Genomic DNA, 55072 nt, shown 5'->3' on the forward strand with positions numbered 1-55072 from the left:
TCGGCCGGCTGGCCGGCCTGCGGCGTCATCAGCGGGTCGGCCGGCGCGGCGGCGCGCGGGTCGACGGAAGCCGTGGCGGTCTCGGCGCCGGCCGTGATGGCGGGCTTGCCGCTGGCTTCGCGGGCCACTTCGTCGAGCTCGGCGCGGAATTGCTGCACCGGCTCCTGCAGCGCGTTGTGGGTGTCGTTCAGCGATTGCTGCACGTCCTGCGCCGCGGTTTCCATTTCGCTCTTGAACTTGCGCAGCTCGTCCAGCTCGATTTCGCGCTGGATATCGGATTTCACGTCATTGACGTAACGCTGCGCGCGGCCCAGCAGGTGACCGACCGTGCGGGCGACCTTGGGCAGGCGTTCGGGGCCGATGACGATCAGCGCGACGACGCCGATCACCATCAGTTCAGTGAGGCTGACATCAAACATTCGACGGCCGCTCGGGAATTGAGGCAATGAGGGCCGGCCGGATCAGGCCGGGCCCGGGGGCGCGCAGGCGCTCAGGAGTTGGACTTTTCCTTGGCCTGCACGTCGATGGTGTCGCCGGCCACGCGTTGCTGGGCGATGGGTTCGGCCGGCTTGTCGCCGTTGGCGTCCTTCATGCCTTCCTTGAAGCCCTTGACGGCGCCGCCCAGGTCCGAGCCGATGTTGCGCAGTTTCTTGGTGCCGAAGATCAGCGCCACGATGACCAGAACGACCAACCAATGCCAAATGCTAAAGCTACCCATGATGGTTCTCCGTATTACGCAGTGGGGGCCACGCGCCCTTTCCAGGGTCGCTGACCGCCGATGATGTGGAAATGCAGATGCGGGACTTCCTGGCCGCCTTCGACGCCAGAATTGATCATGATGCGAAACCCGCCATCAGGGCCCGGGGTGCAACCGTTTTCAGCGGCAAGCCGCGGCGCCAATGCCATCATTCTACCCAACCAACCTGCGTCCTCGGCCGTAATATCCTGCATGGATATGACATGACGTCGAGGGATCAGCAATAAATGCACCGGCGCGGCCGGGTTGATATCGTGGAATGCAACAAAGTCCTCGTCCTCGTAGACCTTCTTGGACGGGATATCGCCGGCGGCGATCTTGCAGAAAATACAGTTGGCGCTCATTTTTCCGGTTCCGTGTCAGTCCTGGGGACGGCTGGCCTTCTCGGCCAGGCCCGACAGCCCTTCGCGGCGGGCCAGTTCGGCCAGCACGTCGTCGGGCCGCAGATTGAAGTGCGTCAGCGCGACCAGGCAATGAAACCACAGGTCGGCGGTTTCGCTGACGATGCGCTCGGGCACGCCGTCCTTGGCCGCCATGACCAGCTCGGTGGCTTCCTCGCCAATCTTCTTCAGGAAGGCGTCGGGGCCCTTGGACAGCAGCTTGGCCGCGTAGGAAGCCTTGGGATCGCCCCCGTTCTCGGGGCGGCGGGTTTCCAGGGTGGCGGCAATACGGGCCAGCACGTCGTGGGCGCTCAGGGGCGAATCGGTCATTTGTAGATTAGTTCGGGGTCTTTCAGCACCGGGTCCACCGTGACCCAGCTGGCCTGGTCGGTCTGGCCTTCCAGGCGGCGGTAGAAGCAGCTGGCGCGGCCCGTGTGGCAGGCGATGCCGCCTTCCTGGTGCACCTTGAGCAGCACCACGTCGCCGTCGCAGTCCAGGCGCAGCTCGTGCACCTGCTGCACGTGGCCGGATTCCTCGCCCTTGCGCCACAGGCGCTGGCGCGAGCGCGACCAGTACACGGCGCGGCCGGTGGCGGCGGTTTCGGCCAGCGATTCGCGGTTCATCCAGGCCACCATCATGATCTGGCCGTTGTCGGCGTCCTGCGCGATGGCCGGGATCAGGCCGTTCTCGTCGAAGACGACGTCGGCCATCCAGCTCGGTTCGTTGCTCATCGTCATATCCTCACTTCAATGCCCTGCTCGGCCATGAAGCGCTTGCATTCACCGACCGTGTGCTGGCCGAAGTGGAAGATGCTGGCGGCCAGCACCGCGCTGGCGCGGCCGGTGGTGACGCCGTCGGCCAGGTGCTGCAGGGTGCCGACGCCGCCGGAGGCGATGACCGGCACCGGCACGGCATCCGACACCGTGCGGGTCAGCTCCAGGTCGAAGCCCGACTTGGTGCCATCGCGGTCCATGCTGGTCAGCAGGATCTCGCCGGCGCCGTAGGCGGCCATGCGGCGGGCCCAGGCCACGGCGTCCAGGCCGGTGGCCTTGCGGCCGCCGTGGGTGAAGACTTCCCAGCGCGGCGCTTCGCCCGCGGCCGAGACCCGGCGCGCGTCGATCGCCACCACCACGCACTGCGAGCCGTGGTAGTCGGAGGCCGCGCGCACCAGTTCCGGATTGGCCACGGCGGCGCTGTTGATGCTGATCTTGTCGGCGCCGGCGTTGAGCAGGCGCTGGATGTCGGACACCTGGCGCACGCCGCCGCCCACCGTCAGCGGAATGAAGACCTGCGAGGCGACCTGCTCGATGATGGGCAGGATCAGGTCGCGGCCATCGCTGGTGGCGGTGATGTCCAGGAAGGTGAGTTCGTCGGCGCCCTGCTCGTTGTAGCGGCGGGCGATCTCGACGGGGTCGCCGGCGTCGGCGAGGTTGACGAAGTTCACGCCCTTGACGACTCGGCCAGCGGTGACGTCAAGGCAGGGAATGATGCGGCGGGTCAGCGCGCTCTGGGCGGGCGCGCCCGCCCCGGAGGTACTGCTGGAGGTGGTCATTTGGCCAATTCGTCGGCGCGGGCCTGTGCCGCTTGGAAGTTGAGCGTGCCTTCGTAGATGCTGCGGCCCAGGATGGCGCCTTCGACGCCCTCTTCCTCGACGGCGCACAGCGCCTCGATGTCCTGGATGCCGGCGATGCCGCCCGAGGCGAACACGGGAATGCGCACGTGTTGCGCCAGGCGCACGGTAGCCTCGACGTTCACGCCCGACAGCATGCCGTCGCGGCCGATGTCGGTGTAGATGATGGCTTCGCAGCCGTAGTCCTCGAACTTCTTGGCCAGGTCGAGCACGTCGTGGCGGGTCAGCTTGCTCCAGCCGTCGGTGGCGATCTTGCCGTCACGGGCATCCAGGCCGACGATGATCTGGCCGGGGAAGGCGCCGCAGGCGTCCTGCAGGAAGCCGGGGTTCTTGACCGCGGCGGTGCCGATGATGACGTAGGAGATGCCGGCGTCGAGATAGCGTTCGATGGTGTCGAGATCGCGGATGCCGCCGCCGATCTGGACCGGGATATCGTCGCCGACGGCGTCCAGGATGGCCTTGATGGGTGCTTCGTTCTTCGGTTTGCCGGCGACGGCGCCGTTCAGGTCGACCAGATGCAGGCGGCGGGCGCCCTGGTCGAGCCATTGCGAGGCCATGGAGGCGGGGTCTTCGGAGAACACCGTTGCATCGTCCAGGTCGCCCTGGCGCAGACGCACGCAGCGTCCGTCTTTGAGATCGATGGCGGGGATCAGCAGCATGGTGGGCAGCGGGAAAATATGGGGTTGAATGGGCTGGAGCGCGTGGGCCAGGGCGGTGTGCCCGTGGCTTACGGCTGCCAGTCTACAAAATTGCGATACAGGCGCAAACCGTGCTCGGCGCTCTTCTCGGGGTGGAACTGCACCGCGAAAATGTTAGCTGCCGCCACCGCGCAGGTAAAGGCAACGCCATAATCGGTTTCACCAACGGTCAGGCTCGTATCGGCCGGGTCGGCGTAATAACTATGGACGAAATAGAAATGCGTGTCGTCCGGAATGCCGCCCCAGATAGGGTGAGAGCGCGTCTGGCGCACTTTGTTCCATCCCATGTGCGGGACTTTCAACCGCTCCGGGCGGACATCGACCGGGCCGGCCGTGCCGGTGTCGGCCTCGCAGGCCGCGTCGTCGGCCGCGACCGGGTCGGCGAAGCGCGGGCCGGCAAAGCGCCGCACCACGCCGGGGAACAGCCCCAGGCACGGGGTCGCGCCCTCTTCGCTGGACTCGAACAGCATCTGTTCGCCGACGCAGACGCCCAGCAGCGGCTTGGCGCGGGCGGCCTTGACGACCGCTTCGCGCAGGCCGGATTCATTCAGGGTGCGCATGCAGTCCGCCATGGCGCCCTGGCCGGGAAACACCACGCGGTCGGCCGCGTCGATTTCATGGGGCTGGTTGCAGATGCGGATGTCCGCGTCGGGGGCGGCGTACTTGAGCGCGCGCGCGACGGAATGGAAGTTGCCCATTCCGTAGTCGACGATGGCGATAGTGGTCACTTCGGTTTACCTGGTGCGTGGCGGAAGGTCACGGAGGTTACAGCACGCCCTTGGTCGAGGGCACGACGTCGCCCATGCGCGGGTCGACTTCGATGGCCATGCGCAGCGCGCGGCCACAGGCCTTGAAGACCGTTTCGCATTGGTGGTGGGCGTTGGTGCCGCGCAGGTTGTCGATGTGCAGGGTGATCAGCGCGTGGTTGACCAGGCCCTGGAAGAATTCGCGCGTCAGGTCGACGTCGAAGGCGCCGATGTGCGAACGGGTGAAGGGGATGTGGTATTCCAGGCCGGGACGGCCGGAGAAATCGACCACCACGCGCGACAGCGCCTCGTCCAGCGGCACGTAGGCGTGGCCGTAGCGGCGCAGGCCGGCCTTGGTGCCGACCGCCTTGGCGATGGCCATGCCCAGCGTGATGCCCACGTCTTCCACCGTGTGATGCGCATCGATGTGCAGGTCGCCCTCGGCCTTGATGTCGAGGTCGATCAGGCCGTGGCGCGCGATCTGGTCCAGCATGTGGTCCAGGAAGGGCACGCCCGTGTCGATCGTCTGCTTGCCGGTGCCATCCAGGTTGATGGCCACGCGGATGCGGGTTTCGTTGGTGTTGCGGGTGATCTCTGCGGTACGCATGTCAGGGACTCGATTAGGCACTCAGTATTTCTTGCAGTGCCGATAGCAAAGCGGCGTTCTCGGACGGCGCGCCCACCGAGATGCGGAGGCAGCCGGCCAGGAGCGGATGGGCGTTGGAGAAGTTACGAACCAATATTTTGCGCTGTTTCAGGGCAAGATGCACGGCGTTGCCATCCAGCTTGCCGGAAAAGCGCGCGAGTATGAAGTTGGCCGCGGAAGGGAATACCCTGACGCCGGGCAGCGCCGCCAGCGCCGCGGCCAGCGGTTCGCGGTCGGCGCGCAGGCGGGCGGCCTGTTGGTCCAGCACCGGCTTGTGGCGCAGCACTGTCAGCAGCGCTGCCTGGGTCAGCACGTCCAGGTTGTAGGGCGGGCGCACCTTGTCGAACTCGGCGATCCAGTCGGGGTGGCCGGCCAGATAGCCAAAACGCAGGCCCGCCAGGCCGATCTTGGACACGGTGCGCATCACCACCACGTTGGGCGCGTCCAGCAGGCGCGGCATCCAGCTGCGGTCGGTGAAGGGCTGGTAGGCCTCGTCCACCACCACCAGGCCGGGGGCGGCGGCGATGATGGCGGCCATGTCCGCGTCCGACCAGACGCCGCCGGTGGGATTGTTGGGCACGGCCAGGAACACCACCTTGGGCTGGTGTTCGCGGATCGCGGCTAGCATGGCAGGAAGATCAAGGGACAGATCGTCGGTCAGCGGCACGCCGACGAAGCGGGCGTGGTCGAAGCGGGCCGCCATGTCGAAATAGACGAACGACGGCCACGGCGCCAGCACCACCTCGCCGGGATTGCAGCAGGCCTGCACCACGATGTGGATCAGTTCGTCCGAGCCGTTGCCGAACAGCACGCCGGCGTCGGCAGGCACGCCGAAGGCCGTCTTCACGGCCTGGCGCAGTTCGGACAGGTCGGCGGCCGGGTAGCGGTTCAGCGGCGTGTCGCGCAGCACGCGGGCGAGGTCGTCGCGCACCGACTCGGGCAGTTCGTAGGGCGATTCCATCGCGTCCAGCTTGATGCAGCCTTCGGCGTGCGCCACCGGATACGCGCTCAGTTCACGGATATCGGGCCGGATGGTGCCGGCGATGCGGCCGGCGACCTCGCTCATGGCTGGTCGATCCGGTATTGGGCGCTGGCGGCGTGGGCCTGCAGGCCTTCGCCCAGCGCCAGTTCGGCGGCGATGCGGCCAAGCGTCTGGGCGCCCTGGTGCGAGACCTGGATCAGGCTGGAACGCTTCTGGAAGTCGTACACGCCCAGCGGCGACGAGAAGCGCGCCGTGCGGGAAGTGGGCAGCACGTGGTTCGGGCCGGCGCAGTAGTCGCCCAGGGCTTCCGAGCTGAAGCGGCCCATGAAGATGGCGCCCGCGTGGCGGATCCTGGCGGTCCAGATTTCCGGTTGCTCGGTGGAGATCTCCAGGTGCTCCGGGGCGATGTCGTTGGCGATGCGGCAGGCTTCGTCCAGGTCGCGCACCTGGATCAGCGCGCCACGGTTGGCCAGGCTGGTGCGCAGGATGTCGGCGCGCGGCATGGTCGGCAGCAGGCGGGCGATGGCGGCCTCGACCTCGGCGATGAAGGCGGCGTCCGGGCACAGCAGGATGGATTGGGCCAGTTCGTCGTGTTCGGCCTGCGAGAACAGGTCCATGGCGATCCAGTCGGCCGGTGTCTTGCCGTCGCAGATCACCAGGATTTCGCTGGGGCCGGCGATCATGTCGATGCCGACCACGCCGAACACGCGACGCTTGGCGGCGGCCACGTAGGCGTTGCCCGGGCCGACGATCTTGTCCACGGCCGGCACGGTGGCGGTGCCGTAGGCCAGCGCGCCCACGGCCTGCGCGCCGCCGATGGCGAACACGCGGTCGACGCCGCTGATGGCGGCGGCGGCCAGCACGATGGGGTTGCGCGCGCCGTCCGGCGTGGGCGTGACCATGACCAGTTCCTGCACGCCCGCGACCTTGGCCGGGATGGCGTTCATCAGCACCGACGACGGATACGCGGCCTTGCCGCCCGGCACGTACAGGCCGACGCGGTCCAGCGGCGTGACCTGCTGGCCCAGCACCGTGCCGTCGGCCTCGGTGTAGGTCCAGGTCTCGGCGCGCTGGCGCTCGTGGTAGCGGCGCACGCGCTCGGCGGCCGCCTGCAGCGCGTCGCGCTGGGCGGCGGGCAGCGCGGCCAGGGCCGCATGCCAGTCGGCCTTGGGGATTTCGAGCGTGTCCGCGGACGCGTGCGGCATGCGGTCGAAGCGCTGGGTGTATTCCACCAGCGCGGCGTCGCCGCGGGCGCGCACGTCGGCCAGGATGCCGGCGGCGGCGCGGTCGATGGACTCGTCCTCGGTGGCCTCGAAGGCCAGCAGCTTGGACAGGGCGGACGCGAATCCGGGATCGCGGGAGTCGAGACGATTGATCAGGGCCATGGCGTTCAGGCGGGTGGCGGCCGCCGCGTGGGGCGGCGGCCTGGGTCAGGCGTTGCGGGAAGCGGCGCGCTCGAAGGCGTCCAGCAGCGGTTGCAGGCGTTCGCCGCGGGTCTTGAGCGCGGCCTGGTTGACGATCAGGCGCGAGGAGATCGGCATGATGTCCTCGACCGCGACCAGGTCGTTGGCGCGCAGCGTGCCGCCGGTGGACACCAGGTCCACGATGCAGTCGGCCAGGCCCACCAGCGGCGCCAGTTCCATCGAACCATACAGCTTGATGATGTCGACGTACACACCCTTGGACGCAAAGTGTTCACGGGCTGACTGCACGTACTTGGTGGCCACGCGCAGGCGCGCGCCCTGGTGCACCGCGGCTTCGTAGTCGAAGCCGTTGCGCACCGCCACGGCCAGGCGGCATTTGGCGATGTTCAGGTCGATCGGCTGGTACAGGCCGCCGGGCTGCTGCGCGGCGTGCTCGATCAGCACGTCCTTGCCGGCGATGCCGAGGTCGGCCGCGCCGTACTGCACGTAGGTCGGCACGTCCGAGGCGCGCACGATGATCAGGCGCAGGCCGGGGTCGCTGGTCGGCAGGATCAGCTTGCGCGAGCTTTCGGGGTTCTCGGGCACCTCGATGCCGGCTTCCGCCAGCAAAGGCATGGTTTCTTCGAAGATCCGCCCCTTGGACAGAGCCAGGGTCAGGGGCGCGAGAGGGGCATCGCTCATGCCGATTCCTTGCCGCTAGTGCGTTCAACAACGCGTTGGATATTGGCGCCCAGGGCGCGCAGCTTGACTTCCATCCGGTCGTAGCCGCGGTCCAGGTGGTAAATGCGGTCGACCAGCGTGTCGCCATCGGCGGCCAGGCCGGCGATGACCAGGCTGGCCGAGGCCCGCAGGTCGGTGGCCATGACCGTCGCGCCCGACAGGCGGGCAATGCCGCGGACGATGGCGGTGTGGCCGTCGATGTCGATGTCCGCGCCCATGCGGCGCAGTTCCTGGACGTGCATGTAGCGGTTCTCGAAGATGTTCTCGACGATCACCGACGTGCCTTCGGCCACCGTGTTCAGCGTCATCAACTGGGCCTGCATGTCGGTGGCGAAACCGGGGTATTCATGGGTGCGGAAGCCCACCGCCTTGGGGCGCGCGGACATGGCGCCGCGAATCCAGTCGGGGCCGGTCTCGATAGCCAGGCCGGCCTCGGCCAGCTTGTCGAGCGTGGCGCCGAGGATGCCGGCGTCGGTGTTGCGCAGCACGATGTCGCCGCCGGCCGCGCCGACGGCGCACAGGAACGTGCCGGCCTCGATGCGGTCGGAGATCACGCGGTGCTCGGCGCCGTGCAGGCGCTCGACGCCGTCGATCACGATGCGGTCGGTGCCGTGGCCCTGGATGCGAGCGCCCATCTTGATGAGCAGCTCGGCCAGGTCCACCACCTCGGGTTCGCGCGCGGCGTTTTCCAGCACGGTCTGGCCTTCGGCCAGCACTGCCGCCATCAGCAGGTTCTCGGTGCCGGTGACGGTGACCATATCGGTGCGGATCGAGGCGCCCTTCAGGCGCTTGGCGCGCGCCACCACGAAGCCGTGCTCGATGCTGATTTCGGCGCCAAGCGCCGCCAGGCCCTTGATGTGCTGGTCCACCGGCCGCTGGCCGATGGTGCAGCCGCCGGGCAGGCTGACGCGGGCTTCGCCGAAGCGCGCCACCAGCGGGCCCAGCACCAGGATGGAGGCGCGCATGGTCTTGACCAGGTCGTACGGCGCTTCGAGGCTGTCGACGCGGTCGGCCTGCAGGGTCACGATGCCGTCGCTGCCGCGCTCGGCGCGCACGCCCATGCGGCCCAGCAGGCGCAGCATGGTGGCAGTGTCGTTCAGGTGCGGCACGTTGGCGATGGTCAGCGGATCGGCCGTCAGCAGGCCGGCGCACAGGATCGGCAGGGCCGAGTTCTTGGCGCCGGAAATGGTGACTTCGCCGTGCAGGCGCGCGCCGCCGGTAATGCGGAGTTTGTCCATGGTTACTTGCCCGCCTGGGCGTATTCGGCGGGGGTCAGGGTGCGCATCGACAAGGCGTGGATCTCGGCCTTCATGCGGTCGCCCAGCGCCGCGTAGACCAGTTGATGGCGCTGGATCAGGCGCTTGCCTTCGAAGGCGGCGCTGACGATGACCGCGTCGAAATGCGAGCCGTCGCCCTGTACGTCGAGGTGTTCACAGGGCAGGCCGTCCGCGATGTATTGGCGGACTTGCGCGGGAGTGGGAAGCATGGACGTCAGTTCCTGAGTTTGTAGCCGCTGGCCAGGAGCCGCAGCGCATAGATCGAAAGCGCGAGGAACACCCCCGTCACCACCGCCAGGCTGCGCCAGGGGGAGACGTCCGACACCGAGAAGAATCCGTAGCGGAAACCGTCGATGGTGTAGAAGATGGGGTTCCAGTGCGACACGCCCTGCCAGAAGGGCGGGAGCGTATGGATGGAATAGAACACGCCGGACAGGAAGGTGGCCGGCATGATGAGGAAATTCTGGAACGCCGCCAGCTGGTCGAATTTCTCCGACCACAGACCGGCGATCAGGCCCAGCGTGCCCATGATGCCGCAGGCCAGCACCGCGAACACCAGCAGCCACAGCGGATTGGACGGCACCAGCGAGACGAAGAACAGCGCCACCACCCATACGCACAGGCCCACGGCCAGGCCGCGCACCACGGCCGCCAGCACGTAGGCGGCGAAGATGTCGCGGTGCGACAGCGGCGGCAGCAGCATGAACACCAGGTTGCCGGTGATGCGGCTCTGGATCAGCGACGACGACGGGTTGGCGAAGGCGTTCTGCAGCATGCTCATCATCATGAGCCCGGGGATCAGGAACGCGGTGTACGGCACGCTGCCGTAGACCATGACGCGCCCTTCCAGCACGTGGGCGAACACCAGCAGGTACAGCAGCGCGGTGATGACCGGCGCGGCGATGGTCTGGAAGCTGACCTTCCAGAAGCGCAGCAATTCCTTGCGCAGCAGGGTCGGAAAGCCCGAACCCGCGTCCAGGCGGGGCTGCACCAGCGGCTGGCTGGCATTGGCGGCGGGCTGCGTCATTGCGAAATCTCTTCGGGTTGCAAGGCGTCGTCCTGGTGCATGATGCGCACGAAGGCGTCTTCGAGGTCAACGCCGCCGACGCGCGCCAACAGTGCCTGGGTGGTGTCCAGCGCCACGATGCGGCCCCCCTTGAGCATGGCGATGCGGCCGCACAGGGCCTCCGCTTCTTCCAGGTAGTGGGTGGTCAGCATGATGGTGTGGCCGGCCTTGTTCAGGCGCGAGATGAACTCCCACAGGGTGCGGCGCAGGTCCACGTCCACGCCCGCGGTGGGCTCGTCCAGCACGATCACGGGCGGGCGGTGCACCAGCGCCTGCGCCACCAGCACCCGGCGCTTCATGCCGCCGGACAGCGCGCGCATGTTCGAGTTGGCCTTGTCGGCCAGGCCCAGGTTGAACAGGATCTCGTCGATCCAGTCGTCGTTCTTGCGCAGGCCGAAATAGCCGGACTGGATGCGCAGCGTTTCGCGCACGGTGAAGAACGGGTCGTAGACCAGTTCCTGCGGCACCACGCCCAGCGCCCGCCGCGCCGACTTGTAGTCGGCCACGACGTCGTAGCCACAGACGGTGGCGCGGCCGCTGGTGGCGTGCGCCAGCCCGGCCAGGATGGAAATCAGGGTGGTCTTGCCGGCGCCATTGGGACCGAGCAGGCCGAAGAACTCGCCGTGCTCGATATTCAGGCTGACATCGTTGAGCGCCTGGAAACCGGCGCCGGACGCGCGCCCGGTGAGCTTGCTCCAGCCGCTGCGGCGCGGCGAGTAGATTTTGGAGACGTTCTCAAGACTGACGGCAGACATGACGGCGGCGAGGGGTGCCCGGAAAAGAGCGAATTGATCATTATATAAGCGCCCCGCTACGCAAGGCGCCGATAGCCCCGGGGCGCGTGGGGGCGCTGCGGCCCGATTTGTCCCCAAAACAATCGGCCCGGCGGGCCGCAAGGGCGCGCCGGGCCGAGGCGGATCGGACGGAATCCTACTGATTGCGCTGGTTCAGCGCCTTGATCAGGCCGTCGATGCCGTTCTGGTTGATCTGCTGGGCGAACTGGTTGCGGTAGTTCTCGATCAGCCAGATGCCTTCGACGTTCATGTCGTAGATCTTCCAGCCCTGGGGCGTTTTTTCCAGGCGGTAGTCGACACCCGTGGGTTGGCCGTTGGCCTGGCTGATGAGCGTGCGCACGACCACGTCGTCGGCCTTGGGGTCGCCGCGGAACGGCAGCGCCGTGACCTTGGTGCCGGACGTGACGCGGGTCAGCGCGCCGCTGTAGGTGCGCACCAGGGTGCCGCGGAAGGCGTCGGCCAGGGCGGTCTTCTGTTGCTCCGTGGCCTGGCGCCAGTAGCGGCCGGCGGCCAGGCGCGTGGTCTTCTGGAAGTTGACGTACGGCAGGATGTGCTCGTTGACGACCTGGTTGATGCGCGCGGTGTTGCCGGCCTTGACGGCGCCGTCGGCCTTCAGGACGTCCAGCGCTTCGTTGGCCGCGCCCAGCACGAACTGGTCAGGCGCGCCGTGCGCGTCCGGTTGCGCCTGGGCGGCGGCTGATGCCGCCAGGCCCAGCAGGCCGGAGAAGGCGACGCGCCGGAGCAGGGAAAAAAAGGAAAACCGCATGAAAACTCCTTGCTGTACTGATAACGCAATCCAACAGCTTACTTGGTTGCGGGAACCGGCGCTGGCGCCGCGGCGCCCTTGTCCTTGCTGGCGGCGCCTTCGTCCTCGTCGTCTTCGTAGTTCGGCAGGCTGGATTCGTCGTCCACGCGCTGGCCGGCCACCATGGCGGCGCGCCGCTGCAGGTAGGCGTCGCGCACGAAGCTGTACGGGTCGAGCGCCACGCGGTCGACCGTGTCGGTGGCGTTGAGCAGGCTGGCGCGCGTATCGACCACTTCCAGGCCCCACAGCGAATTGCGCAGCGCCACGTTGTCGATGGCGCTCACGCCCATGTAGCCGTGCATGCGGCCCTGCCAGTCGCCGACCAGGCCGACGCCGTCGCGCACGCTGGCCGAACCGAAGAACGGCAGCACCAGGTACGGACCCTGGCCGAAGCCCCACACGCCCAGCGTGGTGCCGAAGTCGTTGGGGATCTTGCGCGCGCCGTTGGCCGAGGCGACGTCGAAGCAGCCGCCCACGCCCATGGTGGTGTTGAACAGGAAGCGGCCGAGCGTGTTGACGAAGTCGTGGCCGCGGCCCTGCAGGAAGCTGTTGGTGCCCGACCAGAGGTCGCCGACGTTGCTGAAGATGTTGTGCACGCAGCTGCGCACCGGCTCCGGCGTGACGTAGGTGTAGGCCTGCGCCACCGGCTTGAAGACGGCGCGGTCGACGGTGTCGTTGAACTTGTAGACGCCGCGGTTGAAGCCTTCCCAGGGATCGCGCGGATCCGGCTGCTGCGGCGCGGCGCAACCGGCCATCAGTGCGCCGGCGGCGGCGACGGTGGCGATTCGGGAAAGAGCTTTCTTGTTCATGATCAGGGCATCCCTATCAACAGATATCTATTCTTATTGCAGCGTGCGCCGCGCGCGGATGTGGCCGCGCGTGACGGATCCTCTTTAATTCGGGGCTTTCGCTTCCGGCGAGCCACCCGCGTTCGAGCCTTCCTTCTCGGCCGTGCCGTACAGGAACTTGCTGATCAGCTGTTCCAGCACGACGGCGCTTTGGGTATAGCGGATTTTCCCGCCGTCGGCAAAGTTGTCCTCTTCGCTGCCCGGGGTCAGGCCCAGGTACTGTTCACCCAGCAGGCCGGACGTCAGGATGGCCGCGGACGAGTCCTTGGGGAACTGGTAGGCGGTTTCCAGGTTCATCGACACGACGGCCTGGAAAGTCTTATCGTCAAAGGAGATTCCGGCGACCCGGCCCACCACCACACCGGCGCTTTTCACGGGGGCGCGCACCTTGAGGCCGCCTACGTTATCGAAATTGGCCGTCAGCGTATAGGTGGGGGCAAAAGAAAAGGTGCTCAAGTTGCCGGCGCGCAACGCCAGGAACGCCAGCGCGGCCGCGCCCAGCAAGACGAACAGGCCTACCCAGAAATCGGTTTTTTCGCGAGACATGATCGATCCGTAATCAGTTTCCAAACATCAAGGCGGTCAGCAGGAAGTCCAGCCCCAGCACCGCCAGCGACCCCACCACGACCGTGCGGGTGGTGGCGCGGGCGACGCCTTCCGGGGTGGGCTTGGCCTGCCAGCCTTCGTAAAGCGCCACCAGCGTCACCGTGACGCCGAATACCAGGCTCTTGATGACGCCGTTGACGACGTCGTTCCAGACGTCCACGCCGCCCTGCATCTGCGACCAGAAGGCGCCGGCGTCGACGCCGATCATCAGCACCCCGACCACCCAGCCGCCCAGGATGCCCACCATGGAGAACACGGCGGCCAGGATCGGCATGGCGATGATGCCGCCCCACAGGCGCGGCACCAGCACCCGGCGCATCGGGTCGACCGCCATCACTTCCATGGCCGACAGTTGTTCGCCGGCCTTCATCAGGCCGATCTCGGCGGTCAGCGAGGTGCCGGCGCGGCCGGCGAACAGCAGCGCGGTCACCACCGGGCCCAGCTCACGCACCAGCGACAGCGCCACCAGCAGGCCGAGCGATTCCTCGGCGCCGTAGCGGTTCAGCGTGTAGTAGCCCTGCAGGCCCAGCACGAAGCCCACGAACATGCCGGACACGGCGATGATCAGCAGCGAGTAGTTGCCGATGAAATGAATTTGCTGCGACACCAGCCGCGGCCGCGACAGCGCGATGCCGCTGCGCGCCAGCATGGCGCCGAAGAAACGGGTGAAGAAGCCGACGCCGGCGATGCGGGTGCGCACCCAGCCGCCCAGCGCGCCGATGGCGTTGTTGGATCCGCTCATGCCTTGCGCCCTTGTTGTTGCGAAAGCCACTTCTGGAAAGCCGGCGTTTCGGGGTACTGGAACGCGACCGGGCCGTCGGGTTCGCCCTTCAGGAATTGCTGCACGTAGGGGTCCGGCGAGGCCGACAGGCTGTCGGGGCTGCCGGCCGCCTTGAGCTGGCCCTGGCCGACCAGGTACACCTGGTCGGCGATCGCGAACGATTCGTGCACGTCGTGGGTGATCAGCACCGAGGCGCAGCCCAGGCGGTCGGCCAGGCTGCGGATCAGGCGGGCGGTGATGCCCAGCGAGATCGGGTCGAGGCCGGCGAAGGGTTCGTCGTACAGGATCAGTTCGGGTTCCAGCACCACCGCGCGGGCCAGCGCCACCCGGCGGGCCATGCCGCCGGAGATTTCGGCCACCTTCAGGTGGGCGGCGGCGCGCAGGCCGACGGCGTCGAGCTTGTCCAGCACGCGGGCGGTGATCTCGGGTTCGGCCAGCCGGGTGTGCTCGCGCAGCGGGAAGGCGACGTTCTCGAACACGTTCAGGTCGGTGAACAGCGCGCCCTGCTGGAACAGCACGCCCATGCGCTTGCGCAGCGACTGCAGTTCGGCCCGAGTGGCCCGGGCGATGTCCTGGCCGAACGCCAGCACGGTGCCTTGTTGCGCGACGAGCTGGCCGGTGGCCGCCCGCAGCAGCGTGGTTTTGCCGGAGCCGGAGCCGCCCATGATGGCGACCACCTGGCCCGAGCGCACTTCCATGGAAATGCCGCGCAAGACGGTGAAATCACCGTAGCCTAGCGCCACATCCTGCAGGCGCAGGGCGAATTCCGGGGTGCTGCGGGTTTGATCGGGCATGGGCAACAAGCGGGTGTTTCGGTGGCGGATGCCCTGCCGCCGCGCTCATGCGCGGGCGGGGAGCCGGCCGGCGCGAGCGAGGCGGGCTGCGTCGGGAAGCGCCCTGTTACTCATATGCCGGGGACGGGGAAAGTCCGGTCGCACCCGGCGGCGAGGGGCCATTGTAGCCCGACGAATTGTCACCGCAGTGGGATATGACTGTCCGTGGAACAGTGTTTTCGCCCACGGGAACAATCCGGGGACGCTTTGGCGCGTCCTCGGATTGCGCCCGGCGTTCGGACGGCGTCAGCCGCGACCGCGGGCGGCGGCGGTCTCGCGCGCCAGCCGCGCCACCAGCGCGGCCGTGCTTTCGCGCCGGGCGAGGGGCGCGCCCTGGCCCGCCCACAGCGACAGCACGGCGATATTGCCGGCCTTGCCGCCGGCCGTGCGCATGGGACGCGTCAGCGCGTTCTGCAACGGGTACGGCAGGATGTCGTCCGATAGTTCGTCGGCGTCGCGCATGAAGGAATTGACGATGCCGCGCGCCGGCCGTCCGGAAAACGCCCGGGTGACGCGCGACTGTTCCGACCGGGAGGCCGGCAGCACCGCCTTGTAGGCGTCGCCGATCCCCGCTTCGTCGGTGGTCAGGAAGGCTGTCCCCATTTGTGCGGCGCTGGCGCCCAGGGCCAGCGCGGCGGCGATGCCGCGCCCGTCCATGATGCCGCCGGAGGCGATCACCGGGATCGACACCGCGTCGGCCACCTGCGGCACCAGCGCCATGGTGCCGATCAGCGAATGCTCGAAATCGTCCAGGAAGGTGCCGCGGTGCCCGCCCGCCTCGGCGCCCTGGGCCACGACGGCATCCACCCCGTCCTGTTCCAGGGCCACGGCCTCGCGCACGGTGGTGGCGGTGCCGACCGTCAGGATGCCCAGTTCGCGGCAGCGCGCCAGGGCGTCGGCCGGCATGCGGCCGAAGGTGAAGCTGAAGACCGCGGGCCGCAGGCGCAGCACCGCCTCGATCTGGCCGGGCAGCGGATCGGGCTGCGGCCCGGGCGCCACGGGCGCCGGCAGGCCCAGTTGGGCGTGGTAGCGCGCCAGCAGGTCCAGCATGCGGCTGGCATCGCCATCGAAGGGTTGCTCGGGCACGGAGGCGAACAGGTTGATGGCGAATGGCCGGTCGGTGCGTTCGCGGATGGCGCCGGCGGCCGCCTCGATCTGTTCCGGGCTCAGGTAGGCCGCCCCGAGCGACCCCAGGACGCCCGCCTTCGAGGCCTCCGACACCAGCTCCACCGTCGTCGCGCCGCCGGCCATGGGCGCCTGGATGACGGGGTGGTCGAGCTTGAGCAGGTCGAGAAGGCGGGATGTCATGGGAATACTCCTGGTTGGCTTACTGGAGCTGGATGTTTCCAGCCTTGATGACTTGCGCCCACTTGGCCGTTTCGCTCTTGATGAACGCGCCGAATTCCTCGGGCGTGCCGCCGCCGGCCTGGCTGCCGGTGTCGGCAATGGCCTTCTGCACGTCGGGTTCCTTCAGGATGCGGTTGAACTCGGCATTGAGCTTGGCGATGATGGGCGCGGGGGTGCCGGCGGGGGCGACGATGCCCTGCCAGTTGTACGACTCGAAGCCCGGCAGGCCGGATTCGGCCATGGTCGGCACGTCCGGCAGCACCGCGAGGCGCTGGGCGGAGGTCACCGCGATCGGGTGGATCTTCTGGCCCTGGATGGCCGGCAGCGCCGAGTAGCCCATCTCGAACATCATCGAGATATGGCCGCCCATCAGGTCGGTCGCGGCCAGGCTGCCGCCCTTGTAGGGCACGTGCACGATGTCGATCTTGGCCTGCTCGCGGAACATCTCGCCGGACAGGTGGTGCGCGCCGCCCACGCCCGACGAGCCGAACGACAGCTTGCCCGGCTGCTTCTTGGCCATGGCGATCAGGTCGGCCAGGGTCTTGACCGGCAGTTCGTTGTTCACGCTCAGCACCAGCGGGCTGTTCTCGATCAGGATGACCGGCGCCAGGTCCTTCTGCGGGTTGTACGGCATGTCCTTCATCAGCGACGGGTTGACCGCCATCGGCGCCAGGTTGCCCGTGCCGATGGTGTAGCCGTCGGGCGCCGCCTTGGCGATCAGGTTGGTGCCGACCACGCCGCCCGCGCCCGCCTTGTTCTCGACCACGATCGGCTGGCCCAGCGATTCGCCCAGCTTGCGCGCCAGCAGGCGCACGCGGGTATCGGCAAAGCCGCCCGGCGCGTAGGGCACGATCATGGTGATGGGCTTGGCGGGCCAGTCGGTGGCCTGGGCGTGGGCGGTACCGCCCAGGGCGGCAAAGGCGGCCAGGGCGGCGACCAGGGGACGTAGCGATTTCATGCTGGGTGACTCCTCATTCTTGATGTGACGGTTCCTGGGAACCGATCGCATTATGCCCAGCGTTCGTGCCCGCGGTGCTGATTTTTCCCAAGCGCCAGGCCGACAGCGCCAGCAGCGCCGCGCCTGCCGCCAGCACCTGCGGCAGCGTCGCGCCCCAGCGCGCGGCGCCGGAAGCCAGCAGCGGTCCCACGATCTGGCCGGCGGCGAAGGCCGAGGTCATGACGGCCGCGGCGCGTGGCGCGGCACTGCCGGCCAGCCGCTGCGCCACCAGCATGCCCGACTGCGTGATGACCATGAACGTGCCACCGACCAGCAGCGCGGCGACGATGACCGCGGCGATGTCGCGCCACAGCGCCACCGCCAGCATGCCCAGCGCCATCAGCGCCTGCGCGCCGCGCCACACCGTCTTGTCGTCGCGTGCCTGCGCCACGCGCGGGGCCAGCAGGCACGACAGCGCCGCCGCCAGGCCGAATAGCGGCCAGGCCCAGCCGAACACCGCCGGATCGGGGATGATCTCGCGCGCCATGGCGGGCAGGAACGTGGCCGGGATGATGTAGCCCGCGCCGAAAATGCCATAGTGCAGCGCCAGCCGGCCGATGCCGGGCGGCAGGCGGCCGGGCGCGGGCGCCGAGGCCAGGTGGCGGGCCGACCCGGGGCGATTCAGCCCCGGCCAGGCCAGTACCGCCAGCGCCAGGGTCAGCGCGCCCAGCGCGGTCCAGTTGGCATTGGCGTCCGCGCCCGCGGCCATCAATACCAGGCACGCCAGCCCGGTCAGCGCGATGCCGGCGCCGACGCCCGCGTAGGTAATGGCCGACACCGCCGGCGCGCGGGGATCGCCCGGTCCGACGGCGCGTGAAGCGGCCACGCAGATGAAGGCGCTGGCGCTGCCGTACCCCGCCGCCAGCCGCAGCAGGCTCCAGGCCAGGACGCCGTGGAACCACGGCATCGCCAGCGTCAGCAGCGCCACGGCGAGCAGGCTCACGGCCAGCATGGCGCGCGGATGGCGCGGCGGCCGCAGGGCCGCGGCCAACGCGCCCAGCAGGTAGCCGGCGTAATTGGCCGAGGCCAGCCAACTGCCCTGCGCCAGCGACAGCCCGGCCTCCTGCGCCATCAACGGCCACACGGGCGTGAAGGCGAAGCGGCCGATGCCCATCGCCGCGGCCAGCGCCAGCGCGGCCGGCAGCGCCAGGCCGAGGGCGCCGCGGGGACGGGCGGTATCGGGGTGGGTGGCTATTGACATGGCTCCCACTCTACGGCTGTACTAATATCTTGAATAGTGAATTATTAAGAATATGAGTTCTTGAAATGAGAAACTTGGATCTCGACGCGCTGCAGATCTTCAAGGCGGTGGCGGACCATGGCGGCGTGGCGCGCGCGGCGGCCCACCTGAACCGGGTGCAGTCCAATGTCTCGACGCGCCTGAAGCAGCTGGAAGCCACGCTGGAGGCGCCGTTGTTCCGGCGCCAGAACCGCCGCCTGGTGCTGTCCGAGCAGGGACGCGTGCTGTTGTCGTATGCGGACCGGTTGCTGCGCCTGTCGGCCGAGGCCCAGGCGGCCGTGCGCGATGGCGCGCCGCAAGGCCTGCTGCGCATCGGCACCATGGAAAGCACGGCCGCGGCGCGGTTGCCGCCGATCCTGGCGGCGTATCACGCGGCCTGGCCGCAGGTGCGCATCGAACTGGTGACGGGCACGTCCGGCGCGCTGGCCGCCAAGGTGCGCAACTATGAGATCGAGGCCGCTTTCGTGGCGCAGCCTTTCGAGGCCCAGGGGCTGGCGCAGCAGCCGGCGTTCGACGAAGAGCTGGCGCTGATCTCGCCGCTGGCCTGGCCGGAAATCCACGGCCCCAAGGACGTCGGCGATCGCAGCGTCATTGCGTTCGCGGCGGGCTGCTCGTACCGCCGCATCCTGGAGGCCTGGTTCGGCCAGGAAGGCGTGGCCCCGGACAAGGTGATGGAATTCGCGTCGTACCACGCCATCGTCGCGTGCGTGGCCGCGGGGTCGGGCGTGGCGATCGTGCCGCGTTCGGTGCTGGCGCTGCTGGGGGCGGAGCCGTCGTTGCGCGTGACGCCGCTGTCCGGCAAGCATGGCCGGGCGCAGACGCGGTTGGTCTGGCGCGCGGACGACGAAACGCCTGCATTGCAGGCGTTGCAGCAGCTACTGGCGCAGCGGCGCCAGTAGCCGGTGGCGCGGCAAGATCAGAAGCGGTAGCCGACGCCCAGCGTGGCGACCCAGGGATTGATGCGCGCGGTGCCGATGTGTTCGCCGTTCAGCTTCACCTTGGACTTGATGTCGATGTAGCGGATGTCGGCGTTCATGAACCAGCGTTCGCTGATCTTGATGTCCGCGCCCAGTTGCGCGGCCACGCCCCAGGAATCGCCCAGCTTCAGGTCGGAACCCTTGAGCGCGCCTTCGGCCTTGGTGTCGAAGAACTTGGTGTAGTTGATGCCGACGCCGATGTAGGGCTGGACCATGCTGTCGGGCAGGATGTGCCATTGCAGGCTGAGCGTGGGCGGCAATTGCTTGCTGGAGCCGATCTTGCCCAGGCCGCTGCCGCGCACGTCGTGCTCGAAGGGCCAGGCGCCCAGCAGTTCGATGCCGATGTTGCGCGTGGCCATGTACGCCAGCGTGAAGCTGGGACGCACGTTGTTGTTGACGTCGAGCTTGACGCTGCCATCGAGCACGGAGCCGTTGTTGGACGAGGGGCGAACCTGCGTCGCGCCGACGCGGAACAGGATGTCGCCGGCTTCGTGGGCCTGCGCGGGGGCGGCAAGCATCAGGGTGGCGCCGCAGGCCGAGGCCAGGGCAAGAGCGCGGGTGCGCCGATACATCGCGAACATTTCCTCTCTCCGTGTATTGCGTGAATGTAGGCATTCAGGTTTGCAGAGGCGGGAAAAGCCGGTCTTGACGTGTATCAAGCCGCGACACGGCGCGTGGTTGCAGCGCCACAGTTACGCGTCAATCGGACTCAACGCAAGGTATCGGTGCCACGCGGCACCGCATAGGCGTGGCGGAAATAGTCGCGCACCGCGCGCATCGGACCCGTGATGTCCGCGCCCTTGCGCCACGCCAACCCCACGTTCATCGGCGGGATCGGATCCTTCAACTGGATGGTCTCGATGCGGCGCCCTTCCAGCGACCACGGGCGATAGACCATGTCCGACAGCACCGCCACGCCGCCGCCATTGGCCACCATGCTGCGCACCGCCTCCACCGACGAGGTGCGCAGGCGCACGTCGGGGCGGAATGGCGTTTCGCTCCAGTAGCGCAGCGCGGTGTGCGCGGCCTCGTCGACCGTGAGCATGATGAACGGCTCGTGCGCCACGTCTTCCAGCGTGACGGTATCGCGCGCCAGCAGCGGATGACGCGCCGGCACCCACAGGCGCCGCGGCGAACCGAAGAAGTGTTCGACCGCCAGTTCCGGGTTCACCACGTTCGAGGTCAGCAGCACCGCCATGTCGTAGCGGTGCGCGATCAGGCCTTCCTCGATGGCGTTGCGGTTGAGCTCGTGCAGCTGGATGTCCAGGTTGGGATAGAGCTGCGACAGGCGCTGCAGGTGGTAGGGCAGGAAGTAGCCGATCACGGTGTACGACGCCGCCAGCAGCAGGCGGCCGCTCTCTCGCCCGTCGGCGCTGGGCATGCGCAGCGCCTCGTCGACCGACGACAGGATGTTGTAGGCATGGTTGAGAAAGCCGCGTCCGGTTTCGGTCAGCGCCACGCCGCTGGCGCTGCGCTGGAACAGCGGCGAGCCGACGATCTCTTCGAGTTCACGGATGGCGGTGGTGACCGCCGACTGCGAGATCGCCAACTGGATCGCCGCCTGCGAGATCTGTCCGAGTTCGGCGGCCGCGACGAAATATTTGAGCTGCCGGAGGGTGAGCGACATGGCGGCAATATCTGATTAATTGATAGTAAGCCACCAGAATATCTGTTTATCCGCGCCATCGGGGTGCGCGAAATCTCAGGGAAATCCCTGAAATTTCATGGGAATTCAGCAACCGCCCTGATTTGGTGCGCAATGCGGGGCATCAAAAATTCAGATAACCATTGATCCAAAAAAAGAACTTTTTATCCCTTGGACGCTTCGCTACTGTGCAGGCATTGCGCGGGCCACCGGCCCGCGAATGGAAGGAGATCCTGTTTCATGAGCAAGGCGACGATAGACCTGAACTCCGACATGGGCGAAGGCTTTGGTTCCTGGAAAATCGGCGATGACGTGGACGACGCCATCATGCCGCTGATCAGCTCGGCCAACATCGCCACCGGCTTTCATGCCGGCGACCCCAACATCATGAACCGCACCGTGGTCATGGCGCGCGAGCACGGCATCGGCATCGGCGCCCATCCCGGCTTTCGCGACCTGGTCGGCTTCGGCCGCCGCGACCTGAACGAGAACGCCGAAGGCCTGGTCAACGACATCGTCTACCAGGTCGGCGCGCTGCGCGAATTCGCCCGCCTCTATGGCCTGCGGCTGCAGCACGTCAAGCCGCATGGCGCGCTGTACATGCGCGCCGCGCGCGACGAAACCCTGTCGCGCCGGCTGGTGCAGACGTTGCGCGACCTGGAGCCGACGCTGATGCTGTACTGCATGGAGAACTCGCTGACCTGCAAGGTGGCGCGCGAGCTGGGCCTGCCGGTGGTGCGCGAGTTCTACGCCGACCGCGACTACGACGCCAGCGGCTCGATCGTGTTCACGCGCTACACCCAGGCGCTGGATCCGGAGCAGGTGGCCGACAAGGTGCTGCGGGCGTGTACCGACGGCAAGGTGCGCACCGTCGACGGCCGCGACATCCCGATCGGCTTCGATTCCGTCTGCATCCACAGCGATACGCCCGGCGCGCTCGGCCTGGTGCAGGCCACCCGCGCCCGCCTGGAGGCGCACGGCATCCGCATCGCGCCGCCGCAGTTGTCCTGATCCGCCCATCATTCCCATACATTCCAAGGAGAAAACCCCATGTCGCAGCAAGAGATCCAGAGCCCCCTGCCCGGCACCTTCTACCGCCGTCCCAGTCCTGATGCGGCGCCGTTCGTCGAAGTGGGCGCCACCATCAAGCCCGGCGACGTGGTCGGCATCGTCGAGGTGATGAAGCAGTTCAACCAGATCGAGGCCGAGGTCGGCGGCATGGTCGCCGAGATCCTGGTGGCCGATGGCGACCCGGTCGAACCCGGCCAGGCTCTGCTGCGGATCGAGGGCTGAGGCATGGGCGTGCATTCCTTCTACCGGCCGCGCCGCATCCACACCCTGCTGGTCGCCAACCGCGGCGAGATCGCGCTGCGCGTGATCCGCGCCGCGCGCGAGCTGGGCATGCGCACGGTGGCGGTCTACAGCGACGCCGATCGCGACGCCCTGGCGGTGCGCCTGGCGGACTCGGCGGTGCATATCGGTCCGGCCCACGCCACCCGCAGCTATCTCAATGCCGACGCCCTGCTGGCGGCGGCGCGCGACAGCGGCGCCGACGCGATCCATCCCGGCTATGGCTTCCTGGCCGAGAACGCCGACTTCTCGCAGGCCGTGACCGACGCCAGCCTGGTGTTCGTCGGACCCGACGCCCACACCATCCGCAGCATGGGCGACAAGGCCGCGGCGCGCGCCTGCGCCAAGGCGGCGGGCGTGCCCACCGTGCCGGGCAGCGAGGGCGTGGTCGGGTCGCTGGACGAGGCCCTGAGCCACGCGGCGCAGATCGGCTATCCGTTGATGATCAAGGCGTCCGCCGGCGGCGGCGGCCGCGGCATCCGCGTGGCGGCCGACGAAGCGCAGTTGCGCGAGGCCATCCCGATGGCGCAGGCCGAGGCGCGCGCCGCATTCGGCGACGGCGGCGTCTACCTGGAACGCTACCTGCCGCGCGCCCGCCATATCGAGGTGCAGGTATTGGGCGACGGCGAACGCGCGGTGCATTTGTTCGAGCGCGAGTGCTCGCTGCAGCGCCGCCGCCAGAAGGTGTTCGAGGAAGCGCCGTCACCGGCGCTGAGCCCCGCGCTACGCCAGGCGCTGTGCGAATCCGCGCTGCGCCTGACCGAATCGGTGGGCTATCGCGGCGCCGGCACGCTGGAATACCTGTACGACGAGACCCGCGGCGAGTTCTACTTCATCGAGATGAACACGCGCATCCAGGTCGAACATCCGATCACCGAGGCGATCACCGGCATCGACCTGGTGCGCGAGATGCTGCGCATCGCCGACGGCGAACCGCTGCGCTTGAAGCAATCCGACATCGTCATGCGCGGCGCCGCGATCGAGTGCCGCCTGAACGCCGAAGATCCGGCGCGCAACTTCGCGCCCGGTCCCGGCGCCGTGTCGCACGTGCGCTGGCCGGCCGGGCCAGGCGTGCGCATCGACTCGATGGTGTATGCCGGCAGCGTGGTGCCGCCCTACTACGATTCGCTGCTGGCCAAGCTGATCGTGTGGGACGAGAGCCGCGACGCCGCGCTGGCGCGCATGGCGCGCGCGCTGGACGAAACCGAATTCGAAGGCGTGCCGTCGACGCTGGCCCTGCATCGCGCCCTGGTGGCCGATGCGGGCGTGCTGGCAGGCGACTATCACACCAACTATCTGGAAAGCTGGATGCAGCAGCGGGAGGGGACCCAATGACGGTGCGCTACACCCATGGCGGCGATGAATTCATCTTCGCCGAGATCAGCGAATCGATGTCGCTGGCCGCGTTCTTCAAGGGCATGGCGATCACGCGCGCGCTGCGCGAACGCGCCGTGCCCGGCGTCACCGAGATCTGCCCGGCCAACGCCTCGTACCAGATCCGCTACGACCCCGAGCAGGTCGCGCCCGAATCCATGCTGGCCATCCTGCGCGAGATCGAGGCCGGCATCGACCTGGACAACCTGCGGCTCGACACCCGCGTCATCGAGGTGCCGGTGCTCTACAACGATCCCTGGACCCACGAGACGCTGATGCGCTTTCGCGAGCGCCACCAGGACCCGGAATCGACCGACCTGGAATACGCCGCGCGCATCAACGGCTTTGCCGATACCGATGCATTCATCGCCGCGCATTCCAGCGCGCCGTGGTTCGTGTCGATGGTCGGCTTCGTGGCCGGGCTGCCGTTCATGTTCCAGATGGTCGAGCGCGAACGCCAGCTCGAAGTGCCCAAGTACCTGCGGCCGCGCACCGACACGCCCAAGCACACGGTGGGACATGGCGGTTGCTTCGCCTGCATCTATTCCGTGCGCGGCGCGGGCGGCTACCAGATGTTTGGCGTGACGCCCGCGCCGATCTTCGAGCCCGCGCAGCGCCAGGCGCACCTGCGCGACTCGATGGTGTTCTTCCGTCCCGGGGACATCGTCAAGTTCAAGCCGATCAGCCGCGCCGAGTACGACGCCGCGGTGGCCGAGGTCGAGGCCGGCACCTTCCAGCTCGACATCCGTCCCGTGTCGTTCTCGCTGTCCGAATTCATGGCGGCGCCCGAACAGTACAACGCCCGCCTTCTGGAGACGCTCCATGTCGCATGACGAACCGCTCATCGAAGTAATCAAGCCCGGGCTGGCGACGTCGGTCCAGGATCGTGGCCGCCAGGGCTACTACCACCTGGGCATTCCGCCCTCGGGCGCGCTGGACCAGTACGCGCTGGCCGCCGCCAATCTGCTGGTGGGCAATCCCGAGGACGCGGCGGTGCTGGAATGCACGCTGATGGGCCCCGAATTGCGCTTCACCCGCGCCGCGGTGATCGCCGTCACCGGCGCCGCCATGACGCCCAAGATCGATGGCCAGGCGCAGGCCTGCAACACCGCGCTGGCGGTGCCGGCCGGCGCCCGGCTGTCGTTCGATTTCGTGCAGGCCGGCGCGCGCGCCTGCCTGGCGATCGCCGGCGGCATCGACGTGCCCGAGGTGCTGGGCAGCCGCTCGACCTACACGCTGGGCGCCATTGGCGGCTTCGACGGCCGCCGCCTGCAGGCCGGCGACCGCCTGCGCGTGGGCGCGCCGCGCCCGGGGACGCGGGTCGGCCGTGCGCTGCCGCCGGAACTCGCCAGCCAATGCCCGAAGGAGCAGGTACTGCGCGTGGTGCCGGGCCTGTACGACCATCGCCTGATGCCGGAATCGGCTGCCTCGTTCTACGAGGACGCCTGGAGCGTGACCTCGGAGGCCGACCGCATCGGCTACCGCTACAAGAAGGGCCGCGCGCTGAAGTTCCAGCCGCGTGAACAGCCGTTCGGCGCGGGCGCCGATCCGTCCAACATCGTCGACGCCTGCTACCCGATCGGATCGATCCAGGTGCCGGCCGGGGTCGAGCCCATCATCCTGCATCGCGATGCCGTGTCCGGCGGCGGCTACGCCATGATCGGCACCGTGATCAGCGCCGATCTCGACAAGGTCGGCCAGATGCAGCCCAACCAGCAGGCCCGCTTCGAACGGGTCACGCTGGAAACGGCCTTGCAGGCCCGCAAGGACTACCGCGCCCGCCTCGACAGGCTGCGTGCCGCCATGGGTTGATCCCCGCCCCGTTTCCCCGTTGATCGTTGCTTTCCTTCCGGCCTGTTCCGACAGGCCGGGCGGGCGCGCCTGCGCCTGTGCTTTTCGAGTTTCACACGCTGCATGCCGTACCCGTCCGCATTCCGCGGTTCTTCAGCACGTCAGGAGAGCCTCCATGGCCAACCTTGCTTCCAGCTCCACGTCCTCCGACCGGGACACTTCCCTCGCCACCGTGGCCGATGCCGACCGCATGGGCCGATTCCCGCTCACCATGGCCTGGTGGGCCGTTTGCAGCGCAATTTTCTACATCGTGGTCGGCGCCACGCTGGCGCTCAACTACGGCGCCCGCAACGCCATCATCGGCATGGTGCTGTCGGTGATTTCCTATGGCCTGATCAACGCCGTGATCTCGCGCTACGCCATCCGCACCGGCCAATCGGTGGCGCTGTTCTCGCGCGCGGTGTTCGGCACCTCGGGCGCGGCGTTGGCTACCCTGATCTTCTTCGCCACCGCCATCTACTACGCCGTGTTCGAGGGCTCGGTGATGGCGGTCGCCGCGCACCACATGTTCCCGTCCGTGCCCTATTGGGCCTTCGCGCTGCTGGTGGTCGTCTACAGCGTGCTGCTGATCTTCGGCAGCGTGCAGCGCTGGCTCGACAAGTTCAACGGCGTGCTGTTGCCGTTCTACCTGGGCGGCCTGCTGCTGGCCGTGGCGCTGGCCACGCGCGAATACGGCTACAGCGACGCCTGGCTGGCGTTCGGCCCGGCCGGCGGGCCGGTCGCGGGCGGCTGGTGGGATGCCTATGTGTACTACATGGGCGTCTGGATCCTGATGATGTTCACCTTCGACTACGCGCGCTTCGGCCGCCGCGAGGACGCGCGCTACCACGGCCGCTACAACTTCGGCATGCCGTTCTACCTGGTCACCTTCCTGCTCAACGGCGTGGCCGGCATCTACCTGGTTGCGATCATTCCCGGCGACGGCGCCTTGAGCGAGGTGTCGGTGGTGCTGGCGCTGCTCAAGCTGATGGGCCTGGGCGGCCTGTTCTTCGTGTGGGTGACGCAGACCCGCATCAACACCGCCAACTACTACCTGGCCACCATCAACATGCAGGCCTTCTTCGCGCGCTTCGGCCTGGGCCGCTGGCCGAAGGCGGCATGGGCGGTGGTGGTGGGCCTGGTGTCGTACGCGCTGATGCTGTTCGACGTGTTCGCCTATCTGCTGCAGGCGCTGGCCTACCAGGGCATCTTCGTGGTGGCGTGGGTCGCGGTGGCGCTGGTGCACATCCTGGCGGTGGGCGAGACCGCGCCGGCGCCGGGCGGCGGCAGCGCCTACAACCGGCGCGGGCTGGGCGCCTGGTTCGCGGGCGCGGCCAGCGGGCTGGTGCTGATGCACATGAGCGGCCTGGCCGCGAGCTTCGCCGCGCCGGCCAGTTTCGTGGTGGCGGCCGCGACCTACTGGCTGGGACAGGCGGCGGTATCGGGCCCGCGCATGCAGCGCGGCGGTGCCTAGGGCGTACCGCGTTCAAAGGCGCGTGGCCCCGGGTCGTCGGCGACCCGGCGCGACAAGAAGCAAAACGGCCGGCTCCCGCAAGGAAGCCGGCCATTGCCGTCTGGCGGGCGCCGGTCAGCGCGGCAGTTCGGAACTGCCCATCAGGTAGGCATCGACCGAGCGGGCGCACTGGCGGCCTTCGCGGATGGCCCAGACCACCAGCGACTGGCCGCGGCGCATGTCGCCGGCGGTGAAGACCTTTTCAACGTTGGTGCGGTAGTCGTCGGTGTTGGCGCGCACGTTGCCGCGCGCGTCGCGGTCCACGCCGAAGGCGTCCAGCACGGTCTGCACCGGCGACACGAAGCCCATGGCCAGCAGCACCAGGTCGGCCTTGATCTCGAATTCCGAGCCTTCGACCTCACGCATTTTCATCTGGCCCGTCGACTCGTCCTTGAACCACTCGACACGCGAGCCGACCAGTTTTTCGACCTTGCCGTTGCTGCCCTTGAGCAGCTTGGTGGTCACCGACCAGTCGCGTTGGCAGCCTTCCTCGTGCGAGGACGAGGTGCGCATCTTCAGCGGCCAGTAGGGCCAGGTCATGGCCTTGTTCTCGGACTCGGGCGGCTGCGGCAGCAGCTCGAACTGCGTGACCGAGGCGGCGCCGTGGCGGTTGCTGGTGCCCACGCAGTCGGAACCGGTGTCGCCGCCGCCGATCACCACCACGTGCTTGCCCTTGGCCAGCGTCTGGTTGGTCAGGCGGTCGCCGGCCACGGCCTTGTTCTGCTGGCGCAGGAAGTCCATGGCGAAGTACACGCCCGACAGCTCGCGGCCCGGCACCGGCAGGTCGCGCGGGGTTTCCGAGCCGCCGCTCATCACCACGGCGTCGAATTCGGCCAGCAGCGATTCCGGCGTGCGCACGGTCAGGCCGTCGGCCACCGGGTCGGACGGGTTGCCGATGTAGGTCGAGGGCGCGAACTCCACGCCTTCGGCTTCCATCTGGGAAATGCGGCGGTCGATCTGGTGCTTTTCCAGCTTGAAGTCGGGAATGCCGTAGCGCAGCAGGCCGCCGATGCGGTCGCTCTTCTCGAACAGCGTGACCGAGTGACCCGCGCGCGCCAACTGCTGCGAGCAGGCCAGGCCGGCCGGGCCGGAGCCCACCACGGCGACCTTCTTGCCGGTCTTGCGCGCCGGCACTTGCGGCGCGACCCAGCCCTCGGCCCAGCCCTTGTCGATGATGGCGTGCTCGATGGACTTGATGCCCACGGCGTCGCTGTTGATGTTCAAGGTACAGGCGGCCTCGCACGGCGCCGGGCAGATGCGGCCGGTGAATTCCGGGAAGTTGTTGGTGGAATGCAGCACATCCAGCGCGCGGCGCCAGTCCTGCTTGTACACCAGGTCATTCCAGTCGGGGATGATGTTGTTGACCGGGCACCCGTTGTTGCAGAACGGGATGCCGCAGTCCATGCAGCGCGCCGCCTGCTGCTTGGCCTGGTCGTCGGTCAGGTGCAGCACGAATTCGCGCCAGTTCTTCAGCCGCTTCTGCGGGGCCTCGGAGGCCTCCTGCAGGCGCTGGTATTCCATAAAGCCGGTAATCTTTCCCATGGTATCCCTCACGCAGCCAGTTGTTGCGGGTTGGCTGCACGCCACATTTCACCCAATGCGCGGCGGTAGTCCGTCGGCATGACCTTTACGAATTTGCCGCGCGAGGCTTCCCAGTCGCCCAGGATCTCGCGGGCGCGGAAGCTGCCGGTGTAGCGGAAGTGGTCTTCCACCAGGCGGCGCAGGATGGCTTCATCCGTTTCGCGTTCGCCGCCGCGCTGCGCGCTGTGCCAGACGTCGATGTTGTTCTGGGCCTGCTGCTCGGCATGCGGCAGCACGGCTTCCAGTTCGACCATCGACAGGTTGGCGCGATGCTTGAGCGTGCGCTCCGGATCCCACACGTACGCCACGCCGCCCGACATGCCGGCGGCGAAGTTGCGGCCGGTGGCGCCCAGCACCACCACGGTGCCGCCCGTCATGTATTCGCAGCCGTGGTCGCCGGTGCCTTCCACGACCGTGGCGGCGCCCGAGTTGCGCACCGCGAAGCGTTCGCCGGCCACGCCGTTGAAGAAGGCTTCGCCGGCCAGCGCGCCGTACAGGACGGTGTTGCCGGCGATGATGTGGTCGGGGCCGAAGCCGCGGAAGTCATTGGGCGAGCGCACGATGATGCGACCGCCCGACAGGCCCTTGCCGACATAGTCGTTGCCTTCGCCCACCAGGTCCATGGTGATGCCATGGGCCAGGAACGCGCCGAAGCTCTGGCCGGCGGTGCCGTTGCACTGGATGTGGATGGTGTCGTCCGGCAGGCCGTCGTGGCCGTAGCGCGCCGCCACCGCGCCGGACAGCATGGCGCCGATGGTGCGATTGCGGTTGCGCACCGGCACGATGAACGAGACCTTCTCGCCGCGCTCCAGCGCGGGCTTGCTGCGCTCGATCAGCTGGTGGTCCAGCGCGCCGGCCAGGCCGTGGTCCTGCTCTTCGGTCTGGCGCACGTCGGCGTCGGATTGGGTCTGGTGGAACACGCGGGCGAAGTCCAGGCCCTGCGCCTTCCAGTGCTCGACGCCCGAGCGCATGTCCAGCAGGTCGGCGCGGCCGATCAGGTCGTCGAACTTGCGGATGCCCAGCTGGGCCATGATCTCGCGGACTTCCTCGGCGATGAAGAAGAAGAAGTTGACGACGTGCTCGGGCTTGCCCTGGAACTTCTTGCGCAGCTCCGGATCCTGCGTGGCCACGCCCACCGGGCAGGTGTTCAGGTGGCACTTGCGCATCATGATGCAGCCTTCCACGACCAGCGGAGCCGTGGCGAAGCCGAATTCATCGGCGCCCAGCAGCGCGCCGATGACGACGTCGCGGCCGGTCTTCATCTGGCCGTCGGCCTGCACGCGGATGCGGCTGCGCAGGCGATTCAGGACCAGCGTCTGCTGGGTTTCGGCCAGGCCGAGTTCCCACGGCGTGCCGACGTGCTTGATGGACGACACCGGCGAGGCGCCCGTGCCGCCGTCATGGCCGGCGATCACGACGTGGTCGGCCTTGGCCTTGGCCACGCCGGCGGCGACCGTGCCGACGCCGACTTCCGACACCAGCTTGACCGAGATCGAGGCCTTGGTGTTGACGTTCTTCAGGTCGTGGATCAGCTGCGCCAGGTCCTCGATCGAGTAGATGTCGTGGTGCGGCGGCGGCGAGATCAGGCCCACGCCCGGCACCGAGTAGCGCAGCTTGGCGATGTACTCGGACACCTTGTGGCCGGGCAGCTGGCCGCCTTCGCCGGGCTTGGCGCCCTGCGCCATCTTGATCTGGATCTGGTCGGCCGATGACAGGTACTCGGCGGTGACGCCGAAGCGGCCGGAGGCGACCTGCTTGATCTTCGAACGCAGCGAATCGCCCTTCTTGAGCGCGACGTCGGCTTCGATGCGGTCGGAGCCGAGCAGCGAGGCCAGCGTGTCGCCGTCCTTGATGGTGCTCTTGCCCTGGCGCATTTCGGCGCGATAGCGCAGCTCGTCCTCGCCGCCTTCGCCGGTGTTGGACTTGCCGCCGATGCGGTTCATGGCCACGGCCAGCACCGAGTGGGCCTCGGTGGAGATCGAGCCGAGCGACATGGCGCCGGTGGCGAAGCGCTTGACGATTTCCTTGGCCGGCTCGACGTCATCGAGCGGAATGGCGCGCGACGGGTCGAAGCGGAACTCGAACAGGCCGCGCAGCGTCATGTGGCGGCGGCTCTGGTCGTTGATGATCTGCGCGTATTCCTTGTACGTGCGGTAGTTGTTGGCGCGCGAGGCGTGCTGCAGCTTGGCGATGGAATCGGGCGTCCACATATGCTCTTCGCCGCGCACGCGATAGGCGTACTCGCCGCCCGCGTCGAGGTCGTTGGCCAGGACCGGATCGGTGCTGAACGCGGCCCGGTGCTGGCGCAGCGCCTCTTCGGCCACCTGGAAGATGCCGATGCCTTCGATGTTGGAGGCGGTGCCGGTGAAGTACTTGTTCACCAGGCTGCTCTGCAGGCCCACGGCTTCGAAGATCTGGGCGCCGGTATAGGACATGTAGGTGGAGATGCCCATCTTGGACATCACCTTGTTCAGGCCCTTGCCGATTGCCTTGATGAAGTTCTTGACGGCCTTTTCCGGGTCGCTCATCTTGCCCAGCGATTCCAGCGCCAGGTAGGGATGGATGGCTTCGGCGCCGTAGCCGCCCAGCAGCGCGAAGTGATGCACTTCGCGGGCCGAGCCGGTTTCCACCACCAGGCCGGTGTTGGTGCGCAGGCCGGCGCGGATCAGGTGCTGGTGCACCGCCGAGGTGGCCAGCAGGGCGGGGATGGCCACGCGCTCGCTGTCGACCAGGCGGTCCGACACGATCAGGATGTTGTAGCCGCTCTGCACCGCGTCCACGGCGCGCGCGCACAGCGCGGCCACGCGGGCTTCGATGCCCTCGGGACCCCAGGCGGCCGGGTAGGTGATGTCCAGCTCGAAGCTGCGGAACTTCTTGCCGGTGACCTGCTCGATGTCGCGGATCTGCGCCATGGCGGCGAAGTCCAGCACCGGTTGCGACACTTCCAGGCGCAGCGGCGGATTGACGTTGTTGATGTCCAGCAGATTGGGCTTGGGGCCGATGAACGACACCAGCGACATCACCATCTGCTCGCGGATCGGGTCGATCGGCGGGTTGGTGACCTGGGCGAACAACTGGCGGAAGTAGTTGTAGAACGGCTTGGCGCGGTCGGACAGCACGGCCAGCGGGGCGTCGTTGCCCATCGAGCCGATCACTTCCTCGCCGGTCGAGGCCATGGGCTCGAGGATGAACTTGTAGTCTTCCTGGGTCCAGCCGAAGGCCTGCTGGCGATCCAGCAGCGACACCGACGATTGCGCCGGCACGCCGGCCTGGCGCGGGGCCGGCAGCGATTCCAGCTTGATCTGCAGCCGCTCGATCCACTGGCGGTACGGACGGCTGTTGGCCAATTGCAGCTTGATCTCGGCGTCGTCGATGATGCGACCTTGCTCCAGGTCGATCAGGAACATCTTGCCCGGCTGCAGGCGCCACTTCTTGATGATGCGGTTCTCGGGGATCGACAGGGTGCCGGCTTCCGAGGCCAGGATGACCATATCGTCGTCGGTCACCAGGTAGCGCGCCGGGCGCAGGCCGTTGCGGTCGAGCGTGGCGCCGATCTGGCGGCCGTCGGTGAAGGCGACCGCGGCGGGGCCGTCCCACGGCTCCATCATGGCGGCGTGGTACTCATAGAAAGCGCGGCGGCTTTCGTCCATCTGCGTGTGCTGTTCCCAGGCTTCCGGGATCATCATCATCATGGCGTGGGCCAGCGAGTAGCCCGAGTTCACCAGCAGTTCCAGGCAGTTGTCGAACGTGGCGGTGTCCGACTGGCCTTCGTAGACGATGGGGTAGAGCTTTTTCAGGTCGTCGCCCAGCACGGCCGACTGCATCATGCCTTCGCGGGCGCGCAGCCAGTTGAAGTTGCCCTTGACCGTGTTGATTTCGCCGTTGTGGGCGATCATGCGGTAGGGGTGGGCCAGCGGCCAGGCGGGGAAGGTGTTGGTCGAGAAGCGTTGGTGCACCAGCGCCAGCGCCGACACGGTGCGCGGGTCGGCCAGGTCGCGGTAGTAGCGGCCGACCTGGTCGGCCAGCAGCAGGCCCTTGTAGACCACGGTGCGCACCGAGGCCGAGGGCACGAAATATTCCTTGCCATGCGCCAGGTGCATGTTCTGGATGGCGTGGCTGGCGGTCTTGCGGATCACGTACAGCTTGCGTTCCAGCGCGTCGGGCACCATCACGTCGGCGCCGCGGCCGATGAACAGCTGGCGGATCACGGGTTCGCAGTCGCGCACGGTGGGCGACATCGGCATGTCGACGTCCACGGGCACGTTGCGCCAGCCCAGCACGACCTGGCCTTCGGCGCGCACCGAGCGCTCCAGTTCCTGTTCGCAGGCCAGGCGCGAGGCGGTTTCCTTGGGCAGGAACACCATGGCCACGCCGTATTCGCCGGGCGGCGGCAGGGTGATGCCATGCTGGGCGAACTCGTCGCGGTAGAGCGTGTCGGGAATCTGGATCAGGATGCCGGCGCCGTCGCCCATCAGCTTGTCCGCGCCCACCGCGCCGCGGTGATCGAGGTTCTCCAGGATCTTCAGGCCCTGCTGGATGATGGCGTGGCTTTTCTTGCCCTTGATGTGCGCCACGAAGCCCACGCCACAGGCGTCATGTTCGTTCTTGGGGTGGTACAGGCCCTGGGCGGGCGGCAGACCGATGCGGCTGGCATCGATCGGGGTCGCCTTGGGGGTGGGACAGGAATCGTTCGGGGTGGTGTGGGGCATGGCGCGCTCCGCAGTAAAGACTGCGTTCCAATGTTGCAGTGCAGGAACGGACAATACCCCCGCGCGTAGTAGGGTGCAATAAGAATATAAGGGGTGTGACCCTAATTAAAGCAATGCACCGCCGTAGAGCATTAATATGGTGACGCATCAACAGGCGCGTCAGACAAGGCTTCCCAGGGTGCACCTTTCGCAAGGGGTGGCGCCAGGGTGGATTACCCCCTGTTTTCGTGATGGTACGTCCCCGTTTATTGTGATGTTTTTTGGCAGCGCACCGACCGGCGGCCGGCAAGCGCAGGCCGCCGTCGGTCGGTGCGTCCCGAAACGGCCATGAAAAAGCGCCCGAAGGCGCTGTGTCAGGAAGTGGAACCGCCGCCGTTGCCGGAACCCGGTCCGTGGCCGTTGGCAGTCGGCGGCGAGGCCGGTGGCGTGGACGCGGCCGGGTCGGCATCGACGGCGGCCGGCGCGGCCGGCTTCTTGCGCGGGCGTCCGCGCTGGCCTGGCGCCACGCGGCGGCTGGCGGTATGCGCCAGGCTGGCGATGAAACTCGGGCCGCCCAGCGCCCATTGGCCAGAGACCGCCTGGTCGATGCGCTGGGTTTCCTCGCGCGACAGGCCGTCCTGCAGACGTTTGCGGTAATTGGCCTGGCGGTCGAACGGCGTGTTGCCGCAGGCCCAGTAGTCGGCATGATCGGACTGCCACTGCGCCGGGGCGGCGGTGGTGTTGCCGGTGTGGCTGGAAGCCGACGACCACGGCCAGGAATCGGGATCTTGCGAGGCGCCGCTGCGCACCGGATAGGTTTCCAGCCACACCAGCGCCGGCAGCACCCAGGCGCCGGGCTCGAGCAGGGCCGAGCGGTAGCGGCCGGCGAACACCCGGCCGCCGCGCAGGCGCGCGGCCAGGTTGCGGCCCAGCGTCTGCATCAGGCGCGGCAGGCCTTCCTCGTCGGCGGGCGTGGCCAGCAGCAGGATGCGATCGTTGGCAAGCAGCCAGCCGTGCACCGACACACGATGACGCTGGGCGGATTCGCCCAGCCACGCGGCAAGCTGGTTGAGGATATCGGCCGGGGCGGGCTGGGACGGCGCCGCCAATGGCTGAATGAAGTTGGCCTGCACCAGTTGGGGCAGCCCAGGGGCGTACAGACGGGGCAGACGGGCCATAGTGTCAGGGCTTGCGCTTCCAGAAGAACGGGTTGTCTTCTCTCACGTATATAAATAGTGCCACGGTGGTCGCTGGTCAAGTCCCGCGATCACAATATGGGCACGGAATCGATACTTTTTGTGGGAAGGACTCCGTGTTTCGGGCAGGTTAACATTCGGCGACGGATCGTCGTACCGTGGATATACCCTAATCCCGCCCGAATTTTGTTCAGCCTCAGACCCGGAGACCGCTGCCATGCCCGCCGCCCTGGAACTCATTTCCCAGCATCGCTGTTTTGGCGGTTCGCAGCGCTATTACCGCCATGAGTCGGCCGAGATCGGCCTGCCGATGCGTTTTTCCGTGTTCGTCCCGCCCCAGGCCGAGCAGGGGCCGGTGCCGGTGCTGTTCTACCTGGCCGGCCTGACCTGCACCGAGGAAACCTTCATGATCAAGGCCGGCGCGCAGCGCCTGGCCGCCGAGCTGGGCGTGATGCTGGTGGCGCCCGATACCAGCCCGCGGGGCGCCAACGTGCCCGGCGAGGACGAAAGCTGGGACCTGGGCACCGGCGCCGGCTTCTATCTGGACGCCACCACCGGCCCCTGGCGCGCCCATTACCGCATGGACAGCTACGTGACGCGTGAATTGCACGCCATCGTCACCAGCGCGCTGCCCGGCGACGCCGCGCGCGTCGGCATCTTCGGGCACTCGATGGGCGGCCATGGCGCCCTGGTGCTGGCGCTGCGCAACCCTGGCCAGTTCCGTTCGGTCTCGGCCTTTGCCCCGATCGCGGCGCCCAGCCTGTGCCCCTGGGGCAAGAAGGCGTTCGGCGCCTACCTGGGCGAAAATCCCGACGACTGGGCCGCCTACGATGCCTCGGCGCTGATGCGCGGCTTGCGCCAGCCGTTTCCCGCGGGCATCCTGATCGATCAGGGCACGGCCGACCAGTTCCTGGCCGAGCAGTTGTATCCCGAGGTATTCGAGGCCGCCTGCGCCACCGCCGGCCAGCCGCTGGAACTGCGCCGCCAGGAAGGTTACGACCACGGCTATTACTTCATCTCCACGTTCATCGAGGATCACATCCGGTTTCACGTCGAGCGGCTTGGAAAACCGGCGGCCTGACGCCCCGCTTCTATACTGGGCGGCCTGCCGAGACAGGCCCGGGGCGCCCGGCATCCGACGCCCGGCCGCGGCGCTCTATGCATAGGATCGCCTGATTTGATCAACGGAATCGCTCCCTTCGTCTGGATCCTGCTGGCCGCGGTGGTCCTTTTCCTGCCGGGCATGGCGATGCTGCTGGGCCGGGGCGGTCCGCGCGATGAGCGCGGCCGGCGCGCCTTCCAGTTCCGGCCCGTGCGCCGCCTGTTTGGCCTGATGCTGCTGTTGCTGGGTGGCGTCTCGGGGCTGCTGGCCCTGTCGCTGGTGCAGTTCTTCCGCCTGACCACCGACGAGCCGGTGGCGCGCATCGAGGTGCGCCAGCAGGCCGAGGGCCAGTTCCAGGTCAGCGCCACCGCGCCGGGCGTGGGCGCCAAGCGGTATGTGCTCTATGGCGACCAGTGGCAGATCGACGCCCGCGTGGTGCGCTGGAAACTGCCGGCGCTGATGGCTGGCCTGCCGCCGTTGTATCGCCTGGAACGCCTGTCCGGCCGATATAGCGATGCGGCGCGCGAGGCCTCGGCCACCCGCTCGGTCCACGCCCTGGACGACTGGCCTGCGCCGGACCTGGGTTCGCTCAAGCAGAGCTTCCCGAACTGGTTTCCCTTCGTCGATGTCCAATTCGGCAGCGCGGCCTACATGCCGTTGTTCGACGGCGCCACCTACCAGGTCTACATGGATCCGCGCGGCGCCTTGTTCGTGCGGCCGGACGGCGAGGCCACCGCCGCCGGCTTGAAGCGCCTGGGCTGGTAGGCGTCCGGCCCGCCGGTCGCGACGCGCGCCCCGGCCCCCATGACACAAAGCCGGCCGCCGCCGGGGGCAAGACAGGCAAATTAAAATTGGGGACGCCCTATAAAAGGGAAACTTTGACGCGCCGCAATAGTCGAATTAGCACTCCCTTTACTAGAGTGCTAACATCGAATCCATGTCTTTACCCCTTTGCATTCCGGAGACCGCCGCAATGAAGCAACCCAGTACCTCGTTGGCCACGTCCGGCAACGCCCTGGCGTTGGCCATCGCCAATCCGGGCGCACTCGGCACGATCGATGCCTACATCTCGGCCGTGAACCGCCTGCCGGTCCTGTCGGCCGAACGCGAAACCGAACTCGGCCGTCGCCTGCGCGACAGCGAAGACCTGGGCGCCGCGCGCGAGCTGGTGCTGTCGCACCTGCGCCTGGTGGTGTCGGTGGCGCGCCAGTACCTGGGTTATGGCTTGCCCCACGCCGACCTGATCCAGGAAGGCAATGTCGGCCTGATGAAGGCCGTCAAGCGTTTCGACCCCGAGCGCGGCGTGCGCCTGGTGTCGTTCGCCGTGCACTGGATCAAGGCCGAGATCCACGAATACATCATCCGCAACTGGCGCCTGGTAAAGGTGGCCACCACCAAGGCCCAGCGCAAGCTGTTCTTCAACCTGCGCAGCATGCGTCCGGACGGACAGACGCTGGATCCCGAGCAGGTCGATCACATCGCCCGCGAACTGAACGTGCGCCGCGAAGACGTCAGCGAAATGGAAGTGCGCCTGTCGGGCCGCGACATGTCGCTCGAGAACCAGGACGACGATGACGACAGCTACGCGCCCATCGCCTACCTGTCCGACGAGGGCCGCCAGGAGCCGACCCGCGTGCTGGAACGCGCCGCCCGCGACCAGTTGCAGAGCTCGGGGCTGTCCAGCGCGCTGGAAGCGCTGGATCCGCGTTCGCGTCGCATCGTCGAAGCCCGCTGGCTGCAGGACGACGGCGGCGCCACGTTGCACGAACTGGCGCAGGAATTCGGCGTGTCGGCCGAACGCATCCGCCAGATCGAGGCCGCGGCGTTGAAGAAGATGCGCGGCAACCTGGCTGCCTGATTGCTGACTGCTTCCCCGCCGTACCCATGCAGAGGGCCGCGATTCGCGGCCCTTTTGCTTTGCGCCGACGGCCGTGCGCGCCGGCGGGAGGGGGACGCCGCGGCGATGGTCGCGGCGCACCAATAAATTGATACAAATTCGCTGCGAAATAACGGGCGATTTCAGAAACTTAATGAAGCTCGCCCCGCCTAACTTCACGTAGACCGCGAACTTTGGTTGGCAGTCTTGTCATCCGTCTCGGCTTCTCCTCTTTCCCCTCCCCTATGAGACGGATGCTTGCGGGGCACCACGCATATGGTGCCCCGTTTTTTATTGCGCGCGCCAAACGCGTGACGTAGCAGGCGGCCGCGCTGCCAAAGCGTTGTGGGGTTGTCAGGCCGCCGGCTCTCAGGCCGCCCGCGCGCTGTCCGGACCGGGCTGGGCGCCCGTGTGCCACAGCGCGTCCTGCACGCGCCGCACGCCGGTGGCCATGGAGCCGTCCTGGTAGAGCTTGATCCAGCGGTAGCCGGGCGCGAGGTTGTCGACCACGTGCTTGCCATCGCGGATGCTGAACTGGAAGCAGGTGGAAGGCGTGGCCAGCATGCGCAGGTTGTGGCGGCGGCGGTCGAACTCGTGATGCACGTGGCCCCACAGCAGTACCCGCACCTGCGGCCAGCGCGTCAGCAACTTGAACAGCGCCTGGGGATTGTCGATCATCATCGAGTCGTGCCAGTGGCTGTCGATCTGCATCGGGTTGTGGTGCATGGCCAGCAGTGTGTGGCGCCCGGGCGCTTCGGCCAGCGCGGCCTCCAGCAGATCCAGTTGGCTGTCGGGCAGGTGGCCGGCGTTCGAGCCCGGCACGGTGGTGTCCAGCGAGATCACGCGCCATGCGCCGACGTCGGTCACCGGCGTCGACCATTCGGGCAGTTCCTGGCGCAGCGCGGATGGCAGGTCGTGGTTGCCGGGCAGGCAACGGATGCGGGCGCCGTCCAGCGCCGGGGCGGCGCCAAGCATGGCGGCCAGGCGTCGATAGGCGGCGGGCTCGCCGTCCTGGGACAAATCGCCGGTGGCCAGCAGCAGGTCGGGGCGTTTGCCGTCGGCCTCGATCTGCCGCAGCACGGCGCGCAGGCTGGCGTCGGTATTGACGCCAAGCATCACGGTTTCCGGCTCGCCGAAAAGATGGCAATCCGTCAATTGGACCAGCATGGCGGGCGCGTCATTGCGCCGTGCCAGGGAGTGGACGCGTACCAAGTACGGCTCCTGCGAAGTTTCTGCACGGCCCCTACCTTACCGAAAAAACACGCCCGGGCGCGTATCGCCCGCGCCGGCCAGGGTAACGAAACGTGCGGCCGAACGATCTGTTCGCCGGAATCGACAGGAAAACCCGCTATTCTTGTGAAACTTCTCACAAGCTTCACGATCGGAACGCGGCGCTATCCATGGATGTAGGTTTTCTCGTATTCGGCCTGGCCGGGCTGTTGACCCTGGTGTGCTTCATGCCGCCGCTGGCCGGGCGCCTCAAGCTGCCCTATTCGGTGCTGCTGGCAATCGTCGGCTGCCTGCTGGGCATCATCGTGCACGTCCATGGCTGGGCGCCGAGCTGGATCGGCGACTTCCTGGATTCGCTGGAACGCTTCGAGATTTCCTCCGAGACTTTCCTGATGGTGTTCCTGCCGGTGCTGCTGTTCGAGACTGCCCTGTCGATGAACGTGCGGCGCCTGATGGACGATATCGGCCCGATCCTGATGATGGCGATCGTGGCGGTGGTGGTGTGTACCGTGGTGGTGGGCGTGACGCTGGACGCGATCTCGCCCTATGGCCTGGTGGTGTGCCTGCTGCTGGGGGCCATCGTGGCGACCACCGATCCGGTGGCGGTGGTGGGCATCTTCCGCGAAGTGGGCGCGCCCAAGCGCCTGACCACGCTGGTGGAAGGCGAAAGCCTGTTCAACGACGCCGCGTCCATTGCCTTGTACTCGGTGCTGCTGGCCGTGCTGGGCGGGCACGGCGAGCTGACCGCCAGCGGCATCTTCAATGACTTCATCGTGCACTTCATCGGTGGCGGCATCGCCGGTTTCGCCATGGGGCGCCTGGCCTGTTTCCTGTTTGCCTGGCTGCGCGGCTTTCCCACGGCCGAGATCACGCTGACGCTGACGCTGGCCTACCTGTCCTTCTTCATCTCCGAACATTACCTGAACGTGTCGGGCGTGGTCGCCACGGTGATCGCCGGCCTGGTGGTGGGGTCGACCGGCCGCACCCGCATGTCGCCGACGACCTTCGAATACCTGTCGAGCGCGTGGGAACAATTCGGCTTCTGGGCCAATTCCCTCATCTTCCTGTTCGCCGCCATGCTGATTCCCAAGCTGATGGCGGCGGCCGACTGGCAGGAACTGGTGCTGGTGGCGGTGGTGTTCGTGGCGACGCTGGTGGCGCGGGCCATCGTGGTGTTCGGCCTGCTGCCGTTGCTGGGGCTGACCAAACTGGGCACCAAGGTCAGCAATCCCTATAAGGTGGTGATGCTGTGGGGCGGACTGCGCGGCGCGGTGTCGCTGGCCCTGGCCCTGGCCGTGACCGAGCAGACCGGCGTGCCCGAGGAGGCGCGCCAGTTCATCGCCGTGGCCACCACCGGTTTCGTGCTGTTGACGCTGTTCGTCAACGGCATCAGCCTGCGGCCGCTGATCCGCATGCTGGGACTGAACCAGCTGTCGCCGGTCGAGCGCACCATCCGCAACCAGGCGCTGGCGGTGGCGTTGGAGGACCTGCAGGGCAAGACCGACGAGGTTGCCAAGACCGAGCATATCGGCACGGAAGTGCGCGACCGCATCCGCGCCGTGTTCGACGCCAGCCTGACCAGCGTGCACGACGGCCAGGTCAGCCAGATGAGCGACGAGCAGCGGGTGGCGGTGGGCCTGGCGATCGTGGCGCAGCGCGAGGAGGAAATGTTCTTCGACATCCTCAAGGCGCAGATCGTCGACTGGCGCATGGCCGAAACGCTGCTGGCGCGGGCCGAACGGCTGGAGGACGCGATCCGCATGGGCGGGGTGCCGGGCTTCGAGCGCGCCATCATCGCCGACGTGCGCTATTCCACCGGTTTCCGGCTGGCCCTGCGGCTGCACTACCTGTTCGGCTTCCAGGGCTGGCTGGCGCGCGAGCTGGGCCAGCGTTTCGCCAATCTCATGAGCAAGCGGTCGGTGGCGCAGCGGCTGATCATGTTCGCGCGCGAGCAGATCACGCCGCTGCTGGGCGAGACCGCCACGCAGCGCATCGTGGCGCTGCACCAGCGCCGCCTGGACCTGATAGAGAACGCCATGCAGGCGCTGAACCTGCAATACCCGTCGTACGCGCAATGGCTGCAGGAAAGCTATCTGGGCCGGGTGGCGCGCGAACTGGAACGGATCCGCTATCGCGACATGCTGGAGCAGTTCCTGATCAGCGGCGAGGTCTATGCCGACCTGATGGCGCAATTGAAGAGCCGCTGGGCGCACATCGATACGCACCCGCCGCTGGACATCGAAATGAGCGCGGCCGACCTGATCAAGCGCGTGCCGTTGTTCGAGGGGCTGTCGGCCGATTCGCTGCGCGCGATCAGCAAGCTGCTCAAGCCGCGCCTGTCGCTGCCCGACCAGCGGGTGCTGACCAAGGGCCGGCATGGCGAGGAGATGTGCTTCGTGGCGTCGGGGGCGGTGGCGGTGCACCTGCCGGACAACACCATGATCGAACTGGGCAGCGGCGAGTTCTTCGGCGAACTTGGCCTGCTGGGTGAGCAGCAGATCGCGCCCGAGGTGACGTCACTGGGCTACAGCAAGCTGCTGATGCTGTCGTCGCGCGATTTCCATGCCCTGCTGGCGCGTGACGAGCACCTGCGCGAACGCATCCAGGTGGTGGCCAAGCAGCGCCTGCGCGCCATCGAGGTCTGGAAGCAGTTCTCGCAGGCCAACGCGACGGCGGCTCCCGCGCCCGCGCAGGCGCCCGTGCCTTCGCCGGCCCAGGCTGCGGCGGCGGCCGAAGCTGCCGGGGTGGCTGCCGGCGACGAACTCGACGCGCGCGCGGTGCAGGCGCTGCGGGCGGCCGAGCCGGGCGCGCCGGCCGCGCCCACGGCTACGCCGGTGGCGCCGCAACAGGTGGAGACGCGCCGGGTCGAAAACCCGCCGGTCGAAACGGATGAAATCCAGGCGCGTGAATCGGGCGCGGCGCCGGGCGGCGCCAGCGCCTGACCCCCAGCCCGCGTCGCCGGCTCAGATCTCGCCGGCGGCGCGGCGCTGCATGATGTCTTCGATGATCACCAGCGCGGCTTCCAACGTGAATTCGCCCTCCGCCACGCGGCGGACCACCGTGTCGACGTCGGCCGCGGCAATTTCCATCACTTCTCCGTCACGGTTGGCGGGCCTGGCGTCGGCCGCCAGCACACAGGTGCTGGTGAGCACGTCCTCGACCTGGTAGCCCTCGGGCAGGTGGCGATGGATGCGCAGGATGGTGCGTAGCGGCGAGCGCCGCGTCAGGTCGGGCGCGTCCAGCCCGGCTTCTTCGCCGCATTCGCGCACCAGCGCCGATTCAAGCGGTTCGCCGCTGCCGGCCAGGCCGCCAACCAGGGTGTCCCACATGCCGGGGTCGGTGGACTTGCTGAGCGCGCGGCGGGCGATCCAGATGCGGCCGTCCGGGGTCCAGGCGTTCAGGTGCACCGCCTTGGTCAAAAGACCCAGCGGCCGCACCGCCGCGCGTTCGATCACGCCCAGCGCAATGTCGCCGTCCAGGACGTCGAGCAATTCATCGCGCCAGCCCCTCAGGCAGTTGGCTTGGCGCAACAGTTGCGCGGTCTGTTCGAGCACGCCATCGAGCGCCGGGCCGGGGGGCAACGCCGCGCCGATGCGCAGCGCGTCGGTATCCACGTCGATGTGCGCGGCTCCCTGGAGGGCGTCACAGGCGGCATGCGTGGCCCAGCCGCAGCGTCGTCCCGCTATATAGAGAGCGTGCGCGCCCGCGGGGGCGGGCTCCTGGGCGCGAGCGCGCAAGGCGGCATACAGATCGGACAGCTGCTTGGGCATTGGGAGGCCGTTGTGATGGGACTGCCGGGATTTTATGCCACCCGGTTTATCCGGCGCGTCAAGGGGGCGCGGGCAGATGGGGGCGGGCCGCATGAATTCAAGGGCACAAACTTACATCTGTTTGCGCGTCCGCTATAATCCGCCAGTTTCTTTGTGATTTCGAGTGGGAATGCGGGGGCCGCTCTATCTCCCCCTGCCTAGCCCTGCCATCTAATAATTGCGCGTAGTCCTGTTGCAGTGACATCCGTGCCACTAGGCGACAAGGGCCTTCGCGCCGTGTTTCGAGGTAAGCATGAAGAAGTGGAGAGGGATACTGGGCGCTTGTGCGCTGCTGATTGGCAGCGCGGCCATCGCTCAGGTGCAAGACATGCCCGGCGGCCCGAAGGTCAATCAGCTGAACCTGCATGAAGGCGTCACACAGATCACGCGTGATGTCATGTGGCTGCACTGGCTGCTGCTCACGATCTGTATTGTGATTTTCGTGGGCGTCTTCGGAGTGATGTTCTACTCCATCTGGGCGCACCGGAAATCCCGCGGACACAAGGCCGCGACCTTCCACGAACACCTCGGCGTGGAAGTGGCCTGGACGGTCATCCCCTTCATCATCGTCATCGCCATGGCGCTGCCGGCCACCAAGACGGTCGTGGCCATGAAAGACACTTCCAGCGCCGACCTGACCATCAAGGTCACCGGCTATCAATGGAAGTGGGGCTACGAGTATCTCGACGGCCCCGCCGCCGGCGTCAAATTCCTCTCCACCCTGTCGACCCCGCGCGCCCAGATCGAAGGCCGCGAGGCCAAGGGCCAGTTCTACCTGATGGAAACGGACAACCACATGGTGGTGCCCGTGGACAAGAAGGTACGCGTCGTCCTGACCGCCGCCGACGTCATCCACTCGTGGATGATTCCCGACTTCGGCGTCAAGCAGGATGCGATCCCCGGTTTCCTGCGCGACGCCTGGTTCCGCGCCGAAAAACCCGGTATCTACCGTGGCCAGTGCGCCGAATTGTGCGGCAAGGACCACGCCTTCATGCCCATCGTCGTGGAAGTCCTGGCGCAAGCGGACTACGATAAGTGGGTTGAAGACCAAAAGAAGAAGATGGCGGCAAACGCCGACGATCCCAATAAAGAGTGGACGGAAGCCGAACTGGTTGCCCGTGGCGAGAAGGTCTTCGCCGCCAATTGCGTGGCCTGTCACCAGGCCAACGGCAAGGGCATCCCGGGCAGCTTCCCGGCCCTCGATGGAGACAAGGTTGTTCTGGGCCCGAAAGCGGAACAGATCAACACCGTGCTCAAGGGCAAGCCGAACACCGCCATGGCGGCATTCGGCCCGCAGCTCAATGATGTCGAGATCGCCGCGGTCATCAGCTATACGCGCCATGCCTGGAGCAACGCCGGCAAGGGGCAGGACCCGACAGTGATGCCGAAGGATGTCGCGGCCGCGCGTTGATCGCGCCCCGCTTTCCCATCGCAGAGCTGGTTCCGTTTAGTCAGAGATACCCTGCCGGTTCCGTGGAACGGAGCCGGCACTCAGCAGGAAGGAGTCCATCATGAGCAGCGTCACTGTAGACCACGTGTCGCCGGGCCACGGCCACGGTCACGATGACCACCACCACGCCACCCCCACCGGCTGGCGCCGCTGGCTTTTCGCCACCAACCACAAAGACATCGGGACGATGTATCTCATCTTCTCGTTCGTCATGCTGCTCGAAGGCGGCACGCTGGCGCTGCTGCTGCGTACCGAGCTGTTCGAGCCGGGCCTGCAGTTCTTCCGCCCCGAACTGTTCAACCAGTTCACCACCATGCACGGCCTGATCATGGTGTTCGGCGCCATCATGCCGGCGTTCGTGGGTTTCGCGAACTGGATGATCCCGATGCAGATCGGCGCGTCCGACATGGCCTTCGCCCGCATGAACAACTTCAGCTTCTGGCTGCTGCCGGTGGCCGCGATCATGCTGACGGCCTCGTTCTTCGTGCCGGGCGGCGCCACCGCCGCCGGCTGGACGCTGTATGCGCCGCTGTCGCTGCAGATGGGCCCGGGCATGGACCTGGCCATCTTCGCGATGCACATCATGGGCGCGTCCTCGATCATGGGCGCCATCAACATCATCGTGACCGTGCTGAACATGCGCGCGCCCGGCATGACGCTGATGAAGATGCCGCTGTTCTGCTGGACCTGGCTGATCACCGCGTTCCTGCTGCTGGCCGTGATGCCGGTGCTGGCCGCCGCCATCACCATGGTGCTGACCGACCGCCACTTCGGCACCGGCTTCTTCAACGCCGCCGCCGGCGGCGACCCGGTGCTGTACCAGCACGTGTTCTGGTTCTTCGGGCACCCCGAGGTCTACATCATGATCCTGCCGGCGTTCGGTATCGTGTCGGCCATCGTGCCCGCGTTCGCCCGCAAGAAGCTGTTCGGCTACGCCTCGATGGTGTACGCGACCGCCTCGATCGCCGTGCTGTCGTTCATCGTGTGGGCGCACCACATGTTCACCACGGGCATGCCGGTGACCGGCCAGCTGTACTTCATGTACGCCACCATGCTCATCTCCATCCCGACCGGGGTGAAGGTGTTCAACTGGGTCGCCACCATGTGGCGCGGCTCGATGACGTTCGAGACGCCGATGCTGTTCTCGATCGGCTTCATCTTCGTGTTCACGATGGGCGGCTTCACCGGCCTGATCCTGTCGGTGGCGCCGATCGACATCCAGGTGCATGACACGTATTACGTGGTGGCCCACTTCCACTACGTGCTGGTGGCCGGCTCGCTGTTCGCGCTGTTCGCCGGCACCTACTACTGGCTGCCCAAGTGGACCGGCCGCATGTACAGCGAAAAGCTGGGCAAGCTGCACTTCTGGTCGACGCTGATCTCGTTCAACGTGACCTTCTTCCCGATGCACTTCCTGGGCCTGGCCGGCATGCCGCGCCGCTATGCCGACTACGCCGCGCAGTTCACGACGTTCCACCAGATCGCCACCATCGGCGCCTTCTGGTTCGGCCTGTCGCAGCTGATCTTCCTGTGGGCCGTGCTGCGTTGCTACATGGGCAAGGGCGAGCAGGCCGCGGCCAAGCCGTGGGAAGGCGCCGAAGGACTGGAATGGACCGTGCCGTCGCCCGCCCCGTTCCATACCTTCGAGACGCCGCCCGAAGTCAAGTGAGCGCCGATCCGAAACCCGCAACAGGCAGCATGGCCATGACCCCCGAGCAGCGCCGACGCAACAAGATCGCAGGACTGGTTCTGCTGGTATTCGTCATCGCCGTGTTCGCCTGGACCGTGTTCCGCGGTTCGGCGCTGCTGGCGGGCAAGGCCATCGGCGGCTAGCGGGCCACGAGATGAGCGACGACCTGCGCGAATCCGCCCAGCGCAAGCTGAGCTTCTTCCAGACGATGAAGGCGGTGGCGTGGGGATTTTTCGGCGTCCGCAAGGGCGCGGGCTATCGCGAGGACAGCGCCAGGCTCAATCCCGTCCATGTGATCGTGGCGGGGCTGCTGGCGGCGGCGATCTTCGTGGCCGTGCTGGTGTTAATTGTGCGTTGGGCGGTATCCAGCCTGACTTGAATCACTCAATTCTATAAATCAGTACCAGGGAGAAAGCCATGAGTGCAAGCCACTCGGTTCAAGGTAAAGAGGCACCCTATTACTACGTGCCCGCCGATTCGGGGCATCCCGTGCGCACGGCCGTGGCGCTGCTGCTCATGGGCCTGGGCGCCGCGGGCTGGATCAACGGCGTGAGCTGGGCCAAGTGGTCGGTGCTGATCGGCTTCATCGCGCTGATCGTGGTGCTGTATTACTGGTTCGGCGACGCCATCCAGGAATCCGAGGCCGGCATGAACAGCAAGCGCATCGACGGGTCGTACCGTTGGGGCATGAGCTGGTTCATCTTCTCGGAAGTGATGTTCTTCGCGGCGTTCTTCGGCGCGCTCTGGTATGTGCGCACCATCACCACGCCGTGGCTGGGCGACATGGACCACCGCCTGATGCTGTGGCCTGACTTCCAGGCGGTGTGGCCCAACTTCGGCCCGGCCGGCGTGGTCGAGCACTTCCAGACCGTGGGCCCCTTCTGGCTGCCGACCATCAACACCGCGTTGCTGCTGAGCTCGGGCGTGACGCTGACTATCGCCCACCATGCGCTGCGCGAGAACCATCGCGGCAAGACCATGTTCTGGCTGGCCGCCACGGTCATCCTCGGATTCATCTTCGTGGCCTGCCAGGCCGCTGAATACCACCACGCGTACACCGAGCTGAACCTCAAGTTCAATTCGGGCGCCTACGGTTCGCTGTTCTACATGCTGACGGGCTTTCACGGCTTCCACGTGATCCTGGGCGCCACCATGCTGACGGTCATCCTGATCCGCCTGATGCGCGGCCATTTCCGGCCCGACCACCACTTCGGCTTCGAGGGCGCCGCCTGGTACTGGCACTTCGTGGACGTGGTGTGGCTGGGCCTGTACCTGTTCGTCTACTGGTTCTGAGGCGTGGGCCCGGCGCTGCCGGGCCGATCGGCTGGACGGGGCGAGGCCGGCGGGCCGCCGGGAAACCGGCGCCGCCGGCCTCGCCCTTCGCTTGATGGCGGTCCGTGTTCCAATACGGCTGGGTCGCGCGGCCGGGGAACCGGCCGGACGCGGGCTTATCTAAAACCGGTGCTTTCGATCCAGCCCATGTGATGGGCGAACAGCACGAACAGGAACAGGGCAACCGACAGGCCGATGCGCACCGTCAGCGCGTTGACCGTGCGGTTGGTGCTGCCTTTGTCCCGCATCAGGTAGACCAGGGCGGATGCCAGACTGGCCAGGATACCGATGAAGGCCAGAACGACGAAAACGCGCATGATGGTCTCCGGACAAAATCGATTGATTCAATACAGATGGCTCGACCGCATTCAACCCGCTACACGGTAGCCGCCTTGCTCCTGCTGGGGATCGCCGTGGTGATCCTGGCGTCGCTGGGCCAATGGCAATTGCGGCGGGCCGACGAGCGACGCGACATTCTGGCGGCTATCGAGGCCGGCCGCAAGCAAGCGCCGCTGGTGCTGGCGCCGTCGACCGCGCCGGCCGACATGAAGCCGTGGCGCGTGGCGCAGGCCAGCGGCACTTGGCTGCCCGAATTCAGTGTACTGCTGGACAACCGCAACCATGAAGGCAAGCCGGGCTACTGGCTGGCCACGCCGCTGCTGCTGGATGCCGGCAGCCGCCACGCGGTGCTGGTGCTGCGCGGCTGGCTGCCGCGGGTGATCCAGGGCCAGGGCGCGCCGGCGCTGCCGGCCACGCCCGACGGCGCGCAGACCATCAAGGGCGAGCTGTCGCCGCGCGTGCCGCGCATGTTCGAGCTGTGGTCGCTGGGGGGCCAGGACGCCTCCAGCCTGCCGGAGCGCCTGCCGCTCGCCGGCGGCGCCGTGCCACAGGTGCAGAACCTGCCGCTGGAGGCCTACGCCAAGGCCACCGGACTGACGCTGCTGCCCACCGTGGTGAGCCAGTTCGGCACCGGCGAGGACGACGGCCTGGTGCACGACTGGCCGCAGCCGTCGGTGAATTTCCAGCAGAACACGGTCTATGCCGTCGAATGGTTTTCCTTCGCCTTGTTTGCCGCCATTGCGTGGCTGGTGGTGCTGGGGGGCGCCATCAAGCGCATGCGCCAACGCGCCGCGGCCAACGACCCGGCGGCCTGACCGCCCTTTCCGACAACAGAATCCATGACCCACGCGGCTCGCGACATGACTGCTTCCAAACCCGTACGGCGCTCGCTGACACCGATGGTGCTGGTGTTCCTGTGCACGCTGGCGCCGATCGTGGCGGCCTTCGTGGTCTACATGAATCCGCAGTGGTGGCCGGCGGACGCCAGCAACTATGGCCAGTTGGTCGAGCCGCAGCGGCCGATGCCCGCGCCGGAGGCGCTCAAGCTGACCACGCTGGATGGCAAGCCGTTCGACCTGCAGAGCCTGAAGGGCAAGTGGCTGCTGGTGGCGGCCGATGGCGCCGCCTGCCCGGAAAGCTGCGCCCGCAAGCTCTACATCACCCGCAACACCCACGCCAGCCAGGGCAAGAACGTCGACCGCCTGGCGCGCGTCTGGTTCATCACCGACGACGGCCCGGTGCCGGACAAGGTGCTGCAGGCCTACCAGGGCACGATCATGCTGCGCGCCGATCCGGACCAGTTGGCGCGCTTCCTGCTGGCGCGCGATGCCGCGGCCGGCCAGCCCGGCCTGGCGCAGCCGATCTGGGTGATCGATCCCCTGGGCAACCTGATGATGCAGTATCCCGCCGACGCCGACGGCGTGAAGGTGCGCAAGGACATCAGCAAGCTGGTCTATAACTCGCGCATCGGTTGAATCGGTATTCAGTTGGTTTCCATGGAACGCATCAAAGCGCGGTATCGCAAACTCGTCTTCTTCACCTGGTTCCTGACGCTGGACCTGATCATGTTCGGCGCCTTCGTGCGCCTGACGGACTCGGGCCTGGGCTGCCCGGACTGGCCCGGCTGCTACGGCAGCGTCACGCCGCTGGGCGCGATGGGCGACATCCACGAGGCCTCGCAGGCCATGCCGTTCGGCCCGGTGACCTTGTCCAAGGCCTGGATCGAGATGATCCACCGCTATGTCGGCTCGATCCTGGGCATGCTGATCATCGGCATCGTCTACATGGCCTGGCGCTACCGCCGCGAACTGGGCCGCTCGCCGGCCCTGGCGGTGACCACGCTGGTGGCGGTGTGCGTGCAGGGCGCGTTCGGCGCCTGGACCGTGACGCACAAGCTGATGCCCGCCGTGGTCACGGCGCACCTGGTGTTCGGCCTGTCGGTGCTGGCGCTGATGACCTGGTTGTCGGCCCGTGAACGGCCGCACCATGCCGTGGCGGCCGCGGCGCGGCGTTTCAGGCCCTGGGTGGTCGGCGGCTTCATCCTGCTGCTGATCCAGGTGACGCTGGGCGGCTGGGTCAGCACCAATTACGCGGCTCTTGCCTGCATGGATTTCCCCATGTGCCACGGCAAATGGGTGCCTGACATGGATTTCCATGGCGGCTATTCGATCATCCGCGCGCTGGGCGAGCTGCCGTCCGGCGAAATGATCTCGCAACCGGCGCTGACGGCGATCCACTGGGTGCACCGCAATTTCGCCTTCGTCGTGTTCGCGTACCTGGGCGTGCTGGCCTGGCGCCTGCGGGCCGACCGGGGGCTGCGCGGCCCCGCCACGCTGATGCTGGCGCTGCTGGGCGCCCAGCTGCTGACCGGGCTGACGACCATTTTCTTCCAGTGGCCATTATTGATCGCCGTGCTGCACAATGGCGGGGCGGCCGGCCTGACGCTGGCCGCCGTCGTCCTCATGGTGCGCCTGTCCACGGCGGGCGGCGCGCCGGCCGGGGGCTACGGCCCCAATTCGGTGCGCGTTTAAAATAGGGTGCATGATGACCAGTCTTGCCGCTCCCCAATCCGGATTGCTCCGCCAATATTTCGTGCTCACCAAGCCGCGCGTCACCCAGTTGGCGGTGTTCTGCGCGGTGATCGGCATGTTCCTTGCCGTGCCGGGCGTACCCGACATGCGCCGCGTGCTGTTCGGCACCCTGGGCATCTGGTTGCTGGCCGCGGCCGCCTTCGCCATCAATTGCCTGATCGAGCAGGAAGTCGACGCCCGCATGCTGCGCACGGCGCGGCGCGCCACCGCGCGCGGCACCATTTCCGCGTACCAGGTGCTGGGCCTGTCGGGCCTGCTGGGCGGGGCCGGCATGTTCGTGCTGTACACGCTGGTCAACCCGTTGACCATGTGGCTGACCTTTGCCACCTTCGTCGGCTACGCGGTGATCTACACCGTCATCCTCAAGCCGCGCACGCCGCAGAATATCGTCATCGGCGGCCTGTCGGGCGCCATGCCGCCGGCGCTGGGCTGGGCGGCGGTGGCCGATTCGGTGCCGGCCGAGGCCTGGCTGCTGGTGCTGATCATCTTCATCTGGACGCCGCCGCATTTCTGGGCGCTGGCGCTGTATCGCAACCATGACTACGTCAAGGCCGGCCTGCCCATGCTGCCGGTGACGCACGGTCAGCAGTTCACGCGCCTGCAGATCCTGCTCTACAGCATCGCGCTGGTCGCCACCACGCTGCTGCCCACCGCGATCCGCATGAGCGGCGCGCTGTACCTGGCGTCCGCGATGGTGCTGGGCGGCATGTTCGTGTCGTATGCCTGGCGCCTGTACCGCAACTACAGCGACGAGCTGGCGCGCAGCATGTTCCGTTTTTCCATTCTCTACCTGGCGCTGTTGTTCGGCGCCCTGCTGGTGGACCACTGGGTCGCGCTGATCTGACCCCCTGGAGATGTCGATGTCCGTATTTTCCGCCAGTCGGCGCCTGGCCCTGCGCCTGGCCACGGCCGCCGCTTTCACCGTCGCCCTGGCCGCCTGCGGCGACAACGCGCCGCAGTTCAAGGGCAGCGACATCAGCGGCACCCAGCTGGGCCGCGGGTTGGAGCTGTCGGACTACAACGGCAAGACGCGCACGCTGCAGGACTTCGCTGGCAAGGCGGTGGTGGTGTTCTTCGGCTTCACGCAGTGCCCGGATGTCTGCCCGACCTCGCTGGCCGAGCTGACGGAGGTCATGAAAAAGCTGGGCCCGGACGCCGAGCGCGTCCAGGTGCTGCTGATCACGGTGGATCCCGAGCGCGACACGCCGGAAGTGCTCAAGCAATACGTAACCGCGTTCGACCCGCGTTTTCTGGGTTTGACCGGCACGCCCGACCAGGTGAAGAAGGCGGCGGCCTCGTTCAAGGCCTATTACGCCAAGGCGCCGACCAAGGACGGCAACTACACCATGGACCACACCGCGGCCTTCTACCTGCTCGACGGCAAGGGTGAATCGCGCGTGCTGGCCAACAACAACATCGGGGTCGATGCCCTGGTGCACGACATCCAGGCCCTGCTCAAGGGTTGATGCCGCCGCCGCGGTCGGCCAGCCGGGCAGGCATCGGCAGGCGCTGCCGCGCGATCGGGTGTGCGGCCTATGGCGTCATTCGCCGCCCGCGGCCCGCCAGCGGGCCAGCGCATCGCGCGCCTTGTCGCCGATATCCGCCATGGGCAGTTCGCGGCGGTGCGACATGATCATCAGGGCATAGGGGGTGGCCAGCGCGGCCGCCTCCGGGCACAGGCGCGATTCGTCGCCGGTGGACGGCGAGACATTGCGCCAATAGTTGATGGCCGCTTCGATCTGAGGCAAGGTGATGGCATTCATGGTCCTATTTTCCACGAATGCCGCGGGCTGTCCAACCGCTTCGGCGCAGCAATGAAGCGTCACCATCGCAACATGCCGAAACCGCATCCGGGTGCTATACCACTGCCGGTTAGTAACGATGGAGCATCGTCATGAATTATCCCGCCCCAACCGAATCTCCCCGCCGCGGCCTGCATCCGCTGGTCGCGGCCGCCGCCATCGCGGTGATCGTCATGTGCTCGGTCGGCGTGGCCGCCGTGATGGGCTGGCTGCCGACACCGTCGGCCACCCCGCACGCCGAGGACCCGGCGCTGGCCCAGCCCGGGCCCGAGGCCGCCAATCTGGCGCCGGCCCAGCCCGCGACGCCTGGCCAGCCGCAAGCGCCGGCCGCGCGGCCGCCAGCCCAGGCGCAGGCCCCGCAGGCCCAGGCGCAAGGCCGCCCTGCGCCGGCGCCAGCCCCGGCGGCGCAGGCCTGCCGCAATTGCGGCGTGGTTGAATCGATCCGCCAGGTGCAGGTGCCGGTCAAGGACAATAGCGACCACCTGGTCGGCACCATTGCTGGCGGCGTGGCCGGCGGCGTGGTCGGCAACCAGTTCGGCGGCGGCAGCGGCAAGACCGCGCTGACCGTGCTGGGCGCGGTGGGCGGCGCTTTGGCAGGCCGTGAAGTTGAGCGTAATATCAGGCAGCAACAAACGGTGACGCACTATGAGCTCACGGTACGCATGAACGACGGCAGCTCGCGCCAATTCCGCAGCGCGCAGCCGTTCGCCTTCGCGTCCGGCGACCACGTGCGGGTGGAGAATAATCAGCTGCTGCCGGGATGACCACGCCGGCCGGCAGCGTTTTGCGATCTATGGGAAGACAGGAATGAGCGACCAACACAGCAACCCGTTCGTCCTGCCCGGCATGGGCCAGAATTCCGACCTGTCGGGCAACCCCCTGCTGGCCAGCATGGAAATGATGCGCCAGGCCTGGGCTGGCCTGACCGGCCCAGGCGGGTTGGCGAGCAGCCTGCCGATGGCGCCGCCCATGAACCTGGAAGACCTGGACCGCCGTATCGCCGAACTGCGTTCGGTGGAAAATTGGCTGCGCATGAACCTGTCGATGCTGTCCAGCACGATCCAGGGCATGGAAGTGCAGCGCTCCACCATCAGCACGCTGCGCGCCTTTGTCGATTCGGCCGCCAACCTGGACCTGGGCGCGGTGCGCGAAAGCGGCGCGGCGTCGCCGCTGGAAGTGGTGCTGGGCCTGAAGCCGGCCCCTGCCGCCAAGCGCGCGCCGCAAGGCCCGTCGCAAGGCTCGTCGCAAGAGGCCGCGGGCGCTGCGAAGGCTGAGGCCAAGGCTCCCGAGTCCGACGGCGGCGCGGCCGGCGCCCAGCCCGGCATGAGCGAGCAGATGGGCGCGGCGGCGCAGTCGGCCTCCAAGGCCTGGTGGGACCTGCTGCAACAGCAATTCAACCAGATCGCGGCGGCCACGGCCGCATCGATGCCCGGCAGCCAGCCGGCGCCCGAGGCCGACAAGTCCAAGGCCACGCCGGGCGGCCCGCAGGCCGCGGCCGCCCCGGCGGCCAAGGCTGCCAAGACGGTCGCCAAGCCCGCCCGCAAGACCGCGCGCAAACCGGCCGCCAAGGCGGCCACCAAGAACAGCGGGCCTGCCGACGGCAAGCCCTGATTTTTTCAATCCCGTCCCGGACCGCCGCATGGCGGTAGCGGGCGCATTCAAATACCGGAACTTATGCTCAATGTAGTGATTCTCGCCGCCGGACTCGGCAAGCGCATGCAGTCCGACCTGCCCAAGGTGCTGCACACCCTGGCCGGCAAGCCGATGCTGGCCCACGTGCTGGATAGCGCCCGCCAGCTCGAGCCGGCCCGTGTCATCGTGGTGGTCGGCCATGGCGCCGACCGCGTCAAGCAGGCTTTCGCGGGGCAGGACGATCTGCAATTCGCGCTGCAGCAGCCGCAGCAAGGCACCGGCCACGCGGTCCAGCAGGCCGTGCCGCTGCTGCGCGAAGGCGACGGCAAGGACGACGTGACCCTGGTGCTGTACGGCGACGTGCCGTTGGTGCAGCCCGAGACGCTGCGCCGCCTGCTGCAGGCGCGCGGCAACGGCGCCGCGGTGCTGACCGAAGTGCTGGCCGACTCGACCGGCTACGGCCGCATCGTGCGTGACGCCGCCGGCAACGTCTGCCGCATCGTCGAGCACAAAGATGCCTCCGAGGCCGAGCGCGCCATCAAGGAAGTCAACACCGGCATCCTGGCCGCGCCCACCGCGCAGCTCAAGGACTGGCTCTCGCGCATCGACAACAACAACGCCCAGGGCGAGTACTACCTGACCGATGTGGTCGGGCTGGCCGTGGCCGACGGCGTGCCGGTGGGCGCGGCCCAGCCGGACGCATCGTGGGAGACGCTGGGCGTGAACAGCCGCGTGCAGCAGGCCGAACTGGAGCGCCGCTATCAGGGCGAGCAGGCGCGTCGCCAGCTTGAGGCCGGCGTGACGCTGGCCGACCCCGCCCGTTTCGACGTGCGCGGCACGCTGACTTGCGGCCGTGACGTGTTCATCGACGTGGGCTGCGTGTTCGAGGGCCAGGTGACGCTGGCCGACGGCGTGCGCGTGGGCCCGCACTGCGTGCTGCGCGACGTCAGCATCGGCGCGGGCACGCAGATCGAGGCTTTCAGCCATCTGCAGCAGGCCCAGGTCGGCGGCGACGCGCGCATTGGTCCGTACGCCCGCCTGCGTCCGGGCGCCGAACTCGGCGATCGCACCCATGTCGGCAACTTCGTCGAGATCAAGAAGAGCGTGCTGGGCGCCGACAGCAAGGCCAACCACCTGGCCTACATCGGCGATGCCGACATCGGCGCGCGCGTGAACGTGGGCGCGGGCACCATCACCTGCAACTACGACGGCGTCAACAAACACCGCACCGTCATCGAGGACGACGCCTTCATCGGCTCGGACACGCAACTGGTGGCGCCGGTGCGCGTCGGTCGCGGCGCCACGCTGGGCGCCGGCACCACCCTGACCCGTGATGCGCCGGCCGACAAGCTGACGGTATCGCGCGGCAAGCAGGTCACCGTCGACGGTTGGCAACGGCCGGTCAAGAAGTCGTGACCGCGCCGGCGTCCCCGGCGCCGGCGGGCAAGTCCAAGCCTGCCGCGCCGGACGGTTTGCCGGCGCCGCGCC

At 67.5% G+C, this 55072-nt stretch carries 58 protein-coding genes (1 of these 58 only partly in view); 25 read left to right on the plus strand and 33 right to left on the minus strand.

The genetic code is table 11. From position 1 onward, the window contains the following. The 24 genes from tatB to DK459_RS28415 all read right to left on the minus strand — a co-directional run. Positions 1-419, minus strand: a 419-nt coding sequence (gene tatB / locus DK459_RS28300) for a Sec-independent protein translocase protein TatB (protein ID WP_233256870.1), incomplete at its 3' end; no start/stop codon positions are given. A 71-nt stretch (positions 420-490) separates the two neighbouring features. Continuing rightward, positions 491-718: a Sec-independent protein translocase subunit TatA gene (gene tatA / locus DK459_RS28305; RefSeq protein ID WP_006388049.1), complete on the minus strand. Its 228-nt coding sequence runs from the start codon at positions 716-718 to the stop codon at positions 491-493. Positions 719-732: 14 nt separating this feature from the next. Then, a complete protein-coding gene (locus DK459_RS28310; protein WP_006388050.1) occupies positions 733-1101 on the minus strand; it encodes a histidine triad nucleotide-binding protein in 369 nt (122 codons plus the stop codon). Between the two features lie 15 nt (positions 1102-1116). Beyond that, positions 1117-1467, minus strand: a complete 351-nt coding sequence (locus DK459_RS28315) for a phosphoribosyl-ATP diphosphatase (RefSeq protein WP_006388051.1) — start codon at positions 1465-1467, stop codon at positions 1117-1119. Then, a complete protein-coding gene (hisI, locus tag DK459_RS28320; RefSeq protein ID WP_006388052.1) occupies positions 1464-1868 on the minus strand; it encodes a phosphoribosyl-AMP cyclohydrolase in 405 nt (134 codons plus the stop codon). Before hisI ends, DK459_RS28315 begins: the two co-directional genes overlap by 4 nt. A gap of 2 nt (positions 1869-1870) precedes the next feature. After that, complete coding sequence (hisF, locus tag DK459_RS28325) at positions 1871-2689, minus strand: imidazole glycerol phosphate synthase subunit HisF (protein WP_006388053.1); 819 nt, start codon at positions 2687-2689, stop codon at positions 1871-1873. Beyond that, positions 2686-3426 carry a 1-(5-phosphoribosyl)-5-[(5-phosphoribosylamino)methylideneamino]imidazole-4-carboxamide isomerase gene (hisA, locus tag DK459_RS28330; RefSeq protein ID WP_006388054.1) on the minus strand — a complete coding sequence of 247 codons (741 nt, stop codon included), beginning with the start codon at positions 3424-3426 and terminating at the stop codon, positions 2686-2688. Before hisA ends, hisF begins: the two co-directional genes overlap by 4 nt. 68 nt (positions 3427-3494) lie before the next feature. After that, the gene (gene hisH / locus DK459_RS28335; protein WP_024067421.1) at positions 3495-4193 is read right to left on the minus strand and encodes an imidazole glycerol phosphate synthase subunit HisH; all 699 of its coding nucleotides are present in this window, start codon (positions 4191-4193) and stop codon (positions 3495-3497) included. Positions 4194-4230: 37 nt separating this feature from the next. Next, complete coding sequence (hisB, locus tag DK459_RS28340) at positions 4231-4818, minus strand: imidazoleglycerol-phosphate dehydratase HisB (RefSeq protein WP_006388056.1); 588 nt, start codon at positions 4816-4818, stop codon at positions 4231-4233. Positions 4819-4831: 13 nt separating this feature from the next. Continuing rightward, on the minus strand, positions 4832-5923 hold the full coding sequence (hisC, locus tag DK459_RS28345; protein WP_054499294.1) for a histidinol-phosphate transaminase: 1092 nt from the start codon (positions 5921-5923) through the stop codon (positions 4832-4834). Continuing rightward, positions 5920-7224 (minus strand): histidinol dehydrogenase, encoded by a 1305-nt coding sequence (gene hisD, locus DK459_RS28350; RefSeq protein ID WP_020925617.1) that lies wholly within the window; start codon positions 7222-7224, stop codon positions 5920-5922. The genes hisC and hisD overlap by 4 nt, the downstream gene beginning before the upstream one ends. A 45-nt stretch (positions 7225-7269) precedes the next feature. Then, entirely contained in the window at positions 7270-7944 is a 675-nt protein-coding gene (gene hisG / locus DK459_RS28355; protein ID WP_006388059.1) for an ATP phosphoribosyltransferase, read from the minus strand. Next, positions 7941-9221, minus strand: a complete 1281-nt coding sequence (murA, locus tag DK459_RS28360) for a UDP-N-acetylglucosamine 1-carboxyvinyltransferase (RefSeq protein ID WP_053497790.1) — start codon at positions 9219-9221, stop codon at positions 7941-7943. Before murA ends, hisG begins: the two co-directional genes overlap by 4 nt. 2 nt (positions 9222-9223) lie before the next feature. After that, entirely contained in the window at positions 9224-9469 is a 246-nt protein-coding gene (locus DK459_RS28365) for a BolA family protein (RefSeq protein WP_006388061.1), read from the minus strand. 5 nt (positions 9470-9474) lie between these two features. Then, positions 9475-10287 carry an ABC transporter permease gene (locus tag DK459_RS28370; protein WP_020925614.1) on the minus strand — a complete coding sequence of 271 codons (813 nt, stop codon included), beginning with the start codon at positions 10285-10287 and terminating at the stop codon, positions 9475-9477. Continuing rightward, positions 10284-11081 (minus strand): ABC transporter ATP-binding protein, encoded by a 798-nt coding sequence (locus DK459_RS28375; RefSeq protein WP_020925613.1) that lies wholly within the window; start codon positions 11079-11081, stop codon positions 10284-10286. Before DK459_RS28375 ends, DK459_RS28370 begins: the two co-directional genes overlap by 4 nt. A 175-nt stretch (positions 11082-11256) precedes the next feature. Further along, on the minus strand, positions 11257-11886 hold the full coding sequence (locus tag DK459_RS28380; RefSeq protein ID WP_024067426.1) for a phospholipid-binding protein MlaC: 630 nt from the start codon (positions 11884-11886) through the stop codon (positions 11257-11259). A gap of 38 nt (positions 11887-11924) precedes the next feature. Continuing rightward, complete coding sequence (locus DK459_RS28385) at positions 11925-12734, minus strand: VacJ family lipoprotein (RefSeq protein ID WP_024067427.1); 810 nt, start codon at positions 12732-12734, stop codon at positions 11925-11927. 84 nt (positions 12735-12818) lie between these two features. Further along, the gene (mlaD, locus tag DK459_RS28390; protein WP_006388067.1) at positions 12819-13319 is read right to left on the minus strand and encodes an outer membrane lipid asymmetry maintenance protein MlaD; all 501 of its coding nucleotides are present in this window, start codon (positions 13317-13319) and stop codon (positions 12819-12821) included. Between the two features lie 13 nt (positions 13320-13332). Beyond that, a complete protein-coding gene (mlaE, locus tag DK459_RS28395) occupies positions 13333-14121 on the minus strand; it encodes a lipid asymmetry maintenance ABC transporter permease subunit MlaE (protein WP_006388068.1) in 789 nt (262 codons plus the stop codon). After that, positions 14118-14954 (minus strand): ABC transporter ATP-binding protein, encoded by an 837-nt coding sequence (locus DK459_RS28400; protein WP_006388069.1) that lies wholly within the window; start codon positions 14952-14954, stop codon positions 14118-14120. Before DK459_RS28400 ends, mlaE begins: the two co-directional genes overlap by 4 nt. Before the next feature lie 285 nt (positions 14955-15239). Then, positions 15240-16301 carry a nitronate monooxygenase family protein gene (locus tag DK459_RS28405; RefSeq protein WP_024067428.1) on the minus strand — a complete coding sequence of 354 codons (1062 nt, stop codon included), beginning with the start codon at positions 16299-16301 and terminating at the stop codon, positions 15240-15242. Between the two features lie 19 nt (positions 16302-16320). Then, complete coding sequence (locus DK459_RS28410) at positions 16321-17298, minus strand: tripartite tricarboxylate transporter substrate binding protein (protein WP_026383371.1); 978 nt, start codon at positions 17296-17298, stop codon at positions 16321-16323. Positions 17299-17311: 13 nt separating this feature from the next. Then, a complete protein-coding gene (locus DK459_RS28415) occupies positions 17312-18538 on the minus strand; it encodes a YbfB/YjiJ family MFS transporter (RefSeq protein WP_110135209.1) in 1227 nt (408 codons plus the stop codon). A 65-nt stretch (positions 18539-18603) separates the two neighbouring features. Between DK459_RS28415 and DK459_RS28420 the strand changes: the two genes are divergently transcribed. Then, positions 18604-19476 carry a LysR family transcriptional regulator gene (locus tag DK459_RS28420; RefSeq protein WP_045952912.1) on the plus strand — a complete coding sequence of 291 codons (873 nt, stop codon included), beginning with the start codon at positions 18604-18606 and terminating at the stop codon, positions 19474-19476. 17 nt (positions 19477-19493) lie between these two features. On the opposite strand, the gene DK459_RS28425 is transcribed toward DK459_RS28420, so the two are convergent. Together DK459_RS28425 and DK459_RS28430 are read right to left on the minus strand one after the other, a co-directional pair. Then, complete coding sequence (locus DK459_RS28425) at positions 19494-20135, minus strand: OmpW family protein (RefSeq protein ID WP_006388075.1); 642 nt, start codon at positions 20133-20135, stop codon at positions 19494-19496. Between the two features lie 128 nt (positions 20136-20263). Next, positions 20264-21181 (minus strand): LysR family transcriptional regulator, encoded by a 918-nt coding sequence (locus DK459_RS28430; RefSeq protein ID WP_006388076.1) that lies wholly within the window; start codon positions 21179-21181, stop codon positions 20264-20266. 258 nt (positions 21182-21439) lie between these two features. Here DK459_RS28430 and DK459_RS28435 point away from each other — a divergent pair, with 258 nt between their 5' ends. The 6 genes from DK459_RS28435 to DK459_RS28460 all read left to right on the plus strand — a co-directional run bounded on the left by DK459_RS28435 (position 21440) and on the right by DK459_RS28460 (position 27227). Then, a complete protein-coding gene (locus tag DK459_RS28435) occupies positions 21440-22210 on the plus strand; it encodes a 5-oxoprolinase subunit PxpA (RefSeq protein ID WP_006388077.1) in 771 nt (256 codons plus the stop codon). Between the two features lie 39 nt (positions 22211-22249). Next, positions 22250-22492: an acetyl-CoA carboxylase gene (locus DK459_RS28440; protein ID WP_026383368.1), complete on the plus strand. Its 243-nt coding sequence runs from the start codon at positions 22250-22252 to the stop codon at positions 22490-22492. A gap of 3 nt (positions 22493-22495) precedes the next feature. After that, positions 22496-23884, plus strand: a complete 1389-nt coding sequence (locus DK459_RS28445) for an acetyl-CoA carboxylase biotin carboxylase subunit (RefSeq protein ID WP_110135210.1) — start codon at positions 22496-22498, stop codon at positions 23882-23884. Then, complete coding sequence (locus DK459_RS28450; protein WP_006388080.1) at positions 23881-24756, plus strand: allophanate hydrolase subunit 1; 876 nt, start codon at positions 23881-23883, stop codon at positions 24754-24756. Before DK459_RS28445 ends, DK459_RS28450 begins: the two co-directional genes overlap by 4 nt. Then, on the plus strand, positions 24746-25735 hold the full coding sequence (locus DK459_RS28455; RefSeq protein ID WP_054442546.1) for a biotin-dependent carboxyltransferase family protein: 990 nt from the start codon (positions 24746-24748) through the stop codon (positions 25733-25735). Before DK459_RS28450 ends, DK459_RS28455 begins: the two co-directional genes overlap by 11 nt. 154 nt (positions 25736-25889) lie before the next feature. After that, positions 25890-27227: a cytosine permease gene (locus DK459_RS28460; protein WP_024067434.1), complete on the plus strand. Its 1338-nt coding sequence runs from the start codon at positions 25890-25892 to the stop codon at positions 27225-27227. A 114-nt stretch (positions 27228-27341) separates the two neighbouring features. Here DK459_RS28460 and DK459_RS28465 read toward each other — a convergent pair whose 3' ends face one another. From DK459_RS28465 to DK459_RS28475, 3 genes are all read right to left on the minus strand, one after another. Continuing rightward, positions 27342-28808: a glutamate synthase subunit beta gene (locus DK459_RS28465; protein ID WP_024067435.1), complete on the minus strand. Its 1467-nt coding sequence runs from the start codon at positions 28806-28808 to the stop codon at positions 27342-27344. A gap of 8 nt (positions 28809-28816) precedes the next feature. After that, the gene (locus DK459_RS28470; protein ID WP_006388084.1) at positions 28817-33556 is read right to left on the minus strand and encodes a glutamate synthase-related protein; all 4740 of its coding nucleotides are present in this window, start codon (positions 33554-33556) and stop codon (positions 28817-28819) included. 353 nt (positions 33557-33909) lie between these two features. Next, positions 33910-34713 carry a hypothetical protein gene (locus DK459_RS28475; protein ID WP_026383366.1) on the minus strand — a complete coding sequence of 268 codons (804 nt, stop codon included), beginning with the start codon at positions 34711-34713 and terminating at the stop codon, positions 33910-33912. A gap of 235 nt (positions 34714-34948) precedes the next feature. On the opposite strand from DK459_RS28475, the gene fghA reads away from it, so the two are divergent. The 3 genes from fghA (at position 34949) to rpoH (ending at position 37691) form a co-directional block, all read left to right on the plus strand. After that, positions 34949-35812: an S-formylglutathione hydrolase gene (gene fghA / locus DK459_RS28480; protein WP_006388086.1), complete on the plus strand. Its 864-nt coding sequence runs from the start codon at positions 34949-34951 to the stop codon at positions 35810-35812. A 96-nt stretch (positions 35813-35908) separates the two neighbouring features. Beyond that, on the plus strand, positions 35909-36598 hold the full coding sequence (locus DK459_RS28485; RefSeq protein WP_049052889.1) for a hypothetical protein: 690 nt from the start codon (positions 35909-35911) through the stop codon (positions 36596-36598). Between the two features lie 208 nt (positions 36599-36806). Then, on the plus strand, positions 36807-37691 hold the full coding sequence (gene rpoH / locus DK459_RS28490; RefSeq protein ID WP_006388088.1) for an RNA polymerase sigma factor RpoH: 885 nt from the start codon (positions 36807-36809) through the stop codon (positions 37689-37691). 387 nt (positions 37692-38078) lie between these two features. On the opposite strand, the gene DK459_RS28495 is transcribed toward rpoH, so the two are convergent. Further along, complete coding sequence (locus tag DK459_RS28495) at positions 38079-38921, minus strand: phosphodiesterase (protein ID WP_049052887.1); 843 nt, start codon at positions 38919-38921, stop codon at positions 38079-38081. A 188-nt stretch (positions 38922-39109) separates the two neighbouring features. Here DK459_RS28495 and DK459_RS28500 point away from each other — a divergent pair, with 188 nt between their 5' ends. Next, complete coding sequence (locus DK459_RS28500) at positions 39110-41881, plus strand: cation:proton antiporter (protein ID WP_024067439.1); 2772 nt, start codon at positions 39110-39112, stop codon at positions 41879-41881. Between the two features lie 21 nt (positions 41882-41902). Here DK459_RS28500 and DK459_RS28505 read toward each other — a convergent pair whose 3' ends face one another. Then, the gene (locus tag DK459_RS28505) at positions 41903-42709 is read right to left on the minus strand and encodes an NUDIX domain-containing protein (RefSeq protein WP_110135211.1); all 807 of its coding nucleotides are present in this window, start codon (positions 42707-42709) and stop codon (positions 41903-41905) included. Positions 42710-43001: 292 nt separating this feature from the next. On the opposite strand from DK459_RS28505, the gene coxB reads away from it, so the two are divergent. The 5 genes from coxB to DK459_RS28525 all read left to right on the plus strand — a co-directional run bounded on the left by coxB (position 43002) and on the right by DK459_RS28525 (position 47181). Then, positions 43002-44159, plus strand: a complete 1158-nt coding sequence (gene coxB, locus DK459_RS28510; RefSeq protein ID WP_006388092.1) for a cytochrome c oxidase subunit II — start codon at positions 43002-43004, stop codon at positions 44157-44159. A gap of 100 nt (positions 44160-44259) precedes the next feature. Then, on the plus strand, positions 44260-45867 hold the full coding sequence (gene ctaD, locus DK459_RS28515; protein WP_006388093.1) for a cytochrome c oxidase subunit I: 1608 nt from the start codon (positions 44260-44262) through the stop codon (positions 45865-45867). 35 nt (positions 45868-45902) lie between these two features. Continuing rightward, a complete protein-coding gene (locus DK459_RS31065) occupies positions 45903-46031 on the plus strand; it encodes a cytochrome oxidase small assembly protein (protein ID WP_020925592.1) in 129 nt (42 codons plus the stop codon). 11 nt (positions 46032-46042) lie between these two features. Further along, a complete protein-coding gene (locus DK459_RS28520; RefSeq protein ID WP_006388094.1) occupies positions 46043-46267 on the plus strand; it encodes a DUF2970 domain-containing protein in 225 nt (74 codons plus the stop codon). A gap of 38 nt (positions 46268-46305) precedes the next feature. Then, the gene (locus DK459_RS28525) at positions 46306-47181 is read left to right on the plus strand and encodes a cytochrome c oxidase subunit 3 (RefSeq protein ID WP_006388095.1); all 876 of its coding nucleotides are present in this window, start codon (positions 46306-46308) and stop codon (positions 47179-47181) included. A 155-nt stretch (positions 47182-47336) separates the two neighbouring features. Here the strand turns inward: DK459_RS28525 and DK459_RS28530 are convergent, their stop codons facing one another. Beyond that, positions 47337-47537, minus strand: a complete 201-nt coding sequence (locus tag DK459_RS28530) for a twin transmembrane helix small protein (RefSeq protein ID WP_006388096.1) — start codon at positions 47535-47537, stop codon at positions 47337-47339. Between the two features lie 36 nt (positions 47538-47573). Here DK459_RS28530 and DK459_RS28535 point away from each other — a divergent pair, with 36 nt between their 5' ends. From DK459_RS28535 to DK459_RS28555, 5 genes are read left to right on the plus strand one after another with little or no spacing between them, the layout of a single operon-like run. After that, positions 47574-48374 carry an SURF1 family protein gene (locus tag DK459_RS28535; protein WP_024067443.1) on the plus strand — a complete coding sequence of 267 codons (801 nt, stop codon included), beginning with the start codon at positions 47574-47576 and terminating at the stop codon, positions 48372-48374. Between the two features lie 45 nt (positions 48375-48419). Continuing rightward, a complete protein-coding gene (locus DK459_RS28540; RefSeq protein WP_232063924.1) occupies positions 48420-49034 on the plus strand; it encodes a hypothetical protein in 615 nt (204 codons plus the stop codon). Positions 49035-49055: 21 nt separating this feature from the next. Beyond that, positions 49056-50090, plus strand: a complete 1035-nt coding sequence (locus tag DK459_RS28545; RefSeq protein ID WP_006388099.1) for a heme A synthase — start codon at positions 49056-49058, stop codon at positions 50088-50090. Positions 50091-50103: 13 nt separating this feature from the next. Continuing rightward, on the plus strand, positions 50104-50994 hold the full coding sequence (cyoE, locus tag DK459_RS28550) for a heme o synthase (RefSeq protein WP_110135288.1): 891 nt from the start codon (positions 50104-50106) through the stop codon (positions 50992-50994). 16 nt (positions 50995-51010) lie between these two features. Further along, entirely contained in the window at positions 51011-51616 is a 606-nt protein-coding gene (locus DK459_RS28555; RefSeq protein ID WP_006388101.1) for an SCO family protein, read from the plus strand. Positions 51617-51691: 75 nt separating this feature from the next. Here the strand turns inward: DK459_RS28555 and DK459_RS28560 are convergent, their stop codons facing one another. Beyond that, positions 51692-51913 (minus strand): DUF3717 domain-containing protein, encoded by a 222-nt coding sequence (locus DK459_RS28560; RefSeq protein ID WP_006388102.1) that lies wholly within the window; start codon positions 51911-51913, stop codon positions 51692-51694. 131 nt (positions 51914-52044) lie between these two features. Between DK459_RS28560 and DK459_RS28565 the strand changes: the two genes are divergently transcribed. The 4 genes from DK459_RS28565 to DK459_RS28580 all read left to right on the plus strand — a co-directional run. Then, positions 52045-52716 (plus strand): glycine zipper 2TM domain-containing protein, encoded by a 672-nt coding sequence (locus tag DK459_RS28565; protein ID WP_054499301.1) that lies wholly within the window; start codon positions 52045-52047, stop codon positions 52714-52716. 43 nt (positions 52717-52759) lie between these two features. Next, complete coding sequence (locus DK459_RS28570; RefSeq protein WP_038502618.1) at positions 52760-53563, plus strand: PhaM family polyhydroxyalkanoate granule multifunctional regulatory protein; 804 nt, start codon at positions 52760-52762, stop codon at positions 53561-53563. 63 nt (positions 53564-53626) lie between these two features. Beyond that, positions 53627-55000: a bifunctional UDP-N-acetylglucosamine diphosphorylase/glucosamine-1-phosphate N-acetyltransferase GlmU gene (glmU, locus tag DK459_RS28575; protein WP_006388103.1), complete on the plus strand. Its 1374-nt coding sequence runs from the start codon at positions 53627-53629 to the stop codon at positions 54998-55000. Then, on the plus strand, positions 54997-55072 hold the 5' end (the start) of the coding sequence (locus tag DK459_RS28580) for an MFS transporter (protein ID WP_006388104.1). Its footprint extends 1316 nt past the window's final position; 76 of the gene's 1392 nt are visible here — the first part of the coding sequence; it begins with the start codon at positions 54997-54999; its stop codon lies off the right edge, out of view. Before glmU ends, DK459_RS28580 begins: the two co-directional genes overlap by 4 nt.

This window comes from Achromobacter sp. RW408 (assembly GCF_003184165.1).
GTDB classification, from domain to species: Bacteria; Pseudomonadota; Gammaproteobacteria; order Burkholderiales; family Burkholderiaceae_B; genus Achromobacter; species Achromobacter xylosoxidans.

Excerpts from the sequence above, each read along its gene's own strand:
- DK459_RS28420 (WP_045952912.1), top strand. The coding sequence starts at position 18,604 with ATGAGAAACTTGGATCTCGACGCGCTGCAGATCTTCAAGGCGGTGGCG.
- fghA (WP_006388086.1), top strand. The coding sequence starts at position 34,949 with ATGCCCGCCGCCCTGGAACTCATTTCCCAGCATCGCTGTTTTGGCGGT.
- DK459_RS28310 (WP_006388050.1), bottom strand. The coding sequence starts at position 1,101 with ATGAGCGCCAACTGTATTTTCTGCAAGATCGCCGCCGGCGATATCCCG.
- DK459_RS28540 (WP_232063924.1), top strand. The coding sequence starts at position 48,420 with ATGACTGCTTCCAAACCCGTACGGCGCTCGCTGACACCGATGGTGCTG.
- DK459_RS28500 (WP_024067439.1), top strand. The coding sequence starts at position 39,110 with ATGGATGTAGGTTTTCTCGTATTCGGCCTGGCCGGGCTGTTGACCCTG.
- DK459_RS31065 (WP_020925592.1), top strand. The coding sequence starts at position 45,903 with ATGACCCCCGAGCAGCGCCGACGCAACAAGATCGCAGGACTGGTTCTG.
- DK459_RS28460 (WP_024067434.1), top strand. The coding sequence starts at position 25,890 with ATGGCCAACCTTGCTTCCAGCTCCACGTCCTCCGACCGGGACACTTCC.
- hisD (WP_020925617.1), bottom strand. The coding sequence starts at position 7,224 with ATGGCCCTGATCAATCGTCTCGACTCCCGCGATCCCGGATTCGCGTCC.
- DK459_RS28365 (WP_006388061.1), bottom strand. The coding sequence starts at position 9,469 with ATGCTTCCCACTCCCGCGCAAGTCCGCCAATACATCGCGGACGGCCTG.
- mlaD (WP_006388067.1), bottom strand. The coding sequence starts at position 13,319 with ATGTCTCGCGAAAAAACCGATTTCTGGGTAGGCCTGTTCGTCTTGCTG.
- DK459_RS28430 (WP_006388076.1), bottom strand. The coding sequence starts at position 21,181 with ATGTCGCTCACCCTCCGGCAGCTCAAATATTTCGTCGCGGCCGCCGAA.
- DK459_RS28565 (WP_054499301.1), top strand. The coding sequence starts at position 52,045 with ATGAATTATCCCGCCCCAACCGAATCTCCCCGCCGCGGCCTGCATCCG.
- DK459_RS28545 (WP_006388099.1), top strand. The coding sequence starts at position 49,056 with ATGGAACGCATCAAAGCGCGGTATCGCAAACTCGTCTTCTTCACCTGG.
- hisF (WP_006388053.1), bottom strand. The coding sequence starts at position 2,689 with ATGACCACCTCCAGCAGTACCTCCGGGGCGGGCGCGCCCGCCCAGAGC.
- cyoE (WP_110135288.1), top strand. The coding sequence starts at position 50,104 with ATGACCAGTCTTGCCGCTCCCCAATCCGGATTGCTCCGCCAATATTTC.
- tatA (WP_006388049.1), bottom strand. The coding sequence starts at position 718 with ATGGGTAGCTTTAGCATTTGGCATTGGTTGGTCGTTCTGGTCATCGTG.
- DK459_RS28380 (WP_024067426.1), bottom strand. The coding sequence starts at position 11,886 with ATGCGGTTTTCCTTTTTTTCCCTGCTCCGGCGCGTCGCCTTCTCCGGC.
- hisG (WP_006388059.1), bottom strand. The coding sequence starts at position 7,944 with ATGAGCGATGCCCCTCTCGCGCCCCTGACCCTGGCTCTGTCCAAGGGG.
- DK459_RS28530 (WP_006388096.1), bottom strand. The coding sequence starts at position 47,537 with ATGCGCGTTTTCGTCGTTCTGGCCTTCATCGGTATCCTGGCCAGTCTG.
- DK459_RS28465 (WP_024067435.1), bottom strand. The coding sequence starts at position 28,808 with ATGGGAAAGATTACCGGCTTTATGGAATACCAGCGCCTGCAGGAGGCC.
- DK459_RS28450 (WP_006388080.1), top strand. The coding sequence starts at position 23,881 with ATGACGGTGCGCTACACCCATGGCGGCGATGAATTCATCTTCGCCGAG.
- DK459_RS28415 (WP_110135209.1), bottom strand. The coding sequence starts at position 18,538 with ATGTCAATAGCCACCCACCCCGATACCGCCCGTCCCCGCGGCGCCCTC.
- DK459_RS28405 (WP_024067428.1), bottom strand. The coding sequence starts at position 16,301 with ATGACATCCCGCCTTCTCGACCTGCTCAAGCTCGACCACCCCGTCATC.
- DK459_RS28525 (WP_006388095.1), top strand. The coding sequence starts at position 46,306 with ATGAGTGCAAGCCACTCGGTTCAAGGTAAAGAGGCACCCTATTACTAC.
- hisB (WP_006388056.1), bottom strand. The coding sequence starts at position 4,818 with ATGCGTACCGCAGAGATCACCCGCAACACCAACGAAACCCGCATCCGC.
- murA (WP_053497790.1), bottom strand. The coding sequence starts at position 9,221 with ATGGACAAACTCCGCATTACCGGCGGCGCGCGCCTGCACGGCGAAGTC.
- coxB (WP_006388092.1), top strand. The coding sequence starts at position 43,002 with ATGAAGAAGTGGAGAGGGATACTGGGCGCTTGTGCGCTGCTGATTGGC.
- glmU (WP_006388103.1), top strand. The coding sequence starts at position 53,627 with ATGCTCAATGTAGTGATTCTCGCCGCCGGACTCGGCAAGCGCATGCAG.
- DK459_RS28475 (WP_026383366.1), bottom strand. The coding sequence starts at position 34,713 with ATGGCCCGTCTGCCCCGTCTGTACGCCCCTGGGCTGCCCCAACTGGTG.
- DK459_RS28315 (WP_006388051.1), bottom strand. The coding sequence starts at position 1,467 with ATGACCGATTCGCCCCTGAGCGCCCACGACGTGCTGGCCCGTATTGCC.
- DK459_RS28385 (WP_024067427.1), bottom strand. The coding sequence starts at position 12,734 with ATGAACAAGAAAGCTCTTTCCCGAATCGCCACCGTCGCCGCCGCCGGC.
- mlaE (WP_006388068.1), bottom strand. The coding sequence starts at position 14,121 with ATGAGCGGATCCAACAACGCCATCGGCGCGCTGGGCGGCTGGGTGCGC.
- DK459_RS28410 (WP_026383371.1), bottom strand. The coding sequence starts at position 17,298 with ATGAAATCGCTACGTCCCCTGGTCGCCGCCCTGGCCGCCTTTGCCGCC.
- DK459_RS28370 (WP_020925614.1), bottom strand. The coding sequence starts at position 10,287 with ATGACGCAGCCCGCCGCCAATGCCAGCCAGCCGCTGGTGCAGCCCCGC.
- rpoH (WP_006388088.1), top strand. The coding sequence starts at position 36,807 with ATGAAGCAACCCAGTACCTCGTTGGCCACGTCCGGCAACGCCCTGGCG.
- DK459_RS28375 (WP_020925613.1), bottom strand. The coding sequence starts at position 11,081 with ATGTCTGCCGTCAGTCTTGAGAACGTCTCCAAAATCTACTCGCCGCGC.
- DK459_RS28445 (WP_110135210.1), top strand. The coding sequence starts at position 22,496 with ATGGGCGTGCATTCCTTCTACCGGCCGCGCCGCATCCACACCCTGCTG.
- DK459_RS28440 (WP_026383368.1), top strand. The coding sequence starts at position 22,250 with ATGTCGCAGCAAGAGATCCAGAGCCCCCTGCCCGGCACCTTCTACCGC.
- hisC (WP_054499294.1), bottom strand. The coding sequence starts at position 5,923 with ATGAGCGAGGTCGCCGGCCGCATCGCCGGCACCATCCGGCCCGATATC.
- DK459_RS28520 (WP_006388094.1), top strand. The coding sequence starts at position 46,043 with ATGAGCGACGACCTGCGCGAATCCGCCCAGCGCAAGCTGAGCTTCTTC.
- DK459_RS28425 (WP_006388075.1), bottom strand. The coding sequence starts at position 20,135 with ATGTTCGCGATGTATCGGCGCACCCGCGCTCTTGCCCTGGCCTCGGCC.
- hisA (WP_006388054.1), bottom strand. The coding sequence starts at position 3,426 with ATGCTGCTGATCCCCGCCATCGATCTCAAAGACGGACGCTGCGTGCGT.
- DK459_RS28570 (WP_038502618.1), top strand. The coding sequence starts at position 52,760 with ATGAGCGACCAACACAGCAACCCGTTCGTCCTGCCCGGCATGGGCCAG.
- DK459_RS28435 (WP_006388077.1), top strand. The coding sequence starts at position 21,440 with ATGAGCAAGGCGACGATAGACCTGAACTCCGACATGGGCGAAGGCTTT.
- DK459_RS28400 (WP_006388069.1), bottom strand. The coding sequence starts at position 14,954 with ATGCCCGATCAAACCCGCAGCACCCCGGAATTCGCCCTGCGCCTGCAG.
- DK459_RS28505 (WP_110135211.1), bottom strand. The coding sequence starts at position 42,709 with ATGCCCAAGCAGCTGTCCGATCTGTATGCCGCCTTGCGCGCTCGCGCC.
- DK459_RS28535 (WP_024067443.1), top strand. The coding sequence starts at position 47,574 with ATGGCTCGACCGCATTCAACCCGCTACACGGTAGCCGCCTTGCTCCTG.
- DK459_RS28470 (WP_006388084.1), bottom strand. The coding sequence starts at position 33,556 with ATGCCCCACACCACCCCGAACGATTCCTGTCCCACCCCCAAGGCGACC.
- DK459_RS28555 (WP_006388101.1), top strand. The coding sequence starts at position 51,011 with ATGTCCGTATTTTCCGCCAGTCGGCGCCTGGCCCTGCGCCTGGCCACG.
- hisI (WP_006388052.1), bottom strand. The coding sequence starts at position 1,868 with ATGAGCAACGAACCGAGCTGGATGGCCGACGTCGTCTTCGACGAGAAC.
- DK459_RS28560 (WP_006388102.1), bottom strand. The coding sequence starts at position 51,913 with ATGAATGCCATCACCTTGCCTCAGATCGAAGCGGCCATCAACTATTGG.
- DK459_RS28455 (WP_054442546.1), top strand. The coding sequence starts at position 24,746 with ATGTCGCATGACGAACCGCTCATCGAAGTAATCAAGCCCGGGCTGGCG.
- ctaD (WP_006388093.1), top strand. The coding sequence starts at position 44,260 with ATGAGCAGCGTCACTGTAGACCACGTGTCGCCGGGCCACGGCCACGGT.